The sequence below is a fragment of the Candidatus Competibacter denitrificans Run_A_D11 genome, from assembly GCF_001051235.1.
In the GTDB taxonomy this organism is placed as follows: Bacteria; Pseudomonadota; Gammaproteobacteria; order Competibacterales; family Competibacteraceae; genus Competibacter_A; species Competibacter_A denitrificans.
The window spans coordinates 115,344-170,549 of sequence record NZ_CBTJ020000042.1 but is presented as its reverse complement, the minus strand read 5'-3'; the positions used below and the strand labels follow the sequence as shown (position 1 = coordinate 170,549).

The 55,206-nt window shown below is 58.8% G+C and carries 50 protein-coding genes (1 of these 50 cut by a window edge); 43 read left to right on the top strand and 7 right to left on the bottom strand.

Annotated elements, in window-relative coordinates; translation table 11 throughout:
* The 28 genes from BN873_RS10085 to BN873_RS09950 all read left to right on the top strand — a co-directional run.
* Positions 1-1,252 (top strand): VWA domain-containing protein (locus tag BN873_RS10085; protein ID WP_048673451.1); only part of this gene is annotated, 1,252 nt, incomplete at its 5' end.
* 19 nt (positions 1,253-1,271) lie between these two features.
* On the top strand, positions 1,272-2,276 hold the full coding sequence (locus BN873_RS10080) for a methyltransferase domain-containing protein (RefSeq protein WP_048673450.1): 1,005 nt from the start codon (positions 1,272-1,274) through the stop codon (positions 2,274-2,276).
* A gap of 59 nt (positions 2,277-2,335) precedes the next feature.
* A complete protein-coding gene (gene adh, locus BN873_RS10075; protein WP_048673449.1) occupies positions 2,336-3,856 on the top strand; it encodes an aldehyde dehydrogenase in 1,521 nt (506 codons plus the stop codon).
* A gap of 79 nt (positions 3,857-3,935) precedes the next feature.
* A complete protein-coding gene (locus BN873_RS10070; RefSeq protein ID WP_048673448.1) occupies positions 3,936-4,307 on the top strand; it encodes a DUF779 domain-containing protein in 372 nt (123 codons plus the stop codon).
* Positions 4,308-4,350: 43 nt separating this feature from the next.
* A complete protein-coding gene (locus BN873_RS10065) occupies positions 4,351-4,899 on the top strand; it encodes a cysteine hydrolase family protein (protein ID WP_048673447.1) in 549 nt (182 codons plus the stop codon).
* 39 nt (positions 4,900-4,938) lie between these two features.
* On the top strand, positions 4,939-5,214 hold the full coding sequence (locus BN873_RS10060; protein WP_048673446.1) for a DUF4242 domain-containing protein: 276 nt from the start codon (positions 4,939-4,941) through the stop codon (positions 5,212-5,214).
* A gap of 72 nt (positions 5,215-5,286) precedes the next feature.
* Positions 5,287-6,330: a mycofactocin radical SAM maturase gene (gene mftC, locus BN873_RS10055; RefSeq protein WP_048673445.1), complete on the top strand. Its 1,044-nt coding sequence runs from the start codon at positions 5,287-5,289 to the stop codon at positions 6,328-6,330.
* A complete protein-coding gene (locus BN873_RS10050) occupies positions 6,327-8,303 on the top strand; it encodes an oxidoreductase (RefSeq protein ID WP_048673444.1) in 1,977 nt (658 codons plus the stop codon). Before mftC ends, BN873_RS10050 begins: the two co-directional genes overlap by 4 nt.
* Before the next feature lie 3 nt (positions 8,304-8,306).
* Positions 8,307-10,340, top strand: a complete 2,034-nt coding sequence (locus BN873_RS10045; protein WP_048673443.1) for a mycofactocin system FadH/OYE family oxidoreductase 2 — start codon at positions 8,307-8,309, stop codon at positions 10,338-10,340.
* A complete protein-coding gene (locus BN873_RS10040; protein WP_048673442.1) occupies positions 10,341-11,396 on the top strand; it encodes an electron transfer flavoprotein subunit alpha/FixB family protein in 1,056 nt (351 codons plus the stop codon).
* Entirely contained in the window at positions 11,393-12,721 is a 1,329-nt protein-coding gene (locus BN873_RS10035; RefSeq protein WP_048673441.1) for an FAD-dependent oxidoreductase, read from the top strand. Before BN873_RS10040 ends, BN873_RS10035 begins: the two co-directional genes overlap by 4 nt.
* A complete protein-coding gene (locus tag BN873_RS10030) occupies positions 12,715-13,002 on the top strand; it encodes a ferredoxin family protein (RefSeq protein ID WP_048673440.1) in 288 nt (95 codons plus the stop codon). The genes BN873_RS10035 and BN873_RS10030 overlap by 7 nt, the downstream gene beginning before the upstream one ends.
* Before the next feature lie 32 nt (positions 13,003-13,034).
* Positions 13,035-13,907, top strand: a complete 873-nt coding sequence (locus BN873_RS10025) for an electron transfer flavoprotein subunit beta/FixA family protein (RefSeq protein ID WP_048673439.1) — start codon at positions 13,035-13,037, stop codon at positions 13,905-13,907.
* Positions 13,904-14,662, top strand: coding sequence for a creatininase family protein (locus tag BN873_RS10020; RefSeq protein WP_048673438.1), 759 nt, complete (start codon positions 13,904-13,906; stop codon positions 14,660-14,662). Before BN873_RS10025 ends, BN873_RS10020 begins: the two co-directional genes overlap by 4 nt.
* On the top strand, positions 14,635-16,182 hold the full coding sequence (gene mftF / locus BN873_RS10015; RefSeq protein WP_082161208.1) for a mycofactocin biosynthesis glycosyltransferase MftF: 1,548 nt from the start codon (positions 14,635-14,637) through the stop codon (positions 16,180-16,182). Before BN873_RS10020 ends, mftF begins: the two co-directional genes overlap by 28 nt.
* Before the next feature lie 83 nt (positions 16,183-16,265).
* Entirely contained in the window at positions 16,266-16,460 is a 195-nt protein-coding gene (gene mftA / locus BN873_RS21335; RefSeq protein WP_048673436.1) for a mycofactocin precursor MftA, read from the top strand.
* A 102-nt stretch (positions 16,461-16,562) separates the two neighbouring features.
* Positions 16,563-17,372, top strand: a complete 810-nt coding sequence (locus BN873_RS10005) for a mycofactocin-coupled SDR family oxidoreductase (protein WP_048673435.1) — start codon at positions 16,563-16,565, stop codon at positions 17,370-17,372.
* The gene (gene mftB, locus BN873_RS10000; RefSeq protein WP_048673434.1) at positions 17,369-17,659 is read left to right on the top strand and encodes a mycofactocin biosynthesis chaperone MftB; all 291 of its coding nucleotides are present in this window, start codon (positions 17,369-17,371) and stop codon (positions 17,657-17,659) included. Before BN873_RS10005 ends, mftB begins: the two co-directional genes overlap by 4 nt.
* Before the next feature lie 644 nt (positions 17,660-18,303).
* Complete coding sequence (gene kdgR, locus BN873_RS09995) at positions 18,304-19,107, top strand: DNA-binding transcriptional regulator KdgR (RefSeq protein ID WP_048673433.1); 804 nt, start codon at positions 18,304-18,306, stop codon at positions 19,105-19,107.
* 269 nt (positions 19,108-19,376) lie between these two features.
* Positions 19,377-21,341: a sigma-54-dependent Fis family transcriptional regulator gene (locus tag BN873_RS09990; RefSeq protein WP_048673432.1), complete on the top strand. Its 1,965-nt coding sequence runs from the start codon at positions 19,377-19,379 to the stop codon at positions 21,339-21,341.
* An 87-nt stretch (positions 21,342-21,428) separates the two neighbouring features.
* Positions 21,429-21,896, top strand: a complete 468-nt coding sequence (locus tag BN873_RS09985; RefSeq protein WP_048673431.1) for an IS5 family transposase — start codon at positions 21,429-21,431, stop codon at positions 21,894-21,896.
* Positions 21,818-22,150 carry a transposase gene (locus BN873_RS09980; protein ID WP_082161207.1) on the top strand — a complete coding sequence of 111 codons (333 nt, stop codon included), beginning with the start codon at positions 21,818-21,820 and terminating at the stop codon, positions 22,148-22,150. The genes BN873_RS09985 and BN873_RS09980 overlap by 79 nt, the downstream gene beginning before the upstream one ends.
* A 119-nt stretch (positions 22,151-22,269) precedes the next feature.
* Positions 22,270-24,399 (top strand): type I restriction-modification system subunit M, encoded by a 2,130-nt coding sequence (locus BN873_RS09975; protein ID WP_048673429.1) that lies wholly within the window; start codon positions 22,270-22,272, stop codon positions 24,397-24,399.
* Positions 24,396-26,297, top strand: coding sequence for an ATP-binding protein (locus tag BN873_RS09970; RefSeq protein ID WP_048673428.1), 1,902 nt, complete (start codon positions 24,396-24,398; stop codon positions 26,295-26,297). Before BN873_RS09975 ends, BN873_RS09970 begins: the two co-directional genes overlap by 4 nt.
* Positions 26,298-26,403: 106 nt before the next feature.
* Positions 26,404-27,696 (top strand): restriction endonuclease subunit S, encoded by a 1,293-nt coding sequence (locus BN873_RS09965; protein WP_277921592.1) that lies wholly within the window; start codon positions 26,404-26,406, stop codon positions 27,694-27,696.
* Positions 27,693-28,223: an ATPase gene (locus BN873_RS09960; protein ID WP_048673426.1), complete on the top strand. Its 531-nt coding sequence runs from the start codon at positions 27,693-27,695 to the stop codon at positions 28,221-28,223. The genes BN873_RS09965 and BN873_RS09960 overlap by 4 nt, the downstream gene beginning before the upstream one ends.
* Positions 28,220-28,414: a hypothetical protein gene (locus tag BN873_RS09955; protein ID WP_048673425.1), complete on the top strand. Its 195-nt coding sequence runs from the start codon at positions 28,220-28,222 to the stop codon at positions 28,412-28,414. The genes BN873_RS09960 and BN873_RS09955 overlap by 4 nt, the downstream gene beginning before the upstream one ends.
* 54 nt (positions 28,415-28,468) lie before the next feature.
* Positions 28,469-31,567, top strand: a complete 3,099-nt coding sequence (locus BN873_RS09950; protein ID WP_048673424.1) for a type I restriction endonuclease subunit R — start codon at positions 28,469-28,471, stop codon at positions 31,565-31,567.
* Positions 31,568-31,662: 95 nt separating this feature from the next.
* On the opposite strand, the gene BN873_RS09945 is transcribed toward BN873_RS09950, so the two are convergent.
* The 4 genes from BN873_RS09945 to moaB all read right to left on the bottom strand — a co-directional run bounded on the left by BN873_RS09945 (position 31,663) and on the right by moaB (position 35,089).
* Complete coding sequence (locus BN873_RS09945) at positions 31,663-32,874, bottom strand: MFS transporter (protein ID WP_048673423.1); 1,212 nt, start codon at positions 32,872-32,874, stop codon at positions 31,663-31,665.
* A gap of 133 nt (positions 32,875-33,007) precedes the next feature.
* On the bottom strand, positions 33,008-33,697 hold the full coding sequence (locus BN873_RS09940; RefSeq protein WP_048673422.1) for a sulfite exporter TauE/SafE family protein: 690 nt from the start codon (positions 33,695-33,697) through the stop codon (positions 33,008-33,010).
* 21 nt (positions 33,698-33,718) lie between these two features.
* Positions 33,719-34,567, bottom strand: coding sequence for a formyltetrahydrofolate deformylase (gene purU, locus BN873_RS09935; protein ID WP_048673421.1), 849 nt, complete (start codon positions 34,565-34,567; stop codon positions 33,719-33,721).
* A gap of 3 nt (positions 34,568-34,570) precedes the next feature.
* Positions 34,571-35,089 carry a molybdenum cofactor biosynthesis protein B gene (gene moaB, locus BN873_RS09930; RefSeq protein ID WP_048673420.1) on the bottom strand — a complete coding sequence of 173 codons (519 nt, stop codon included), beginning with the start codon at positions 35,087-35,089 and terminating at the stop codon, positions 34,571-34,573.
* 124 nt (positions 35,090-35,213) lie between these two features.
* On the opposite strand from moaB, the gene BN873_RS09925 reads away from it, so the two are divergent.
* The 3 genes from BN873_RS09925 to BN873_RS09915 are packed head-to-tail and all read left to right on the top strand — an operon-like array spanning position 35,214 to position 38,111.
* Positions 35,214-35,657 (top strand): Hsp20/alpha crystallin family protein, encoded by a 444-nt coding sequence (locus tag BN873_RS09925; protein ID WP_048673419.1) that lies wholly within the window; start codon positions 35,214-35,216, stop codon positions 35,655-35,657.
* 51 nt (positions 35,658-35,708) lie between these two features.
* Positions 35,709-36,683 (top strand): DnaJ C-terminal domain-containing protein, encoded by a 975-nt coding sequence (locus tag BN873_RS09920; RefSeq protein WP_048673418.1) that lies wholly within the window; start codon positions 35,709-35,711, stop codon positions 36,681-36,683.
* Positions 36,684-36,743: 60 nt separating this feature from the next.
* Positions 36,744-38,111: a DegQ family serine endoprotease gene (locus tag BN873_RS09915; protein ID WP_374727161.1), complete on the top strand. Its 1,368-nt coding sequence runs from the start codon at positions 36,744-36,746 to the stop codon at positions 38,109-38,111.
* 67 nt (positions 38,112-38,178) lie between these two features.
* Here BN873_RS09915 and BN873_RS09910 read toward each other — a convergent pair whose 3' ends face one another.
* On the bottom strand, positions 38,179-39,615 hold the full coding sequence (locus tag BN873_RS09910) for a DUF4139 domain-containing protein (RefSeq protein ID WP_171820450.1): 1,437 nt from the start codon (positions 39,613-39,615) through the stop codon (positions 38,179-38,181).
* Positions 39,616-39,620: 5 nt separating this feature from the next.
* Positions 39,621-40,814: a hypothetical protein gene (locus BN873_RS09905; protein WP_048673416.1), complete on the bottom strand. Its 1,194-nt coding sequence runs from the start codon at positions 40,812-40,814 to the stop codon at positions 39,621-39,623.
* Positions 40,815-41,045: 231 nt separating this feature from the next.
* On the opposite strand from BN873_RS09905, the gene BN873_RS09900 reads away from it, so the two are divergent.
* The gene (locus BN873_RS09900) at positions 41,046-41,378 is read left to right on the top strand and encodes a YegP family protein (protein WP_048673415.1); all 333 of its coding nucleotides are present in this window, start codon (positions 41,046-41,048) and stop codon (positions 41,376-41,378) included.
* Positions 41,379-41,423: 45 nt separating this feature from the next.
* On the opposite strand, the gene BN873_RS09895 is transcribed toward BN873_RS09900, so the two are convergent.
* Positions 41,424-42,353: a helix-turn-helix domain-containing protein gene (locus tag BN873_RS09895; protein ID WP_048673414.1), complete on the bottom strand. Its 930-nt coding sequence runs from the start codon at positions 42,351-42,353 to the stop codon at positions 41,424-41,426.
* 155 nt (positions 42,354-42,508) lie between these two features.
* On the opposite strand from BN873_RS09895, the gene BN873_RS09890 reads away from it, so the two are divergent.
* The 11 genes from BN873_RS09890 to BN873_RS09840 all read left to right on the top strand — a co-directional run.
* Entirely contained in the window at positions 42,509-43,822 is a 1,314-nt protein-coding gene (locus BN873_RS09890) for an ABC transporter substrate-binding protein (RefSeq protein WP_048673413.1), read from the top strand.
* 144 nt (positions 43,823-43,966) lie between these two features.
* Positions 43,967-44,878 (top strand): carbohydrate ABC transporter permease, encoded by a 912-nt coding sequence (locus tag BN873_RS09885; protein WP_082161205.1) that lies wholly within the window; start codon positions 43,967-43,969, stop codon positions 44,876-44,878.
* 16 nt (positions 44,879-44,894) lie between these two features.
* Positions 44,895-45,719: a carbohydrate ABC transporter permease gene (locus tag BN873_RS09880; protein WP_048673464.1), complete on the top strand. Its 825-nt coding sequence runs from the start codon at positions 44,895-44,897 to the stop codon at positions 45,717-45,719.
* 21 nt (positions 45,720-45,740) lie between these two features.
* Positions 45,741-46,871, top strand: a complete 1,131-nt coding sequence (locus BN873_RS09875; RefSeq protein ID WP_048673412.1) for an ABC transporter ATP-binding protein — start codon at positions 45,741-45,743, stop codon at positions 46,869-46,871.
* Between the two features lie 91 nt (positions 46,872-46,962).
* Entirely contained in the window at positions 46,963-47,691 is a 729-nt protein-coding gene (locus tag BN873_RS09870) for an SDR family oxidoreductase (RefSeq protein WP_048673411.1), read from the top strand.
* A gap of 103 nt (positions 47,692-47,794) precedes the next feature.
* On the top strand, positions 47,795-48,607 hold the full coding sequence (locus BN873_RS09865) for a hypothetical protein (RefSeq protein ID WP_048673410.1): 813 nt from the start codon (positions 47,795-47,797) through the stop codon (positions 48,605-48,607).
* 92 nt (positions 48,608-48,699) lie between these two features.
* Entirely contained in the window at positions 48,700-49,371 is a 672-nt protein-coding gene (locus BN873_RS09860; RefSeq protein WP_048673409.1) for an HAD family hydrolase, read from the top strand.
* An 85-nt stretch (positions 49,372-49,456) separates the two neighbouring features.
* Positions 49,457-50,950 carry a mannitol dehydrogenase family protein gene (locus tag BN873_RS09855; protein ID WP_048673408.1) on the top strand — a complete coding sequence of 498 codons (1,494 nt, stop codon included), beginning with the start codon at positions 49,457-49,459 and terminating at the stop codon, positions 50,948-50,950.
* A 24-nt stretch (positions 50,951-50,974) separates the two neighbouring features.
* On the top strand, positions 50,975-52,438 hold the full coding sequence (gene xylB / locus BN873_RS09850) for a xylulokinase (protein ID WP_048673405.1): 1,464 nt from the start codon (positions 50,975-50,977) through the stop codon (positions 52,436-52,438).
* Positions 52,439-52,448: 10 nt separating this feature from the next.
* Entirely contained in the window at positions 52,449-54,524 is a 2,076-nt protein-coding gene (gene tkt, locus BN873_RS09845; protein WP_048673403.1) for a transketolase, read from the top strand.
* Between the two features lie 73 nt (positions 54,525-54,597).
* Positions 54,598-55,206, top strand: the 5' portion of a protein-coding gene (locus tag BN873_RS09840; RefSeq protein ID WP_048673400.1) for a 6-phosphofructokinase. Its footprint extends 630 nt past the window's final position; the window shows 609 of its 1,239 coding nt (coding positions 1-609); the start codon lies at positions 54,598-54,600; its stop codon lies beyond the right edge, outside the window.

Here is a 55,206-nt window from a genome sequence, read left to right as displayed (position 1 = left end):
GCTGGAGCCGCCGGTCGCCGTCGCCGAACCGCAAGCGGCCAGCGGCCCGCCCGACGGCGGCAACGCCCACGAAGACGCCCTGAATCTGCGGGACTATTTCGCTGATGACCAGATGGCGACCCATTTCCGTTCGAACCAGGACCCGGACGATTTCTGTCTGGCCGAGTTCGGCCAGAACCTGCTGTTGAGCCGCAACCGCGAACTGCTGGATCAGGTGCTGCAAAACGCCGCGCAGGTGTTGAAGGCGCGGCGCATGAAACACGCCGGGCGGGCTGGGGAATTGAATTTCGACCAGGCCATCGCCGCGCTGGACGCGGAGGTGCTCAGCGACGCCGTGACCGAATTGCTGGACGAGCTTACCGATCTTGACGTGGACGAGGCGTTGCTCCAACGCTTGGCCGGCCGGCTGAACGGCAGCATCGCCCATCTGCCGGAGTTATTGAAGCGCGCCCTAGAGCGGCAACTGGCGCTGCAACCGCCGCCGAAGGTTCCCGCCGCGCCGCGCCGGCCGACGCCCAACTACCGGTTTTCGGAGCAGGAGCGCCTGGAAATGGCCGAGATCGTGCGGCGGCTGTGCCGGCGGATGCGCGGGGCGCGATCCTACCGCCGCCACATCAGCCCGCGCGGTCGGATCAGCGTGCCGCTCACCCTGCGCCGCAACCTGAAATACGAGGGCATCCCGTTTCAGCCGGTCATGACCCGTTACCGCGACGAAAAGCCCCGGCTGGCGGTGATTTGCGATGTTAGCCTGTCAGTGCGCAACACCGCGCGGTTCATGCTGCACCTGGTCTACAACCTGCAAAGCCTGTTCGATCAGGTGCGCAGCTTCGCCTTCGTCAGCGATCTGGTCGAGATCAGCGCGCAGTTCGAGCAGCGTAACATCGACGAGGCGCTGAGCGCGGTGTTCAACGGCGGCCTGCTCGACACCGACGTGGACAGCGATTACGGCCGCGCGCTGGCGACCTTTCACAACCGCTATCTGGCGGCGGTCACGCCGCAAACCACCGTCATCATCCTCGGCGACGGGCGCGGCAACCGCAACCCGCCAAAGGTATGGGCGCTGGAAGGCATCCGCCGCCGCGCCAGGCAACTGCTGTGGCTGTCGCCGGAAGCGCGCGGCAGCTGGACGCTGGGCAGTTGCGACATGGCGCTGTACGAGCCGGTCTGCCATCACACCGAAGTCGTCCGCAACCTGCAACAGCTCGGTCAGGTCACCGAAAAGCTGCTGCGGCGTTCGGTCGGTCGGCCTTGAGCGGGGAGCAGATCATCCGATGATGCTGTCACGCCACCGTCATGCCTTGCTGGTGGAAGGTCTGGAGCAACGCGCCGCGCCGCTGGGAGCCAGCGCCCGCTTTCAACTATACGCCCTGAATTCGACGCCGCCCGCCGATGAGTTCGTCATCGTTCACGATTTTCAACCGAACGAGATCGACAACAACCTCGGCCATCATGTCGTCACCGAATTGTTGCCGCTGCTGACGGCCCACCGCCATCGGATCGACAGCGGTTACAGCGAGCAGGACCTGTTCGAGCGCTCGGTCGGCGATATCGTGCGCTCCATGACCGGCAACGAGGGTTCCGCCTGGCGGCTGTTTTACACCAACACTCTGAACGCGACTCAAGCCAGCGCTGGCTTGACCGAGCCGTCCGGGGCGGCCAACGGCCGAACCAACGACTTCATCGGCCTGTTCGGCGCGATCTATCGTCATGCCCTGGAACTGGTCCGGGCGACGCCGGTCTTGACCTCGCCGCCAACCGTGCTCGATGTGGCGACCTGTTTTGGTTTTTTCCCGCTGCTGTTGGCACGGGTTCGCGCCAGCGGCGAGGCGCTGGGCGAGATCGCCGGCTGTGACTTGAATCCGGCGTTGATGGCTTTTGCCAACGACTTCGTGGCCCACAACCCCGCGCTTGCAGTGCGCTTTGGCGTGGCGAACATTCTGGCTTCGGACATCGAACGGGAACTGGCTCCGCTGCCGGCCCGTTTCGACGTGGTGACCGCCCTGCATCTGTTGGAGCATCTCGACGCTGGGCAAACCGAGGCAGCGTTGGCCAATCTGTGGCGACTCACCGCCCGACGGCTGATCGTGGCCGTACCGCTGGAAGCCGAACCCGACTCGCGTTATGGCCACCGGCAAGTTTTTGATCGTAACCGGCTGCTGGCGCTGGGTCGAACGCTCGCCGGCCGTTCGGCGTATCTGGAGTATCACGGCGGTTGGCTGGTGGTGGACCGGTCTCGTCTCGAAACGAGGCCGGCGCTGTCCCAACCCATCGTCTGAAGAAGAGGGCAAGACGTGAACTCGCCATCGCAAACCACCAAACCGTAGGAGAAACGCTCATGTTGTACGCCTCACCCGGTCAGTCTGGCTCCAAAGTCAGCTTTAAATCCCGCTATCAGAATTTCATCGGCGGCCAGTGGGTTGCGCCGGTGAAAGGCGAATATTTCGAAAACATCAGCCCGGTCACCGGCAAACCCTTCTGCGAAATCCCGCGCTCTAGTGCCGAGGATATCGAAAAGGCGTTAGACGCGGCGCACGCTGCGGCCGATGCCTGGGGCCGCACCTCGGCGGCGGAGCGGGCCAACTGTCTCAACCGCATCGCCGACCGGATGGAACAAAATCTGGAAATGCTGGCGGTGGCCGAAACCTGGGACAACGGCAAGCCGGTGCGCGAGACCATGGCGGCGGACATGCCGCTGGCCATCGACCACTTCCGCTACTTCGCCGGCTGCATCCGCGCCCAGGAAGGCGCGCTGTCGGAGATCGACGACAACACCGTCGCCTACCATTTCCACGAACCGTTGGGGGTGGTCGGCCAGATCATCCCCTGGAATTTCCCGATTCTGATGGCGGTCTGGAAACTGGCCCCGGCGCTGGCCGCCGGTAACTGCGTGGTGCTGAAGCCGGCCGAACAGACCCCCGTCTCCATCCTGGTGCTGCTGGAGCTAATCCAAGACCTGCTGCCGCCCGGCGTGGTCAACGTGGTCAACGGCTTCGGAGTGGAAGCCGGCAAGCCGCTGGCTTCCAACCGCCGCATCGCCAAGATCGCCTTCACCGGTGAAACCACCACCGGCCGGCTGATCATGCAGTACGCCTCGCAAAACCTGATCCCGGTGACGTTGGAACTGGGCGGCAAATCGCCGAATGTGTTCTTCGCCGATGTCTGCGCGCAAGAAGACGACTTCTTCGACAAGGCGTTGGAAGGCTTCACCATGTTCGCGCTCAATCAGGGCGAAGTCTGCACCTGCCCGTCGCGGGCGCTGATCCAGGAACCGATCTACAGCAAGTTCATCGAGCGGGCGATCCAGCGGGTCAAAGCCGTCAAGCAAGGCCATCCGCTTGACACCGACACCATGATCGGCGCGCAAGCCTCGTCCGAACAGATGGAAAAAATCCTGAGCTATCTCGACATCGGCCGACAGGAAGGTGCGGAATGCCTGACCGGGGGCAAACGCACCGAGTTGGGTGGCGAATTGAAAGATGGCTATTACATCCAGCCGACCGTGTTCCTGGGCAACAACAAGATGCGGCTATTCCAGGAAGAAATCTTTGGGCCGGTACTGGCGGTCTCCACCTTCAAGGATGCTGCCGACGCGCTGGCCATCGCCAACGACACCCTCTATGGGCTGGGCGCGGGGGTGTGGAGCCGTGATATGAACACTGCCTACCGGATGGGACGCGGCATCAAGGCCGGCCGGGTCTGGACCAACTGCTATCACCTCTATCCGGCGCACGCCGCCTTCGGCGGTTATAAGCAATCCGGCATCGGACGGGAAAATCACAAGATGATGTTGGATCACTACCAGCAGACCAAGAACCTGCTGGTGAGCTATAACCCCAAGGCGATGGGCTTCTTCTAACCGGCCGTACCTTTCCCTCTCCCTTGACCGGGAGGGGGAATGAACGCGCGTTTCACTCCAACGGCGTGGAGGCTTTGCCATGACCACCATTGCTCGCGTGTTGGCGTCCGATGCGGCCTTGGAACTGATCACCCGACTCAAGGCCAAGCACGGTTCGCTCATGTTCCACCAGTCCGGCGGCTGCTGCGACGGCAGTTCGCCGATGTGCTACCCGGAAGGCGATCTGCTGGTCGGCGACGGCGACGTGTGCTTGGGCGAGATCGGCGGCTGCCCGTTCTACATGAGCGCGCCGCAGTTCGAGTATTGGAAACACACGCAACTGACCATCGACGTGGTACCCGGCCGGGGCGGCATGTTTTCCCTGGAAGGCCCGGAAGGCTTGCGCTTTCTGACCCGCTCCCGGCTGTTCACCGACGATGAATGGAAAATGCTGGAAGCGGAGTCGAACTAGCCGGCGTTCGCCGGCGCCTGAACCAACATCTCAAAGGTTTCCCATGACTACGGCGCTTTTGGTAGTGGATATTCAGAACGATTATTTTCCAGGCGGCACCATGGAACTGGCGGGCGCGGATCAGGCCGGCGCGCGCGCGAACCAGGTGCTTGAGGCCTTTCGGAAGAAGGCGCTGCCGATCTTCCACGTCCAGCACATCGCCATCCATCCGGGGGCAACGTTCTTTTTGCCCGACAGCCCCGGCGCGGACATCCATAAATCCGCGCGGCCCCACGGCGCGGAACCCGTTTTTCGGAAGCACTATCCGAACAGCTTCAGGGAAACGCCCCTGCTGGATCATTTGCGCCGCGACGGGATCGACCGTCTGGCCATCGTCGGCATGATGACCCACGTCTGCATCGACACGACGACGCGCGCCGCCGCCGATTTCGGTTTCGACTGTCGGTTGGTCGGCGATGCGTGCGCGACCAGGGCGCAATCCTTCAACGGCGTGACGGTTTCCGCCGAAAGCGTGCAAGCGGCCTTTCTCGCCTCGCTCGACGGCTGGTTCGCCAAGGTGCTACCGGCCGGCGAGTTATGCGCCGATTTATAGCTCGATAACGATCAAACAAGCTCACCGAAGGAGGATGTTATGCCCAAGTATCTGATCGAACGCGAATTGCCCGGTGCGGGCAAGCTGTCGCCCGCCGATTTGAAAGCCGTCTCGCAGAAATCGTGCAGCGTGCTGCGCGACCTGGGGCCGCAAATCCAGTGGGTGCAAAGCTACGTCACCGACGACAAGATTTATTGCGTGTATATCGCGCCCAACGCCGAGATGGTGAAGCAGCACGCCGAGCAGGGCGGCTTTCCGGCCAACCGGATTTCCGAAATCAAGGCCGGCATTGACCCGACCACCGCCGAAGCCTGACGCACCGTTCCAACCGCCGGCTTCCGTCCGGCGTGCGGACTGTTTTCACCGACGCAGCGGAAACGATCAACCATGAGTTATGAGCTGTTTCGCCGAGGATTGAATGCCCCGATCTGCCTGACCTGGGAGATCACCTACGCCTGTAATTTGCGCTGCGTCCATTGCCTGTCCTCGTCGGGCCATCGCCGCCCCGACGAGCTGTCCACCGCCGAGGCCAAGCGGCTGATCGACGAATGGGCGGCAATGAAAGTGTTCTACATCAACGTCGGCGGCGGCGAGCCGATGAGCCGCAAGGATTTCTTCGAGCTGATGGACTACGCCCTGGTGCGCGGCATCGGTGTCAAATTCAGCACCAACGGCTCGCTGATCGACGAGAAGGCAGCAGCCTGGATCACCGAGCGGGATTATCTGGACGTGCAAATCAGCGTCGATGGCGCGACCGCCGCAACCAACGATCCGGTGCGCGGCGACGGCTCGTTCCAGCGCGCCTTGAACGCCATGACGCTGCTGGCGCGGCGGCATTTTCCTTTCAAGATCAACGCCACCGTGACCCGTCATAACTATTCGCAGCTTGATGATCTGTACGCTCTCGCCCAACAGCACGGGGCCGAATTGCGGCTGACCCGGCTGCGGCCGACCGGTCGCGGTGCCGAGGTCTGGCAAGATCTGCGGCCGAGCCACGAACAGAATCGCGGGCTGTACCAGTGGCTGCTTGATCATCGGGACGTGCTGACCGGTGATTCGTTCTTTCACCTGTCAGCCTACGGTCAACCGCTGGAAGGACTGAACCTGTGCGGCGCTGGGCGCATCGTCTGTTGCGTCGATCCGGTCGGCGAGGTCTATGCCTGTCCGTTCCTGCTGGCCCCGGAATTCGCCGCTGGCAACGTCCGCCAGCCGGGTGGCTTCACCGATCTCTGGCGTAAATCGACTCTGTTCGCCCACCTGCGCGACTGGCAGGTCGGCGGCGGCTGCCAGCACTGTAATGCCTACACCCAATGTCACGGCGGCTGCATCGCAGCCAAGCATTTCACCGGCCGTTCGCTGGATGCGCCCGATCCCGATTGCATCTACCCATCCACCGCTGATCCGGCGACGGCTTGCGACACGCTGCCATGAACCCGCCTTCCGACGCTCGCTTTGAGCCGTTGTTCGCTCCGCTGACGCTGGGCGGCAAAACCGCGTCGAACCGTTTCGTATTTGCCGCCCACCAGACCAATTTCGCCACTCACAATCGCTTGACCGAGCGCCACACTGCCTATTATGAAGCGCGTGCGGCGGGCGGAACGGGTTTGATCGTGCTGGAAGGTAGCGTCGTCCATCCATCGGACTGGCCCTACGAATACGCTGTCTTCGGTTATGACGCCGCTATCGTCGAAGGTTATCGTCAGGTTGCAGGGGCGGTGCATCGACATGGAGCGTTGCTGCTTGCACATTTGACCCATAGTGGGATGCAGGGCAGTAGCCATTACTCGCAGTTGCCGCTGTGGGCGCCGTCGCCAGTGCCGGAAGTCAACAGCCGCGAACTACCCCAGGCGATGGACCTCGAAGACATCGCGGCTGTCATCGAAGGGTTCCGGCAAGCGGCCCGTTACGCCGTTGATGGTGGCCTGGATGGCATCGAGATCAACGCCGGCCAGGATAGCCTGATCCGCCAATTTTTATCGCCGCTCACCAATCAGCGCGGCGATGATTACAACGGTTCATTGGATCATCGGCTGCGCTTTGCCCGCCAAGTGATCGCCGTCGTGCGGGATGAGGTCGGTCGCAACGCCATTGTCGGCCTGCGTCTGGTCGGCGATGAATATGCGCCCTGGGCCGGGATTAAGCCCGAAGATGCCGCCGAAATCGCTCAATGTTTGGTGGCTGATGGACTGCTCGATTTCATTAGCGTCACCAGCGGTAGCATTTACACCGGTCATCTCACCCGTCCCGGCCTGTTTCAACCGCCCGGTTTCGCGGCGCATCTGGCTGCGGGGATCAAGGCGGCGGTGGCGCTGCCGGTATTCGCGCAGGGCAGCATCGTGGACCCGGAGATGGCGGCGACGCTGTTGGTCGAGGGCAAAGCCGACGCGGTGGAAATGACTCGTGCTTTGATCGCCGATCCAGAACTGCCGGCCAAGTTGCGCCAGGGCCGGATCAGCGGTATTCGCCCCTGCCTGCTCGCCAATCAGGACAACATCATCGGCTTGGTGCAGAACCCGCGTTTGAGCTGCGCCAATAATCCCAGCGCCGGTTACGAACAGGAGGCGGAGTTTGCCCCCCTGAAACCAGCACGGGTTCCTCATCGCGTGCTCATCATCGGCGGTGGGCCGGCGGGTCTCGAAGCGGCGCGGGTTGCTGCCCTGCGCGGCCATCGCGTGATCTTGTATGAACGTCATGCGCAACTCGGTGGCGCAATTCGGCTGGCGGCAGCGGCCCCTGGTCGGGAGCGACTGGCCCTGGCTGTGGACTGGCTGGAACGACAAGTCCGCCAGTTGGATGTGGCGATTCATAGTGGCGTCGAGATGACCGCCGAGCAGGTCAGTCAAGAGATGCCCGATGCGGTGATCGTCGCGGTGGGCGGGATGCCCGGTCGCCATGCTGGTATCCGTTGCCACCCGAGCGCGCCAGTGGTCAATCCCCGGCAGGTTATGCGTGGCGAAATACCGGCCGTACCAGGGCGCGCTGTGATTCTCGACACCCTTGGCGATCCAGTTGGCATGGCTGTCGCTGAATGGCTGGTTGAGCGCGGCTGGCAGGTGGAGATCGTCACCAGCGACATGTTCATTGGCCAACGACTGACCGCCTCGTTGGAACTGACCGCCTGGAACCAGCGCGCCGCTGTGCGGGGTATCAAGTTCCGGCCACAGTTCGACGCCCTGGAAATCACCGCCCACAGCGTCATCGGCGCCGATCATTTCGATCACCAGGAAATCCGCCTCGATGCCATTGATCTGGTCGTCGATGTGTCGCCGGAACTGCCCGATGAAACCCTGTACTTTGCTCTTAAAAAGAGCGGCGTGCGGGTGTTGCGGGCCGGTGATTGTGTCGCGCCGCGCTATCTCAGTCACGCCATTTTGGAAGGCTACCGCGCTGGTCGGGAGGTCTAAGCCATGAGCAGCCGTCAACGATTGCTGTTTACCCCTTTCAAGATCGGCAACATTACCGTCAAAAACCGCATCGTGTTCTCGGCGCACCTCACCAACTATGCCGAAGATTTCCTGCCCAGTGAACGGCATCTTTACTATTACCGCGAGCGGGCGCGGGGTGGAGTTGGACTGATCATTACCGAAGAACAGTCCACGCATCCCACCGATCATCCTTACGAAAAGCTCATTCACGCTTTCCATCGCCGGGTCATCCCGCACTACAAACGCATCACCGCAGCGGTTCATGCCGAAGGCGTCCCGATCCTGGCCCAGATTAACCACAATGGCGGGCAAGGCAGCGGCATGTTCACCCGGCTGCCGGCTTGGGCGCCGTCAGCGCTGGCCGATCCGCTGTTCCGCGAAGTGCCCAAGGCGGTGGAACACGAGGATATCCTGGAAATCATCCAAGGTTACGTGCGGGTAGCCGCTTACACTCGTGAGGGTGGTTTCGATGGGGTTGAGCTGCAATGCTCCCATTCCTCTATCGTCCGTCAGTTCCTATCTCGCAACACCAACCATCGCGGTGACGAATACGGCGGCAGTCTGGAAAACCGCGCCCGGTTGCTGCGCGAGATCATCGCCGCGATTCGCAACGAGGTCGGCCGCGATTACGTTATTAGTGTGCGGTTGTGCGGCGACGAACTGATTCGTGAAGGCATCACACTGGATGAAGCGGTAGCGGTCGCCCGATTGCTGGAAAAAGACGGTCTGATTGACTTGATCAACACCAGCATCGGTACCGCGACCCAGACCTTGTACATGATCGAAGCCTCGATGCGGATTCGCCCGGACTATGCCCTGTTTATTCCCTCGGCCATTCGCAAGGCGGTGCGGGTGCCGGTCATCGGGGTCGGCCGCATTAAAGACCCGATTCAGGCGGAGCGTATCTTGACCGAAGGCCATGCTGATTTAATCGGCATCGTGCGCGGCCAGATCGCAGACCCCGAATTCGCCCGCAAGGCGCGGGAAAATCGCACCGACGATATTCGGCTGTGCCTGTCCTGTAATCAGGAATGCGTCGGGCGCATGGGCCTCAATCGCTGGATGGGTTGTATTGAAACGCCGGCGACGGGTCAGGAACGGAAATATGGTGCCGGCACCCTGCCAATCGCCACAACACCGAAACGGGTCGTGGTGATCGGTGGCGGTCCCGCCGGGTTGAAGGCGGCGACGGTCGCCGCACGGCGTGGTCATCGAGTCACGCTGCTGGAAAAAGAAACCCGGCTGGGCGGGCAGGTAGTCTGGGCGGTGCGGGTGGCCGGGCGTGCCGAGTTCGGCGATATCGTCCGCAATTTGCTTCACGAGGTTGAACAACTGGGCGTTGAGGTGAAAACCGGCACCACCGCGACCATGGATTCGGTGCTGGCCGCTAAACCGGAAGCGGTGATCGTGGCGACCGGCTCGGTTCCGCATCGCGCTGCTATTCCCGGCGGTGACGGCCCCGGCGTGGTGGACGTGATCGATATTCTGTCCGGCAAAGTCCAGCCGGGACGAAACGTGCTGATCGTGGATCGGCTGGGTTTTCACGAAGCCACCAGCGTCGCTGAGTATCTGGCGGAACAGGGCTGCGCAGTAGAAGTGGTGACGCCCACTCTGTATGTTGGGCAGGATTTGGGGGTGACGCTCGACCTGGAAAACTGGTATCGCCAGGCCCGGCGACTGGGCATTCGCTGTACACCGAATCATTCGGTACTCAGCATTGATCAGGGGGTGGTGATGGCGTTGCATAACTACAGCGGCCAGATCGTGCATTTCCCCCAAGTCGATACGGTGGTGCTGGCCATTCATCGCCAAGCCGACGACAGCCTGTATCAGGCACTCAAAGCGGATAACGCGCGGGCGAACAGCCTGCTGTCTCAAGTTCGCCAAGTGGACGAAGACCTGTACGCCACATTGAAAGGGAGGGTGCCGACCCTCTATCGGATCGGAGACTGCGTGGCCCCGCGCCGGGCGCACGCCGCGATCATCGAAGGCGAACGGGCCGGGAGAGCCGTCTAAATGGATAAATTCGTGGTGGTCATCGCCGAAACTGAACAGGGTCAGTTGACCCTGCCCAGCTTGGAATGTGTGGAAGAAGGGCGCGACGTCGCCGACCAGTTGGGCGCACAGGTGCACGTCATGCTGTGCGGCAATAAAGTCGCCCCGCTGGCTGAAACGTTGGCAGCGCACGGCGCAGATCGAGTCACGGTGGTGGAGCATGAAGCCTTGGCCCAATTCAGCGCCGATGGCTGGATGCAGGCCCTGGCGCCGGTGTTGCTCCAGGCGCCCCCAGCGCTGTTGCTGGCGCCAGACAGCGGCCAAATTCGCTCCTGGTTACCCCGATTAGCGGTACGTTGGCGTTCACCGCTGGTCGGCTGCTGTATGCGCATTGGCATCATTGGTGACGGTTACCCGGAGATCATGCGCAGCACTCATGGCGGGGCTTGCCAGGAACGACTGACCTGGCCTTATGCCACGTTGGTGTGTGCCATGCTGATTCCGGGAGTGCGCGGGATCGGCACACCCCAGAGCGGACGCATCGCTGAGACTACGGTTCTACGCCCGCAGCTCGACCCCGCTCATTTCCGCGACCGCACCCTGCACACCCTGCCAGCCGATCCACGCACGGTGTCCTTGAACGAGGCCGAACGGATCGTCTCCGGCGGCTTCGGCACCGGCGGCAAGGATGGCATGGCGCTGGTCAAGCAACTGGCTGATCATCTAGGAGCGGCGTTGGGGGGAACCCGGGTCGCGGCGGATCGCGGTTGGCTGGCGGTGGACCGCTACATCGGTTCGACCGGCCAGATCGTCGCTCCGAAACTGTATATGGCGTTTGGCGTTTCCGGTGCCGACCAGCATCTGTCCGGGATAACCGGCAGCGAAATCGTCATCGCCATCAACAACGACCGCACCGCGCCCATCTTGAAGCGGGCCGATTTGGGGGTCGTGGGCGATTTGCATGAAATCTTGCCGATTCTACTCAGCAAATTGCAGGCGCTGGCTAGCACCTCCAATCACAGCGAGCCGACCACACCCACACATTTTGCCGTTGATCCCGTGGAGATAGCTTCATGACCGCGCCCCCCGCCAAAGAACAATTCGATGTCATCATCGTTGGCGCTGGACCTGCGGGTAGCGCTGCCGCTTTACTCAGCGCCCGCGCCGGCCTCAAGGTGATGCTACTAGAACGCGGCGAATATCCCGGCGCTAAAAATGTTTCCGGGGCGGTTTTTTACGGCAGCGCGATCCTCAATGAACTGATTCCCAACTGGTGGGAACACGCGCCGGTGGAGCGCCACATTTGCCGCCGCGATATTGCCTTTATGTCGCCGACCACCTCGGTGGCGCTCGATTTTCATTGCGTCGGCGACGGTTACGGTACAGCGCCTTACAACGGCTTCACGGTGCTGCGACCCAAATTTGATCGCTGGCTGGCGGCGCAGGCCGAGGCGGCAGGCGCTTTCGTGCTGACTTCGGCGGTTGTCGATGATGTGCTGCGGGAAAACGGTCGGATCGTCGGTGTGCGGGTACGCCGCGAACAGGGTGAGATTTACGGCAATGTGGTCATCGCCTGCGACGGGGTTAACTCTTTCCTAGCGAAGAAGGCCGGCTTGCAACGCACATTTCATCCGCACGAACTGTCCTTGGGCGTCAAGGAGGTGGTCGGGCTGGACCCAGCGATTATTCAAGATCGCTTTCGCCTCAACGACAACGATGGGATCGCCTTCGAATACCTGGGCGCGATTACCGAGGACGTTCACGGCGGTGCGTTTCTCTACACTAACCGGGATTCGCTGTCGCTGGGCGTGATCGGCCAAATATCGTCGCTGGTGGAACGACGCAAGCGGCCCTACGAACTGCTGGAACGGTTCAAGGCCCACCCGGCGGTCGCGCCACTCGTGCGTGGCAGCAAACTGCGTGAGTACTCGGCCCATCTGATTCCCGAAAGCGGCTGGGCGATGAAACCCAAACTGTACACCGATGGGATGCTGGTGGCCGGCGATGCCGCCGGGTTTTGTCTGGCCGCCGGACTGTATCTGGAAGGAATGAACTACGCCATGCAATCCGGCTTAGCGGCAGCGGAAACGGCAATTGCTGCCTGTGCGCGCGGTAATTTCTCCGCTCGCACCTTGGCGGCTTATCAAAAGCACCTGAAACAGCGCCATGTCTCCACCGATTTTCGGGCCTATCGTCATGCGCCGTCTTTCGTCAACGGCCCGCGTTTACAAAATCTTTATCCCGAGATGGTCGCCTGCGGTATGGAACAACTCTTCCGAGTGGACGGTGCGCCCAAGCGAAAAATTTTGCCGCTGGCTTACCGGATGGCACGCCAGTTCGAAATGAAGCCGGGGCAGTTATTTCGTGATGCCTATCAGGTAGCGAGGGCCTATCTATGGTAATGACGACCCACGAAGAAAAGATGCGCACGGTGCGATTCCGAGTCGCGGCGACGCCGCATATCGTCTTGAATTCGGAGATCTGCCGCAACCAATGCTCGGTTCATGCCTGCGTCTACGTCTGCCCGGCCAATCTGTTCGTTCCACTCGATGACGGCGGCATTTTGTTCAACTACGAACAATGTTTCGAGTGTGGCACCTGTTATATCGCCTGCAACCAAGAAGGGGCTATTGATTGGTCCTATCCAGATGGCGGTTACGGGGTTACCTTCCGGGAATCCTGAGCATCCTTAAGACCTGATTAAAGGGTTCAGCCATGCGTATCGCCGTTTGTCTCAAATACGTCCCCGATCCCAGCACGATTGAGGTTGATCCGCTGACCGGGATGATTGATGCCGGTCGGGCGCTGTATATGATGAATCCAGCGGATGAAAGTGCGCTCGAACTGGCGCTGCGGCTGCGACCGCCCAGTGGCACAGTGACCGTGTTCAGCGTGGGGCCGGTTGAGGCGGATCACCTGTTGCAGGACGCGCTGGCCGCAGGTGCCGACGCGGCGGTGCGGGTGTGGGACGATTCGCTCAACAACACCAAGCCGATTGTCACCACGATTCTACTGGCGGCGGCATTGCGGGTGCAGCAACTTCCCGACTTGGTGCTGTGCGGCGGACACAGTGTGGATCGCGGCTCAGGGACGGTACCCGCCCTGCTGGCCGAGTATCTGGATTGGCCGGTCGTCACCGATGTCACTCAATTTGAGCTGCAATCCGGGCGAATGCGGGTACAGCGGCGATTGGCGCGCGGGGCACGGGCTGAGGGCGAGGTGACTTTACCGGCTATTCTCGGACTGGAAACCGGACTGGTGCATTTGCGCCAAGCCAGCCTGCCCAACTTGATGCGGGCCAAACACTTGCTGATCACGCGGTATGGGCTGGAGGAGTTGGATTTGTCGCCGCAAGATTTGCATTTTCCAGCCATGACTCTACACGAAGTGATGCCGCCGCGCCCACGGGCGCGCGTGATGTTTACCCCGGATTCTACCAAATCGGCCTCGGAGCGGGTCGCACAGATCATGTCCGCCGGCGTATCCGGCAAGGCGGGAAAAATTTTGGATAGCGGTACGCCGGAACAACAGGCCGATGCCATCCTTACCTTTCTGCTTGAGCAAGGTTTCTTAGAGACGCGGGCATGAAACCCCTGGCTGAATTAACTGAGCCGATGGTGGCGCAAGCCATCGCTGCTGGCGTGAATACGGTGATCTTGCCGCTGGGAGCGACTGAGCAGCACGGTTCACACCTGCCGATGGGCACCGATACCTGGCGGGCGGTGGCGCTGGCTGAGCGGTTAGCGGAACGGCTGCCGGTGCTGGTTGCACCGGTTATACCCATTGGCTGCTCCGATGAACACAGCGGTTTTGCCGGCCTATTAAGTCTGGATGCGGAAACTCTAGCGGCAGTGATCGTGGATTGCGCCCGGCGTATGGTCGCCTGGGGCGTGAGACACTTGATCGTGCTGTCGGCACATGGTGGTAACGGTCATGCGCTGACGCTGGCGGCGGCACGATTGCAACAGGAAGTACCTGCGTTAGCCGTCTGGATACCCGACGCCATGCTGGTCTGTGGCGCTACGGTGCTGGCGATCGCGGAACAGGATGGCATCCCATTATCGGCGCTTGGCTTACACGCGGGGGAAGGCGAAACCTCCGAATTACTGCACCTGTCTCCAGAACAGGTACGAATGGACCTGGCCGTGCCCGGCTATACTGGCGATATGCCTACAGCCCTGATGCAACTGGTGGCGGTAGGAACCCAGGCATTGACGCTGACTGGCGTGGTGGGCGATCCCCGGCAGGCGGATGCAGGCCGGGGCGAGCGGTATCTGGTGGCGCAAACCGCGTGTTATGAAACGGCGCTGAGGCAATGGCTTACTCAAACCAACCCAGTATGAAACAGGCGGTACGGCGGCGCAATGGCGGTGCTGTCGCTTTGGCATCCCTGCCTCATTCACTACCGGCCCAGCCGGCGCGTTATGCCTTGCAACCGGGTCTTGCCGTGCTGGCCGATGCACAGGGGGGCGTGTTGCTCTGTATGCAGCCCCTGATGGCGCTGCGGTTGAATCGGCAGGCTACGAGTCTGCTCAACGCATTGCGGCAACCATGCAGTATGGCCGAACTGGCGGTCAATGTTCCCGGCATGGCGCTGGGTACTATTGAGACCTTTCTGGGTTCGCTAATGCGTCGCCGACTGTTGATCCGGTATCCGGCCACACTGACCGTTTGGCCGAACGTTTCGATCATCATTCCAGCGCATGGTCGCGCCGAGGCCACCCGCCGCTGTGTGCAATCCTTGCTGGCGCTGGATTATCCCGCTGACCGTCGGGAAATTATCGTGGTGGACGATGCGTCCACCCCGCCGCTGATCGAGGTTCTGAACGATTTGCCAATCCGGCTTTTACGCCAAGAACGCAACATTGGGCAGTCGGCAGCGCGCAATCTGGCGGCAGCAATGGCCAGCGGCACGATCCTGGCGTTTATCGACAATGATTGTGTGGCGGAACCGGGTTGGCTTAGAACGCTGCTACCCTATCTGGATGATCCAGCCGTTGCGGTGGTCGGCGGTCGGGTCATAGCCCATCCAGCGCATGGCGTAGTGGCTGCGTTCGAAGCGGTGCGCTCGCCGCTGGATATGGGCGCGGCGGAAACCGAAGTCATTCCATCGGGAGCGGTTTCTTATTTACCTACCTGCAATCTACTGGTGCGGCGTGATGTCGTGCTGGCCCAAGGCGGCTTTGATGCGGCGCTGCGGGTCGGTGAGGATGTGGATTTCATCTGGCGCACTTTGCGTAGCGGACAACGCGCCTGGTATGTGCCTGCGGGTCGGGTGACGCATGATCATCGGGTGCGTTGGGGTGACTGGCTGCGGCGCCGCGCTGACTACGGCTCATCCGAAGCGGACTTACAACAACGCTACCCCGAAGGTCGGCGGCTGATGCACCTGCCGCGCATCAGCCTGCTGTTACTGCTGAGCGTGGCGCTGACGCCGTGGTTCGGTTTGGCCGGGTTGGGACCGGCAGCGGTCGCGGTGATTCTGTTTGGCGTGGAAATGGTTGCAAAGCAGCGCGAGCTACGTCGGATCGGAGTCACGCTATCCGTCGGTCGGGTTGCGGCTGCGTTGGGCAGGCAGCAGGCAGCCGCTTTATACCACCTCAGCGCCAACACGGTTCGCTATTACAGCCTCCCGCTCCTTGTGATGGGCGCGATACAGCCTTATGGCTTACCGGCAATCCTCTTGTTGCTGATTGCTGCCCCATTGATGGATCACCAGCGGCTGCAATCCCAACTCTCGCCACTCGTTTTTGTCGGTTTGTATGGATTGGAACTGGCTGCGTATCAAGTGGGACTCTGGTGCGGCTGTTGGCAACGACGCACTTTGCAGCCGCTGCTGCCACGCCTGATCTGGCGAAGATAAGCCATCATGCTTCATGTCAATTGCTTTGCCGTTGTCGTATCTCTGTATCCTTGTTCATTGTCAACCTGAAGGAGATCACCCTGATGTTTATTCCTGTTGAACAACTCCCAGCCACCCCTGTTCCCCACCTTCCGCCGGCCCTGGCGACCCCAAAGGTTTCCGCTCTGGCAACCGGCGACTCCGTGCAGCGCACTGAAACACTGGCAGAACTGCCACAGATCGAAGAAGAACTGCTGATCGAGGAGGTCAGCATCGACGGCATGTGCGGCGTCTATTAAGTCCAACCCCGACCGGTCTCCAATGGAGCCGGTCGGCCATACAGTGGTTATGGCGGATCGCCGTGACCAACTGACTGAACCTCTCCTGCAAAGGCGGGACTCATGGGCAAACTGGAAGGAAAAGTCGCATTTATCACCGGGGCGGCTCGTGGTCAGGGTCGGGCACATGCCGTACTAATGGCCCGTGAGGGGGCCGACATTGCGGCGCTGGATATCTGCCATAATCTTCCCTATCCGCGTTATGCGCTGGCCGAGCGTAGCGACCTAGAGGAGACGGCTCAGCAGGTCCGAGAATCCGGTCGTCAGGTGCTGGAACTGGTCGCTGATGTGCGCGATAGCCTGGCGATGGCGATGGCGGTAGAGAAGACAATCGCTGCATTCGGGCATATCGACATTCTAGTCTGCAATGCCGGCATCGCTGATATGGCTCTGACATGGGACATCACTGAAGAGTGGTGGGACATGATGATCGACGTCAACCTTAAAGGCTATTGGCTGGCGGTGAAGTATGTTGTTCCCCACATGCTGGCGCAAAAGACAGGCGGCAGCATCGTCATGACCTCTTCGGTGGCCGGATTGCGTGGTGAACCGGGCATGGCCCATTATTGCGCCTCAAAATGGGGGGTCATTGGGCTGGCTAACTCATTGGCGCAGGAACTGGCACCGCACAACATTACAGTCAATACACTGCATCCGACTGCCGTTGACACCGACATTATTACCGGCATGGCCCACGCTGCGGATATGGCAACAGAAGATCTGGTCGAATTCATTCGTCACGGCAACGCGCTCCCCGTCAAACTGATCGATGCGCAAGATGTCGCTAACGCCGCTTTATGGCTGGTATCAGACGAAGCCCGCTATGTGACTGGACAGAAACTGAATATCGACGCAGGCAGGATGCTTAAATGAGCGCAGCCGTTGAATTGACCGCCGGCTACCGACTGGCGCCGGGAGTGGTGATCCGCCAAGAAAACTTCGGCGGTCTGGTGTATCGGTACGACAACCGCCGCCTCTATTTTCTGTATTCCCATCCAGTTGTCGAATTTGTTCAAGGTCTCGACGGTCAACGTCCTTTGCAGGAGGCCCTGGATAGTTTCCTGGCAGCCTGGGTCAGGTCGCCATCAACAACCCGTGAGGCTCTCATTAAAGTGGTCGCACAATTGGAACGGCTGGGTATTTTGACGTATGAGGCATGAATCGGAACGAGTTGCGCACTCAACCCCACAACCGACACCGCTCCCACCATCGAAATCCGGCGACACACAGATCTTAACAACGTGGTTGAACAGGATCATTGAGCAGTAAAACGGCTCGTTCGGCCGATGCTCGGCTTGCAAACCGTCGCCTCCGCTCGCATCACGCGCCAGGGAATCGAACCTATCCGCTCGATTCCCACGCCGCCTAATTGCGGCTGATCACTGCCTATCAAAACGTTGGCTAGCAAGTAACGCAACGGCATCCTATAAACAGTTGGTGCCATGAAACTGTTTACCATAAAATATAAATATAGGAGTTACGCAGTTGGATCTCTAACAATCTGATTTTAAAAGAAATCGACTTGTGCGGTAGACAACCGAAATTTTCCATTAATCAATCACTTAGAATTTCAACTGCGTAACTCCTAAAATAGTGATTTCATAATATTTTTCATTGCATTCAGCTTCTGCAAGTTCGCAGTTCGGAAGTCTGAGTTTTTGGCTTTACCTACCTTGCCCTCTTTGTAGTAACAGATTTTGCACCGATAAACCAGCAGCTTGCAGCAAGCCATCGAATTTGGGGTCCCTTTTTGGAGAGCCATTATGAAGGGCAGCACAGCGACCGCATCCAGTCAGAAGCCACAATGAATGAAGATCACCGGATCAGCAAAGAGATCGAACCAGTAGCCGCTGTACTCAAAGTGTTTGGCCTACTGGCAGCGCTGGGCGAACGCAAAGATACCAGTATCTCCGAGCTATCTATCCGCTTGGCCATGCCCAAGGCGACGGTCTATCGCTTCCTGCAAACCATGATCTCGCTGGGCGTGGTCCGCCAGGAGGTGGAGAGCGAGCGCTATAGCTTGACCATGAGGCTGTTCGAGCTGGGTGCCAATGTGTTGCAACACCTCGATCTGATTGAGATGGCCAAGCCCCAGATGCAGATGCTCTCCGAGAAAACCTCAGAGACTATCCATCTGGGCGTCCTAGCTGACAGCGAAGTCATCTACATTAACAAGGTCGATGCCAAGCACAACTTGGGCATGTATTCCAGGGTGGGCAAGCGGGCACCGATCCATGTCACCGCGCTGGGCAAGGCGCTACTGGCTTGGGAGGCGCCTGAACGGCGTGATATCGCCATGGCTGGCATGATTTATACACGTTTCCGCAAGAACAGCGTGGTCGGGCCGGAGCAATTTCTGGAAGAACTCGAACGCACCCGCCAACGCAAGTACGGCCTCGATAACGAGGAGTTCGAAGAACATATTATCTGCATCTCGGTGCCCATCTTCGATCATTGGAACAGTGTCGTGGCAGGGCTGAGTGTTTCGTTCCCGGAATTTCGCTTTGATCGAAGCAGGATGGACGAGTACGCCTTGATGATCATTGCTGCGGGTCGGGCCGTGTCGCTGGACTTGGGCTGCTCCGCCTATCCGCCTGATCGGCAATAGGCACCTCTCATCAAATTAGGGGCTACGCGGTTGTCTTCGACCGGGTACAGCTTCAGCACCCCATCATACGTTTGCCTTTCCTTCGGGTTTTGAACATGAGCCGATGAGGCTGCGTATGCCGCTTTGAGCGGCCCCATTCGCTCACAACCCCTTTGAAAAGTTCACCAACACGCTCCCAGCTTCGCTGGGAGTCATTTAACTTTGGGATCAACTATAATTGACTTAGCCTAAGATTTTGATAGATCAAGCTGGTTGCGGGGACAAAAGCCATGTTGCAAGAAATGACGGCACATGCGGCGCATATTCAATCGGTGGTGCAAGGAACTCAGTCCGGCTCAGCGCCAGAAGCCAGGATTGCCCGCTCTTGGCTGCGCTGCGTCAACAGTTATGGCCTTGATCCTATCCACCCTCGCCCAAGTCAAGTCCTCGAACAGACCCGGTTACGCGAACATCAGGAACGGCTAGATGATTTGCTGGATATCGCCCGGATCGAGATCAAAAGTCTCTATCAGCGGATCGCTGGCTCAGGCTTTGCCATTATCCTAACTGACTGCGATGGCGTGATTATCAACTGGACGGGTGACGATAAGCTAAGCAAACCGTTTGAGCATATAGGTTTATGGCTGGGTGCGATCTGGAACGAGGAAAACGAAGGAACCAATGGCATCGGCACCGTCCTCATCGAACGACAAGCCTTGACTGTTCACAGTAACGAGCATTTCCGTAATCGCTACACCCATCTAACTTGTTCAGCCGCCCCAATTTTCGATCCTCAAGGTCAGCTACTGGCGGTGCTGGATATCTCCTCGGTTAGATGCCAGGACTCGCGGCAAAGCCAGTTGCATACTCTCGCGCTGGCGGTCTTGAGCGCTAAAACAATCGAGCATTGCCTTTTCTTGCGGGTATTTCGTAAGCAATTCGTTTTGCGCTTCCATCACCAGCTTGAATACATGGGCCAGGGCAACGAGGGCTTACTGGCCTTCGATAACAGCGGGCGGATTCTGGCTGCTAACCAAAGTGCGGCGGATCAACTCCAACAGACCCGCCAGCAGATGATCGGCCAGCGGATTGATGCGCTATTCGCTGTTAGCCTGGAAGCCCTGCTGGGACACAGCTGCAATCAGCCCGTCATGCTGAAGCCGATTTGCAATACCAACAAAGACTTGTTTTTTGTTTTGTTGCACGGGACCGAACGGCAGCCATCCAACACGCGGTCGAGCACGGCCAGCATTACGGCTGAACGGTCGCCGCTGCACATGAGAACGTTGGAAGGGTTGTCGGGCGATGACCCTCTGATGACCTACAACGTCCATTGCGCCCGGCGGGTCATGAATAAGCGGGTCAACATCCTGTTGACAGGCGAAACCGGTACAGGGAAGGAAGTCTTCACTAAAGCCCTTCATGAAGCCAGCGACCGGGCCGGTAAATCCTTTGTCGCCGTGAATTGCGCCTCGATACCGGAAAGCCTGATCGAAAGCGAGTTGTTTGGCTATAAATACGGCGCTTTTACCGGCGCACGTCAGGAGGGCCGACGTGGCAAGATTCTGCAAGCACACGGCGGCACGTTGTTTCTGGATGAGATCGGTGATATGCCGCCACCCTTGCAAACCCGGTTGCTGAGGGTGCTGGAAGAAAAGGCGGTGTTGCCGCTCGGCAGTGATACGCCGGTTCCCGTGGATGTCTATTTAATCAGCGCCACCCACCGCAATTTGCAGGAGCGTATTGCGATTGGGGCGTTTCGGGAAGACCTGTATTATCGGCTGAATGGTCTGGAACTGAGGCTGCCTGCTCTGCGCGAACGCAGCGACCGGTCCTCGCTGATTCGCAACCTGCTGGCTATGGAAAGCGACGGCGTAGACATTCGCATTGCCGAGGATGCCTTTGCCGCGCTGAAAGCGTATTCCTGGCCTGGCAATATCCGCCAATTGCGTAATGTGTTGCGTACTGCGGCCGCGCTGTGCGAAAACCGGATCATCCGACTGGAAGACTTGCCGGCCGAAATCGTCGGCCTGTCGCTGCCTTACCCGGTGCAACGCAATTTAGGCTATGGAGCAGTGGTATCCAATGCTGTTGGCGGTCTCGCCCAAGCCGAGCGAGAGGCTCTGCTGCACGAACTGGACCGCCAGGACTGGAATATCACCAACACCGCCACTCACCTGGGGTTCAGTCGCAACACCCTCTATCGTAAGATGCGCAAGCATGGTATTCAGCCACGCGAATATCCAGTACCGTAAAATGCGCTGAGAGTCCGTCCCTAAACATACCGAGTTTAAATAATCTGTTATAATAGCAAGATCTGGGGGAAAGCAGAGGAAGAAGCGATGTGGACGGTCGAGAATCGGCGGCGCTATAACCGCGATACGCTGCGCTATCCGAGCGATCTAACGGAGGAGGAGTGGAGTCTGGTCGAGCCGCTGATTCGCCCGGCTAAGCCGGGCGGCAACCGCCGGCGGGTGAATGTGCGCGAGGTGATGAACGGGATTTTGTATGTGCTCTCGACGGGCTGCCAATGGCGGGCAGTGCCCAAGGATTTACCCCCTCGGAGCACATTGTTTGGGTATCTGGATTTGTGGATCTATGACGGTACGCTGGATGATTTACACACGGTGTTGTATGAACCGTGTCGGGTACAGGGGGGAGGTGATCCCGAACCCAAGACCGCCCTCATCGGCCGCCAAAGGGTCAAGTCAGCGGAAAAAGGGGGGCACGGATTGACCCTGCGGGCTATGATGCGGGTCAATGCATCAAGGGCAAGAAACACCAGATCTCGGTTGATACCCAGGGGTTAGTGCTCCATGCCCTGATCCATCCGGCGAATCGACAGGATCGGGACGGTCGATTAGACCTGCTAGCCACCCTGCAAACCACCTTTCCCAAGCTCAAGACCCTCTTTGCCGATGCCGCCTATCAAGGCCCCCGCTTTCGCCAAGGCGTCGCCGCGCTCCGGGGTACTCTTGAGGTCGAAATTGCCAAACGTCCTATGCAGGATCAAGGGGTTACTGTGCTGCCCAAGCATTGGCTCGTTGAGCGGACTTTGGTCTGATTGAATCGCTCTGGGCGCCTGTTAGGACTCGCATCAAATCGAAGCCTGCTATCGACCACCGATAATCTACCGGGCCGGTAGCAGCGCAATCGAATCCTTTATAATTCCAGGACGCCCGCATGAGCGCCAATTTCCAACAACTTGCCAATTTCATCTGGTCGGTGGCCGACCTGCTGCGCGGTCCCTACCGCCCGCCGCAATACGAGCGCGTGATGCTGCCGCTGACCGTGCCGCGCCGCTTCGATGCCGTGCTAGCACCCAGCAAACAGGCCGTGCTGAAGCGCTATGTCGAACTGAGCAGCAAGGGCATTCCCAATATCGACGCCATCCTCAACAACCTGGCCAAGGATGAAGACGGTAGCTCGCTGGGCTTTCATAACCACAGCCAGCTTGATTTCTACAAGCTCAAGGGCGACCCCGACAACATCGGTCGTCACCTGGCCGACTACATCGCCGGTTTCTCCGAGAACATCCGCAAGATCTTCGAGCGCTTTGAGTTCGACAAGGAGATCGAAAAGCTTGAAGAATCTAACCGCCTGTATCAGGTGGTCACCCAGTTCGCCGATATTGACCTGCATCCGCGCCAGGTCGATAACCTCACCATGGGGCTGGTGTTCGAAGACCTGATCCGCCGCTTCAACGAAGCCGCCAATGAAACGGCTGGGGATCACTTTACACCGCGCGAAGTGATCCGGCTCATGGTCAACCTATTGCTGGAACCCGATACCCAGGTACTCACCCAGCCCGGCGTCATAGTCACCATTTGCGACCCCGCGTGTGGCACCGGCGGGATGCTGGCCGAGGCGCAAAACTGGATTCGCGCCCATAACGAGCAAGCCATGGTTAAAGTATTCGGGCAGGACTATAACCCCCGCTCCTACGCCGTGGCCGCCTCCGATCTCTTGATCAAGGGCCACAATGATGGCCAGGTGGTGCTGGGCAACACCCTGACCGACGACCCGTTTCCAGATCAGCGCTTTGATTATCTGTTGGCCAACCCGCCCTTCGGCGTGGACTGGAAAGCGGAGAAAAAGATCATCGCCCGCCGCCCCAACTTCCGTGGCTACAGCGGCAAGCTGCCGCGCATCAACGACGGCGCCCTGCTGTTCCTGCTCTACATGATGAGCAAGTTTCAAGACTTCAAAGCGGGCGACCGTGATAAGCCCGGCTCGCGCACCGCCATCGTCTTCAACGGCTCGCCGCTGTTCACTGGCGGCGCTGGCAGTGGTGAGAGCGAAATCCGCCGCTGGATCATCGAGCGTGACCGACTCGAAGCCATCATCGCCCTACCGGAGCAGATGTTCTACAACACGGGTATCGGCACCTTCATCTGGGTGGTCACCAACCGCAAGGCCGCCCACCGCAAAGGCAAGATTCAGTTGATCGACGCCCGCGAGCGCTGGACGCCGATGAAGCGTAGCCTTGGCGACAAGCGCCGCTATCTCGATCAGGTCGCGCTTGATACCGTCACCCGCGAACACGGCGCACTGGAGAACAACGCCACCAGCCGGGTGTTCGACAACAGCGATTTCGGCTATCGCCGTATCAGCGTGCTGCGCCCGCTGCGGCTGCGCTTCCAGATCACCGCCGAGGCCAAGGAGCGCTTCCTCAACGCCTGCCCGGAGTTACGCGGCGCGGTGCGGGCCATCGAAGGCACCATGGGTGCCGAACCCTGGCTTGATTGGAACGAAGCCTGGGCCAACGTGCAGAAGATCGTCAAAACGCTGCCTGATGATGTGGAAGGCTGGACACCCGGCGCCAAGGGCGCGGCGCAGAAGAAGACCTTCCGCGACTGCTTCACCGCCGTGGATACTGAAGCCGCGCCCGTCATCGCCAAACATTACCGGGATGACCCCATGGGCACAGGTCAACGCTTCCCCGGCCAGAACATGCCCGCCGATCTCACCACCCGCGAGCTTTACACGCTGCTGGGCTTTTTCAGCGATGGCAAGGGCGGTTTCATCGAGTACGAAGCCGACCCGGCGCTGAAAGATGCCGAGAATATTCCGCTGAAAGAGGATATTGTCAGCTACGTGCGGCGCGAAGTTCGGCCCTACGTGGCAGATGCCTGGATCGACCGCGAGACGCTGGACGAGCAAGACGGTGGCATCGGCAAGGTCGGCTACGAGATCAACTTCAACCGCGTGTTCTTCCAGTACCAGCCACCGCGCCCGCTCGCCGAGATCGACGCTGAATTGGCCGAGGTGGAAAAGCGGATTCTGGCGTTGCTGCGAGAGGTGACGGAGTGACTGTGCAGGAACTGCTCGAACGTCTCAATCTACTAGACGAAAACGAGCGCATTGAAGCCAAACGCGCCGATGAGGTCGGCAAATCGCTGCTCGAAACCGTCTGCGCTTTCGCCAATGAGCCGGGCCTCGGCGGCGGCTGGCTGCTGCTTGGCGTGACGTGTGAAGAATTAGCCCTGTTTCCCGCTTATGAAGTCCAGGGGATCGGCCATCCCGACAAGATCAGCGCCGATCTCGCCAGCCAGGCTGCTGGCATGTTCAACCGCCCGCTACGGCTCGACATCCAGACCGAGGTGTTTGGCGGCAAAGCCGTGATTGCCGTATTCGTACCCGAGGCCGCGCCGCAGGACAAACCGGTCTACCTCAAGGCGCAGGGCTTGCCGCGTGGTGCCTTTCGGCGCATCGGCAGCACCGATCAGCACTGCACCGAAGATGACCTGATCGCGCTCTACCAGGGCCGACAGTATGAGAGTTTCGATGCTGGTCTGGTGCCGGACGGCACGTTCGACGACTTCTCCCCCGAAGCCCTCGCCGACTATCGTCAATCCCGCCGCGACGCCAACCCCGATGCCGAAGAACTGCGTTGGAGTGATGAAGAACTGCTACAGGCGCTCGGAGGTGTGCGGCTCAACGAACAAGGGACATGGCAACCCACCGTTGCCGGGCTGATCCTGTTCGGCAAGCCGGTCGCCTTGCGCCGCACATTCCCGATGACGCGGGTTGACTATATCCGCGTTCCCGGTCGTGAATGGGTGTCCGACCCCGAACGACGCTTCGACAGCCTGGAGCTGCGCGACCCACTGTTCCGGCTCATCCGCCGTGTGCAAGCGGCCATCCTCGACGACCTGCCCAAGGCTTTCGGCCTTGCCGAAGGCGATCTTCAGCGCAAAGACAGCCCCATCGTGCCACAGCGGGTGATCCGCGAAGCCGTTGTCAATGCACTGATGCACCGCAACTACCGCAGCCATGCGCCGGTGCAGATAATCCGTTACAGCAATCGTCTGGAAATCCGCAACCCCGGCTTTTCACTCAAATCACCCGATCACCTGGGCGAACCTGGGTCGCTGCCGCGCAACCCTAAACTGGCCGCCGCGCTCTACGACACTCGCTTTGCCGAAACCAAGGGCAGCGGCGTGCGCGTCATGCGCGAGATATGCGAGAAGGCCGGGCTGGCACCACCGCTGTTCGAATCCGACCGTGGACAGGATCAGTTCGTCGTTCGCCTGTTCTTCCACCACTTTCTGGGTCCGGGCGATCTGGTGTGGCTGGCGCGCTTCAAGAACCTACATCTTTCCGAGGCCGAAGCCCGCGCGCTCGTCGTTGCCCGCGAAGTCGGCGCCATCGACAACGCTACCTGGCGTGACATCAACAAGGTGGACACTTTGACCGCCAGCCAGTCGCTGAAAAAACTGCGCGGCGCTGGTCTGCTCCAGCAGAAGGGTCGCGGCTCAGCCACCTGGTACCAGCCCACCGGTAAGATGCTGGGAGACAATGACGGCTTGCCCAGTAACTCCGGCGGCTTATCTAGCAAGCTCGACGGCTTATCTAGTAACCCCCAGGGCTTGTCTAGTAACCCCCAAGGCTTGTCTAGTAACTCTGACCTATTGGCAGACCCTGAGCGGCGTGCCTTGTTCAACGAGTTGCCTGGTGAGATAGCAGCCCAAGTGGGCGCCATCGGCCAGCGCCGCCCGCCCGAGGAAGTACGCGAGTTGGTCGTCGCACTTTGTCAGCACCGGGACTACCGTGCTGAAGAACTGGCTTTGCTGCTGGCCCGCAATGTTGAAACCGTCCGACAGAATTATTTGCGCCCGTTGTTGCGTGCCGGTCGCATTCGCATGACCCGGCCCGACGTGCCGAACGACCCGGAACAAGCGTATCGCGCCGTGGGGGAATGGTCATGATGGGGTCGGACATTGCGGCAATACCGCCGCGCCCGCTCGCCGAGATTGATGCTGAATTGGCCGAGGTGGAAAAGCGGATTCTGGCGTTGCTGCGAGAGGTGACGGAGTGAGCGCCTTACCTTATTCCTCGAAGTTAAAATATTTCCCTGATAGATGGGAGCTACGCCGCTTGAAGCATGTTGGCACTGTTATGAGTGGCACTGGTTTTCCTCATGAATACCAAGGGACCGAAAACGAAGAATTTCCATTTCTGAAAGTTTCCGACATGTCGGCTCCCGGTAGCGAAAAATGGATTTCTCATGCGGTGAATTCAGTGAGTATGGCTACTGCAAAAGAGCTTGGTGCCTCCATCGTTCCAGAGCATTCAATCGTATACGCAAAAATAGGCGCGGCCTTACTTTTGAATAAGCGAAGATTGGTTGGTAGACCGTCATGCATTGACAATAACATGTCAGCCTTTGTACCAAGTTCTGTAACACCAGAATGGGCGTTGTGGTGGATGTCAACACTAGATTTTGGGGAGTACGTGAATCCCGGAACGATACCATCGTTCACCGAAGGGCAGCAAAAAGATCTACCCTTCTTAGTCCCTCCACTAGAAATTCAGCGCCTCATCGCCAACTATCTCGACCGCGAAACCGCCCGCATTGACGGGCTGATTGCCGAGAAGGAACGCATGTTGGCGCTGCTGGAAGAAAAACGCGCCGCTCTCATCAGCCGTGCCGTCACCCGTGGCCTCGACCCCAACGCTCCGCTCAAGCTCTCCGGCCAGGAATGGTTGGGCGAGACTCCGGCGCATTGGGAGGAGCCACGAGCGAAGGGTCTATTTCACGAAATCGACAGGCGGACGGAGACTGGAGAAGAGACTCTGCTTTCATTGCGAATGGGCAAAGGGCTAGTTCCCCACAACGATGTCTCAGAAAAACTTCTGGAAGCGAATGACGTTACTGGGTTTAAGAAGATTGAACCTGGCCAAATGGTCATCAATCGAATGCGCGCGGCCAGCGGGCTTATCGCAGTAGCTACAGAGCCGGGATTGGTCAGTCCTGATTACGCAGTGTTCGATGTTGTAGACCAAGAACTATCTATTGAGTACTTCCTCGAACTGTTCAAAACATCACTTCTTCAAGCGGTTTTCAGATCGTCTTCAAAAGGCCTGGGCACGGGCGAACAAGGTTTCTTGCGCCTATACACAGATGCTTTCCTGTCCCTCCACTTTCCGTATCCACCCATTGGCGAACAGCGCGCTATTGCCTCATTCATTAAGCAGCAGTGTTCAGAAATGCTGCACATGGAGAGTCTGCTTCGTCGTTCAATTGATCTTGCAAAAGAACGCCGCGCCGCCCTAATCACCGCCGCTGTCACCGGGCAAATTCCGTTGGAGGCGATGCGCGAATGACTGCCTCCACGTTGCTCCGCGTTCTGATTATCGCCGGACCCAACGGGGCTGGTAAAACTACGTTTGCCAACGAATTTCTTCCCAAAGAAGCTAATTGCCCCCATTTCATCAATGCGGATCTGATCGCAGCGGGGCTAAGCCCGTTTCAACCGGAGGAGGCGGCCTTTCGGGCGGGCCGTCTGGTGCTGGAACGGATAGCCGTCTTTGTACGCCAGCGGCAGAGTTTCGCTTTCGAGACGACGCTCAGTGGCAGAATTTACGCGCACCTGATAACACAGTGGCGTGCTCAGGGTTATTTCGTCGAACTTTTCTTTTTGCGCCTCCCGGATGCCGATTTCGCAGTCTCCCGCGTCCGACAACGTGTTGCCGAGGGCGGCCATAATGTAGCAGAACCCACGATCCGGCGCCGATTCAAGGCGGGCTGGCGTAACTTCGAAACGATATACAAACCATTAGTAGATGCCTGGGCGATCTATGACAATGCAGGAATTTCTCCCCTGTTGATCAGCAAAGGAGCCAATCCATGAACCACGAGAACTGCCCCGCCAACCAACCGCAGGACGATTTCGATCTGGCGCTGGCCGCAATGGAACGAGCCGCCGGTACGGCACGGAAACGGGCACTTATGCGAGATGGCAAGTTAGTCGCGTGGCGTAATGGTCATCCGGTCAACGAACAAGTGAATGATTCGAGCGAGACCCGGAGATGTCCCGGTTAAGTTAAAGAAAACGGCTTTCTTTAACTAAGCTGTCCCAAGAGTAAAGGAAGACAAATGAAGCACACCTCCGAGGCCGCTTTTGAAACCGCCATCGAATCGGTTCTGCTGGCCAATGGTTACACGCGGGTCGATGGCAAGGGCTTCGACCGCGAACGTGCCCTCTTTCCCGCTGAAACCCTGGGCTTCATTCAAGCGACTCAGGCCAAGGCGTGGGAAAAACTCGCAGCGCTACACGGCACGCAAACTGGCGAGCGAGTGCTGGAATCCTTGTGCAAGTGGCTGGACACGCATGGCACGCTCGCCACCCTGCGCCACGGCTTCAAATGCTTCGGCCGCACACTGCGGGTGGCCTTCTTCCGCCCTGCGCACGGGTTGAACCCGGAGCTGGAGGCGCGCTATCAGGCCAATCGGCTGGGGCTGACCCGCCAGTTGCATTTCAGCCCCAGGAACGAAAAATCCTTGGATGTGGTGCTGTCGGTCAACGGCCTTCCGATAGTGACGCTAGAACTCAAGAACCCCTTGAGTGGGCAGACGGCAGCGAATGCCATCCACCAATACCGCCACGACCGCGACCCGCGTGAACCCATCTTCGTGTTCACCAAACGCGCGCTGGTGCATTTTGCGGTGGATACCGAAGAGGCCCACATGGCCACCCGCCTGGCCGGTTCATCCACCATCTTTCTGCCCTTCAACCGGGGCATGGACGGTGGCGCCGGCAACCCGCCCGACCGCGAAGGGCGCAACTACAAAACCGCTTACCTGTGGGAAGAGGTGCTGCAACGCGACAGCCTGCTCGATCTGCTCGCCCGCTTCCTGCATCTTGATGTGGAAGACAAAGTCGTCTGGAACGAATTTGGACAGCCGCAGGCTGGCCCGAAGGATGGCCTCCAGGGACGGTGGCCGCAAAAGACGACAGACGACGGCAAGAAGGTGTGCAAGGAAAGCCTGATCTTTCCGCGCTATCACCAATTGCAGGCGGTGCGCCAGATGGTGGCGACTGCCGCCAGCGAAGGTGTGGGGCATAACTACCTGGTCGAACACTCGGCCGGCAGCGGCAAGAGCAACACCATCGCCTGGCTGGCGCATCGGCTGTCCAGCCTGCACAACCAGCGTGACGAACGGCTGTTCGACAGCGTGGTAGTGATCACCGACCGGGTGGTGTTGGATCGCCAGTTGCAAAATACCATCTACCAGTTCGACCACCGCCAGGGCGTGGTGCAGAAGATCGACGAAGACTCGCGCCAACTGGCGGAGGCGCTGGCCGCCGGCGTGCCGATCATCATCACCACGCTGCAAAAGTTCCCCTTCGTCTCCGGGCAACTCGCCAAGCTGAGCGAAGAACGAGGGGAAGGCGGTAAAAACCATCTGCCGACCCGCAAGTACGCTGTCATCATCGACGAGGCGCACAGCTCTCAATCCGGCGAAACGGCGACCGAGTTGAAGGGGGTGCTGGGCGGCACTGAGCTGCGCAACAAAGCCCAGGAGATGGCCAAGGAGGAAGGCGAAATCGAATTGGAGCGCCTGTTTCATTCCATGGCCAAGCGCGGCCAACAGCCGAACATGAGCTTTTTCGCCTTCACCGCCACGCCCAAACACAAAACGCTGGCGATCTTTGGCCGCAACGGTGAACCCTTCCATCGCTACACCATGCGCCAAGCCATTGAGGAAGGTTTCATTGAGGATGTGCTGAAAAACTACGTCACCTACAAAACCTACTACAAGCTGATCAAGAAAGCCGAGGACGACCCCAACGTCGAGCGCAAGAAAGCGGTTAAGGCACTGGCGCGGTTCATGCGCCTGCACCCGCACAACATTGGCCAGAAGACCGAAGTGATGGTCGAACATTTCCAGCACTTCACCCGCCACAAGATCGGCTGTCATGCCAAGGCCATGGTGGTCACTGGCTCGCGGCTGGAGGCGGTGCGCTACAAGCAGGAATTCGACAGCTACATCAAAGAGAAGGGCTACCCCATCAAGACGCTGGTGGCCTTTTCGGGCACGGTGGAAGACGACAAGCTACCGGAGCAGACTTACACCGAAGTCGAGATGAACGGCGGCCTCAAGGAGAAGGCACTGCCCGATACCTTCGCCAAACCCGATTTCCGCCTGCTGCTGGTCGCCGAGAAGTACCAGACCGGCTTCGATCAACCGCTGCTGCACACGATGTACGTGGACAAGCGCCTCGCGGGTATTCAGGCTGTGCAGACCCTATCGCGCTTGAACCGTACCCACCCGCTCAAGGACGACACCTTCGTGCTGGATTTTGTCAACGAGCCAGGAGAAATCCAGGAAGCGTTTCGCCAGTACTACGAAGGCTCGGTGATGGGTGAGCAAGTTGATCCGAACAGGCTCTACGAAGTCAACGCCGAACTGGATGCCTCTGGGATCTATCTGCATACCGAGGTCATCGAGTTTTCAAACCTCTTCTTTGCTCCCAAACGCCGACAGAGCACCGGCGACCATAAGATGATGAATGCGGTTCTCGATCAGGCCGTCACCCGCTTTGCCGAGTTGCAGAACACAGCAGAAGAAGAGGCCGAGCTATGGCGTGGCAAGGTGCAGGCGTTCCGCAATCTCTACAGTTTTCTAAGCCAGGTGATTCCCTATCAGGACAGCGACCTGGAAAAGCTGTTCACCTATCTGCGATACCTGGCGCTGAAGCTGCCCAAGCGCAAGAATGGGCCGGGCTATCAGTTCGATGAAGAGGTCGAACTCGATTACTACCGGTTGCAGAAAATCAGTGAAGGTTCAATCAGCCTCAACGAGGGCTATGCCAAACCGCTGGATGGCCCGCGCGAGGTCGGATCGGGCATGGTGCGCGAAGATCATGTTGCGTTATCTCGCCTGATCGATCTCATCAATCAGCGCTTCGGTGGTGAGCTGAATGAAGCGGATCAACTGTTCTTCGATCAGATCGCCGAAGCGGCGAGCCTGAATGAGTCGTTGCAGAAAGCGGCTGAGGTCAACTCGCTCGACAAATTCCAACTCGTGTTCCGGCAGGTGCTGGAGTCTTTATTCATTGAGCGGATGGAGATGAACGAGGAGTTATTCACCGACTACATGGGTAAACCAGATCTACAGGAGTTAGTATCAAAGTGGCTGGGCAGTCAGGTTTATCAGCGGATTTCGGCAGCGAAGAAGGCGGGCCACTAACACACATCGGGGCCGCCTGGCAAAGAACCCCTCCAATGTTAACGGTCGCTGCCTGCTCTGCCGCAATACGGTTCCGAGCGAGCACGGGCGCCAGCTCACGCCACCGCCGGCCTGACCACCGGCGCTTCCCGAATCGGCAAATTAACGAGGGCAGCCGCAGCGGCAAACGCCATATCGGTGTACCACATCCAGTTGTAATCACCGAAATGAGTAATCGCCAATCCGCCCAGATAAGCGCCGAAGAAACCACCGATTTGATGCGATAACAGCGTCAATCCGAACAAGGTCGCCATATAGCGAATGCCAAACAGCTTGCCAACGATAGCCGCCGTTGGCGGCACGGTCGCCAGCCAGGTAAATCCCAAACCCGCGGCGAACAGGTAATACACCCACTCGGTGCGCGGCATCATCAGATACCATGCAATCAGCAACGCCCGTGAACCGTACATCATCGCCAACACGTATTTGCTGCGGTAGCGGGAAACGCACCAGCCGGCATAAAGGCTACCGAAGACATTCGCCAAGCCAATAATGGCCAGTGACCAACTGGCAACGGCGGCCGGCAACCCGCAAAGCTGGACCTCACCCGGCAGATGAGTGACCAAGAAGGCGATGTGCAGACCGCAGGTAAAAAAACCGGCGTGAAGCAGCAGATAGCTGGGATTACCCAGCGCATCGCGCAGGGCGCACATCACGCCGGTATCTTCCTGAGTATGGCTGACTGGTGCGGTTATCGGCTTAGTGAGTTTACCAACCAGCGGCAACGCGCTCAGGATCAACACCGCCATCGCCCACAGCGCGCCCATCCAGCCGACGCTCTGAATCAACTTTTGCATAACCGGCGCGAACACGAACTGGCCGAACGAGCCGCCGGCATTAATCACACCGGAAGCAGCACCGCGCGCTTCGGCCGGCATCCGTTGCGCCGCTGCCCCAATCAGCACCGAGAAACTCCCCGCCCCCGAACCGATGGCCGACAACAACCCCAGGGAGACAATCAGCCCGAATCCAGACTGCATGAAGGGCGTGATGGCACTGCCGAGCGCCATAATCAGCAAACCACCAATCAGCACCGCGCGGGGGCCGTAACGGTCGGCGAACGCGCCGGCAATCGGTTGAATCGCACCCCAGGTGAATTGCCCGATGGCTAGAGCCAGGCTGATCGTGACCACCCCAAGTCCAGTCGCGGTATCCAGTGGACTAACGAACAAGCCGAGCGATTGCCGCGCGCCCATCGTCACCATCAAAATCCCAGCGGCGGCCAAGGTCGTCACCAGGATATCGGGTCTTTTTAAGGTGTGGAACATGAAGGGTATTCCTGCGCGCAGTGCGATGGGGTGGTCAAGAAACTATAGTTTTCAAAAGCACTCCGGCATAGCCCATCACCCATGATCTCCCACCGTTACGCAGCAGGGACAGGAAGCGAGCCGGCAGGGTTTGCTAGGCAGCGGCCACGGCGACCCAGACCTTATGACCGCCAAACGCCGCAATCAGCGCGCCGGCGGTGTAACGAACCCACGGTCGGCGCAAAAAACCCGCTAGCGCCGCTGCGACAGTACCCATCGCCAGCAGCACCGGCAAGGTGCCCAACCCGAAGCTCAGCAGCAACAACCCCCCCTGCACCGCCCCGCCGGAGCCGATGGCCCAAACCAGCACACTGTAAACCAGCCCGCACGGCAGCCAGCCCCATACCAGACCGACCCCGAAGGCTTGAGCGGGTGTGCGAACTGGCAGCCATCGGCGACCCAGCGGCTCAATCCGCCGCCACAGCCGACCACCCGCTTCCTCCAACCGACCGAGCACCCGCCACCAACCGCCGATATACAGTCCCAGCAGCACCATGAACAGGCCCGCCAGAACTTGCAACGCCAATTGCGCACGATGAACAGCCATCAGGTGAGCCGCCCACGCCCCTACCCCGCCGGCCAGCATTCCGGCGCTGACATAGCTGGCGATGCGGCCGCCGTTATAAGCGAGCAGATAGGCTAATCGGCCCTGTAGCATTGATCCAGGCATTGCCGGCAAACCCAGAGTGACCGCGCCCACGATGCCGCCACACATGCCGAAACAATGGACGCCACCGGTCAGGCCAACCAGCCAGGCAGCGAAAAAAAGGCTCAATGGCTCCACGCAGCAACTCCGGCGTTAGCCCTAGCGCAGCACCACGGTCTTGTCACCATTGAGAAAAACCCGTCGCTCCAGGTAATAGTGCAACGCACGCGCCAGGACGATGTTTTCAATATCGCGGCCGACGGCGGCCAGGTGTTCCGCCGTCTGGGCATGATCGACCCGCTCCACTTCCTGCTCAATGATCGGCCCCTCATCAAGATTGGCGGTCACGAAATGGGCGGTCGCGCCGATCAGCTTGACCCCACGGGTGTACGCCTGATGGTAAGGCTTGGCGCCTTTAAACCCCGGTAAGAAAGAGTGATGAATATTGATCGCCCGACCGGCCAGCGCCGCACACAACTCCGGTGACAGGATTTGCATGTAGCGAGCGAGCACTACCAGTTCGGTGCCGGTTTGCTCCACCAGATCCAGGATTTGCCGCTCCTGCTGCGCCTTAACCGGTCCCAGAGGCAAATGATGAAACGGCAAGGCGTGCCATTCGGCCAGATGCGCCAAGTAGCGGTGATTGGAAACGATGGCGGTGATGTCCATTCGCAGCGCGCCGGTTCGATGCCGGTACAACAAATCGTTCAGACAATGTTCCGCCTTCGACACCAGGATCATGACTCGCGGCAAGCGACGCGGGTCATAGAGGCGCCAAACCATCTGGAAACGGCCGGCCAGCACCCCAAAATCCGCCAGCAGCGCCGGTTCGGTAGCGGCATCGAGATCGAACACCAAACGCATGAAGAACCGGCCAGATTCGGTGTCGCTGAACTGATCAGACTCAATGATGTTGCCATGATGGCCCGCCAATAAACCCGACACGGCGGCCACAATCCCCACTTGATCCGGGCAGGTGATGGTCAGGCTATAGCGCAGAATTTGCATCTTTTAGCGCTCCCGCAAGCGCGGCAGCAATTCGACAAAATTGCACGGCTGGGTACGGATATCCAACTGCGTTCGCAGGATTCGATCCCAGCCGGTGCGACACGCCCCGGCAGAACCGGGCAAACAAAAAATGAAGGTCGCATTGGCCAAGCCGCCCAATGCCCGCGATTGCAAGGTGGCCGTGCCGATCTCTTCCCACGACAACATTCGGAACAGTTCACCGAAACCACCGAGTTCTTTATCAAACAACGGTCGAACCGCTTCCGGCGTACTGTCACGACCGGTCACCCCGGTCCCGCCGGTCGTCAAGATAACCTGTATCTGCGGATCGGCGATCCATCCCGACAGTACCGCCCGGATGCGATAAATGTTGTCAGGGACGATGGCCCGCTGTGCCAACCGATGGCCCGCGGCGGTCAATCGCTCAACCAAGGTGCGGCCAGACTCATCATCCGCTTCGGTTCGTGTGTCAGAGACCGTTAGCACCGCGATGGCCAGCGGGAGAAACTCGCGTTCATTCATTGACGTTACCTATAGCAAAATACGCTCTGGCGACCCATAAAAATGGACCGGAAAAACTTGAAATCCGCCACGCGGACCCCATTTTCACACCAAGAATCCACTCCAGTTCAATGAGGTTTCAGCCATGAATCCAAACCGTTATGAACCTTGGCATCACATCCAGCACCTACGCAAGGAACTGGATCGGTTATTTGAGCCTTATGCCACCACCAGCGATGACCAATCCAGCGTCGCCACCTGCGACTGGATTCCGGCGGTAGACATCAAGGAGGAAAAAGACCGCTACATCTTGCGCGCCGATATTCCTGGCGTCGATCCCAAAGATATCGAAATTATCGCCGAAAACGGTATCCTGACCATCCGTGGCAATCGCGCTGGCGAAACCCGCGAGAACCGGGCCGGCTACAGTCGGGTCGAGCGGCCCTGCGGCAGTTTCTATCGTCGTTTCAGCCTGCCGGATACCGCCGACCTGGCACAAATCGCTGCGCGCAGCGCGCACGGCGTTTTAGAAATCGGCATCCCCAAGGCGACACATACCCTGTCGCGCACCATCAAGGTCGAAGGTTAACATCGCCTTCGCCCCTCAACCCCCTCCCTTGCGGAGGGGGAGAGTGAGCCAATGAAATATCGGGATTATTATCAAATTCTTGGCGTAAGCCGCGATGCTTCGGCAGAGGACATCAAGCGCGCCTATCGTCGGCTGGCCCGTAAATACCACCCCGATGTAAGCGCGGAGGCCGGTGCTGAAGAGCGCTTCAAAGAGGTGGCGGAAGCTTACGAGGTGTTGCGCGATGCGGAAAAGCGCGCCGCTTACGACCAGTTGGGCAACAACTGGCGCGCTGGCCAAGAATTCAGGCCGCCGCCCGGCTGGTCGGGTAAGAGCCAGGGCGGTTTCCACCCCGGCGGCTTCGGTGGCGGTAATTTCAGCGATTTCTTCGAATCGTTGTTCGGCGGTTTAGGTGGCATGGGCGGCATGGGCGGCACGGGTGGCATGGGCGGCGGCTTTGCGGGTGCGCGTGGCTTTCAAGCCGGTGGCGAAAGCCAGACGGTGCCGCTGGAAATCACCCTGGAAGAAGCGTATCGCGGCGGTACGCGCGCCCTGCAATTACAATCCCAGGAACGCGACGCCAGCGGTCAAATCGTCACCCGCCCGCGCACCTTGAATGTCAAAATCCCCACTGGCGTCATCAGTGGGCAAAAGATCCGCTTAAGCGGTCAAGGCCGGCCCGGTGGCGGCGGTCGTCCCAATGGTGATCTGCTGTTGGAGCTGACCATTAAAGCCCACCCGCTCTACCGGGTTCAGGGGCGCGATGTGAGCCTTGATCTGCCGCTGGCGCCATGGGAAGCAGCCCTGGGCGGTAAGATCGAGATACCAACGCTTGGCGGTTCGGTGTCAATCAATGTCCCCGCCAATGCCCACCACGGCCAAACCTTGCGGCTGCGCGGTCGCGGCTTGCCAGGTCAGCCGCCAGGCGATCAGCTCGCGGTATTGCATATCGTCAATCCGCCGGCCGACAGCGAAACAGCCCGCGATCTATTCCAGCGCATGGCGCGAGACTTGCCGTTCGACCCGCGCCCGCGCTGGCCTAAATAATGTCGCCTGACGGCTCGTTGTCATCAATTTCAGTCTTAAGGGAGTTCTCCAGTGGTCAAGATCTCACGCGCGCTGTTGTCGGCTGGCTTGCTGGCCTTAAGCCTGGGTTGTCTCACACCTTCCCTGGCGCAATCGGCTTTACCCATCGCAGTCGATGGCCAAGCTTTGCCGACCTTGGCCCCCATGTTGGAAAGGGCGACACCGGCGGTGGTGAATATCGCTACTGAAAGCCGGATGGCGGCGCGCAATCCCTTACTGGATGATCCGTTCTTCCGCCGTTTCTTCAACATCCCCGACCAACCGCGCGAGCGCAAGTCACAAAGCGTTGGCTCCGGGGTGGTGGTGGATGCGCGGCGGGGTTATATCCTCACCAATCACCATGTGATTGACGGTGCTGATAAAATCACTGTGACCTTGCGTGACCGCCGCAAACTCGACGCCAAGGTCATCGGTTCCGACCGGGAAAGCGACGTGGCGGTGATTCAGATCCCCAGCAACAACCTGACCGCACTCACCCTGGCCGACTCCGATGCGCTGCGGGTCGGTGATTTCGTCGTTGCTATCGGCAATCCGTTCGGTCTGGGGCAAACCGTTACCTCCGGCATCATCAGCGCGTTGGGGCGCTCCGGGCTTGGCATTCAGGGTTATGAAGATTTCATCCAAACCGATGCCTCGATCAATCCCGGCAATTCGGGGGGCGCCCTGGTGAACTTGCGCGGTGAATTGGTGGGCATCAATACCGCGATCATCGCACCCGGTGGCGGCAATGTCGGTATCGGTTTTGCCATTCCCGCCAATATGGCTGCCCGCACCATGAACCATATCGTCGAGCATGGCTCGGTTCGACGCGGCCAACTGGGCGTTTCAGTGCAGGATCTCACCCCTGAACTGGCGCGGGCTTTTAAGCTGCCGACCGACCAAGGGGCGGTGATCGCCCAAGTCAGTCCTCGTTCCGCCGCTGCCCGCGCGGGCCTGAAGGAAGGCGATGTGGTGCTTAATATCAATGGTCGGCCGGTACGTGACGGCGGTGCCTTGCGCAATGCCATCGGCCTGCTGGAAGTCGGTGAAGCGATCCGCCTCGATATCCTACGCGAGGGCGTCCCCCAGACGATTGAGGCCAAAGTCGGCGAATACGTCTCGGCCAAAATCGACGGCCAAGCGCTCAACAGTCGGCTGAGTGGAGCGACTTTTGAAGATATCAGTCCCAATTCACCCCTGGCTGGGCAGGCAAAGGGGGTTGTCGTTGCCAATGTCGAATCCGGCAGTGCCGCTGCCCGCGCGGGTTTACGCAAGAATGACCTGATCTTGGCCGTCAACCGTCAAGCGATTGCCAGCATTGCCGAAATGCAACAACTGGCGGCTGATAGCGAAGGATTGCTACTGAACCTGTTGCGCGGGCGGGAGGAACTGCTGCTGGTATTGCGTTGAGCGTAGACATCTCAAAAAATCAGGGTGAGGTTTGGCTCACCCTGATTTGCCAGTCCCTCTAAACCGTTTAACGGCCTACCTCCCCAGCCTGCAACTCCACCCGACTCTGCTTCTGGTTGTAGCCTTCGCGGGTGATGACTTCATAATCCAGCCCTGCCTTGCCGCCCGCCGGTACGTCGGTCTCGAACTGCACCGTTTGGAAATCGTGCAGGGTCGGCTTCAGTTGGCTACGAAATACCACATCACCCGGATAATCGCGGCGAATTTGTACCGAGATCGGCTTGCGCGTGTAGTTTCGTATCTCCTGGCGGAACACGGTGTGCTCATCCCAGCCGGCGACTACACTCTCCAATTCCAGTTTTAAGGCGTCATCGCCCAATTTGCGGTAGAGACTGCCGCCCTTGACCTGGAACCAGAGGTTGTCGCGGTAGACCTTCCGCTTGCTGAGTTCAAACACGACCGCCGGGTCGGGGCCAAGATTCAACTCGATCTTGTCGCCGATAGGCACGTACTTCAGCGACTGTTCGCCCAAATAGCTCAGACCGCCCTGACTGTTGGCGCGGAACGCCCGCAGTTGGCCATCCGGCAGCGGCGTCAGGCCCAGCTTGGAAGCAGCATCGTTGCGCAACAGATATAACCGCACCAACGGCTCGCCGTATTCGCGCGGCCGATAGCGGTATTGGACACTCATCGGTACGTCGGCTACCTCGAAGCTGCGCAAGCGTTTAGACCAACCGTTCGGCACGGTTTCCGTCCCTTCGATGGTGTAAATAAAATATTCGCTCAAACCTTCCTTGATGATTTCCTTGGAGGCTTCCATCTCCGCTCCGGCGTAGGTACCTGAGTCAGCCGCTGACACGGGTGCGGGCGCCATCATCATCCGCGCGGCCTTTTGCCGAACCTCCTGTAATTCATTCTTTTTTAGGGCATCTTCAATCCGCCCGACCGGTAATTTGGCCAACTGGGCGATTTTCTCCACCAGGTTGATGGTGCCCACCACCAGCCGCACTTGCGCGTTTTCGTAATCCTCACCGGAACGGTTATCAACTCGCACGAAACTGTTCAGGTGCAGTGCCTTCTCATCAGGATCGGCGATGGCCAGATAATCGGCCCGCCAAGAGATCCCTGAAGTGAAGTAGCTGATTTCAATGGTCGCTTCGCGGTTGGCGTCGCTTTGCACGTTCCAGTAGAGGGTTTGCGGTCGGTCGTGCGGATAGGTGGTATCGAGCAGTTCCACGCCAGTCTTCGGTTGGCGGACTTTCAATTCCACCGAGGTCGGATCGATTAAGGTGTTAGCCCAGGAAAATTGCAGCGGGTTAACGCCTTGTTTGAAGGTGACGACCCGCGTTTCCCGCACCAGGGTCAAATCCTCGGAATTGTAGATCGTCAATTGCACCGTATTCCGGCTGGGAACGGTGGCAAGATCGACGTTACGCGCCAGTACGCCCAGCGGTAGCAGGACAGCTAACAAGGCCAGACAAAAACCAAGCCGGTTTCTCATCATCGCGCTCACCATTCGTTGTTCAGAGTCAGCCGCAGGGTATGTACCTGCTTTTGCGCTTGACCGTCGGCAGCGCGCGGTGGCAAATCAACGTGGAACAACAACTGGTCGGCATCACTCTTGTCAGGATCGGGTTGCCGCAAGGTGCCGTTACCGAGTTGCCATTCTGGATCGAGGTCGTTGGTCTCTCCACTGCGAATGCTGTCTCGAATCTGGCGGACGCTTTCGGCGATATCGAGCGTGACCGGCGTATCCTTGAAGTTCTCGATCTCGTATTTCAGAGTGACATCATAACGGTAGAGGTTGCCGGCGATGCGTTGGCGCTCGTTGCGGTCCACCGTGCGCCGCACCGCGATATCGCGGGCCAAGCCCAGATACAGCGTCAGTTCGTCATCTGGCGGAGTGAATTTACCGTGATCTTCACCGAGAAACGCGCTGCTCCCTTTGCCGTCATCCTGGAAGATGCGGGCCTTGCCTGCCGGTAGCGGCTCCTTGCCAAGACTGCCACCGGCATTCTTGATCACGTAGTGCATCGGCACGTTCAGCTTGTCTTGGGCCTCATCGAGATAACCGAAAGCCACCGGGTCGCACGTATAGGTTTTGCGCACCGGCACACCAGCGAAGCGCGCCAGTTGGACTTCCTTGGTTTCGCTTAAGCCAAGGGGCTTGTCAAACCGTTCGCCGACCCCGGCCCAGAATCGGGCGTTTTCATAAGCCTCGTTTGCATTATTGTTGATCCGCAACCATTGGGTCAGCTCCAGGGTTTTCTCGTCACGACCAGCAGTCGCCCGGTAGTGAAAATCCTTGCCCAAGCCGCCCAACACATAGCTGATCCGCACCCGCGCAGTGCCCGACGCACTGGCGGCGACTGCCCAGATTAGCGCGGTTTCGCTCGGCGGGTAGCTGACCGAGAGCACCTTGACTTCGAAGGGTGTCTCGGCCTCTGGCGGCAAGATACGGAGAATCAGGCTGTTGGGGTCGATGCGGGTGTTGGCCCAGGAGAAATCCACTTGATTGATTCCCTTGACCAACGGGACGATGCGCTCTTCCTCGACCAACGTACTTTGCGGATGATCGAGTTGAATCTCCACCCGCTCGCGCACCGGCAAGGTGGTCAGTTTGATCCGCGCCATAGCCGCCAACGGCACAGCGGCGCATACCAGCAAGATGCCGAGCGGGTACAACCAGCGGGTTCGCTTCATGAGTTTCAACCTCTAGGGTTTGGGGTGAGGTGATGACCATAAACGTCAGCCATCCGATTTTGGGGTTAACCGATGATCTCGCAGATCACAGGTTCCAGAAATGTCTAATTTATGTGATAGACTTTGCCGCAAGCGCGATGATTGATCAATACTCGTTCAGTTGATTAGACGAGTTTAAATAATTCGTCGCGTCGATGATTTCATAGAGCAACATTTGAGAGGAGTCTGGCAATGGCTGGTTGGTTTGAATTGAACAAAAGCAAAGATGATCAATTTCGCTTCGTACTGAAATCGGATGACAATGAGATTTTGCTCAGTAGTGAATTGTATAAAGTAAAAGGTTCTGCCACAAACGGCATTCAATCAGTACAAAGCAATTGCTCGGATGATGCGAGATATGAACTTAAGGAAGCGGCAAATGGGAAATTTTTCTTTAATTTGAAGGCAGCCAATCATCAGATCATCGGCACCAGTCTGATGTATGCTACAGCAGATGCCCGTGAAGCCGCCATTGCTTTAACCAAGAGCGGCGGAACCACAGCAACGATTAAAGATCATACCTGAAGCAAATGCAGGGGAGGTTTTTAACCTCCTACCAGCAATTAGCGATCAATTGGGATGGACGCCCTCTAATAGCAACGGCGGCGTGCTCACAGCGGAATAACGCTCACGCGCCTGCTGGCGGTATTTACTGGGCGTCATTTGTTTGTGCTGCGTAAAACGCCGATTGAAATTGGCGATATTATTGAAACCTATTTCACCCGCAATCAAGGTAATCGGCCTATCGGTTCGAGACAGCAAATCACAGGCCCTGGCGATCCGAACCCGATTGACAAACTCATTGAAGCTGCTGCCGGTAGCCCGGTGAAAAAAGCGCGAGAAATGGCCTTCACTCATGCCCACCAGTCTTGCAATCTGCGCCAGGGCGATCTTCTGCTCATAGTGGCCCATCACAAACTGGATCACCAGATCGATTTTTCGCTGAAACTCGCTATTGATAGGGAGATTGATTTGAGTGGTCGATAACACCTGTTGGTGGGGACTGTGGGCCAATAGATCCAGCAGCTCGCAAAAATAACCCACCCGCGCCACCCCATCCGATTCCTTAATTTGCATCATATATTTTTCGGCTGCATCGGCATGATGCAAAAACTCAATACCGTACCTGGCCCGATCCAATAGCGGGAGCAGCATGGACAGCTCCGGGAATAAAGCAACCGCGCCGACAATAACGTCGTGATCGAAATGCACGACCCGATCACGGAGCGCATAATGAGTGTTATCAATCACATTGGTGACCCAATTATGCGGTAGGCGCGGACCGGTCAGGACCAGACAGCCCGGTTGAAAGAGTCCGATGTAATCGCCAATGAACATCTTGCCGCTACTGGCGACGATCAGGTGCAGTTCGTACTCGTCATGATAATGCCAGCGAATCCGCCAATGCGGGCAGCCATGTTCCAGATAACGGATGGCCCCGGTTTGTTTATCGCTGATCTCCAACTCCGGCATTCGCTGTTTCGTTTGATGTGGGATCACAGCCTTTCCTCTCCTCCTTCTTAGCGCATGGAATATCAGGAAAGTATAGATATTGGTGAATCAAGTACTGGTGATGATGGCAAATTGCGCCATATTTCTATCATGCTGGTACGAGCAACTCATGACAGCACCTTTGGAGAGGAGAGGATAACCCAATGAAACTACGCAAATCCGCCCTTTTGATCGCCGCCTTGTCGCTCACTGCCACCGCGCAAGCGGCCACTACCGTCACCATCGGCACTGTGAACAATGGTGACATGGTGATTATGCAAAAACTGTCGAAACAGTTCGAGCAGCAAAACCCGGACATCAAGCTCGATTGGGTGGTTTTGGAAGAAAACGTGCTGCGCCAGCGTCTGACCACCGACATCGCCACCAAGAGTGGCCAGTTCGACGTGGCGACCATCGGCACCTACGAGGTGCCGATTTGGGCCAAGCAGGGTTGGCTGATGCCGCTGGAGAATCTGCCCGCTGATTATGCGGTAGATGATATTTTGAAGTCGGTGCGTGATGGTCTTTCCCATGAGGGCAAGCTGTACGCCGCGCCGTTCTACGCCGAAAGCTCGATGCTGTTTTATCGCAAGGATTTGTTTGAGAAAGCCGGTATCACCATGCCGGAACAGCCGACCTGGGATAACGTCAAGCAATGGGCCGAGAAGCTGACCGATAAGAAAGCCGAGGTTTACGGGATCTGTTTGCGCGGCAAGCCGGGCTGGGGCGAAAACTTCGCGTTCCTGTCCACCATGATCAACACCTACGGCGGCCAGTGGTTCGACATGAACTGGCAGCCGACCATCGATACCCCGGAATGGAAAGCCGCCATCGGCGACTATGTTGAGATGCTGAACAAATACGGCCCACCCGGTGCGGCCGCCAACGGCTTCAACGAAAATCTGACCCTGTTCGCTAATGGTAAGTGCGCGATGTGGATTGACGCCACCGTCGCTGCCGGTCTGCTCTACAACCCGAAACAGTCCAAGGTCTCCGACAAGGTGGGCTTCGCGCAAGCGCCGGTCGCCAAGACCCCGAAGGGCGCGCATTGGCTGTGGGCCTGGACGCTGGCGATCCCGCAATCGTCGGACGCCAAGGACGCCGCCAAGAAGTTTGTGCTGTGGGCCACCTCCAAGCCCTACATCCAACTGGTGGGCGAGAAGGAAGGCTGGGCCAGCGTGCCGCCGGGCACCCGCACCTCAACTTATGAAAATCCCAAGTATCTGGAAGCCGCGCCCTTCGCCAAGCCGGTGCTGGCCGCCATCAACAGCGCCGACCCGACCGACCAAACCCTCAATCCCCGGCCGTATGTCGGCATCCAATACGTCGGCATTCCTGAGTTCCAGGCCATTGGCACCCAAGTTGGCCAGACCATCGCCGCCGTGCTGACCGGCAAGATGCCGCTCGATCAGGCGCTCAAGAGCGCCCAAGCCGCGACCGCCCGCACCATGACCCAAGCGGGTTACGGCAAGAAATAAGCGTTGGTAACAGCCCCTCTCTCACCGGGAGGGGTTAGCCCTCAGCCTAAGCCTCTCCCACCGGGGGAGGGAATCGCGTAACGCCTTGTTCCTGCTTCCGACCGGCCGCAGGCCATCTCGAAATCTCACGCACGAGGGTTTTTTATGACAACCCTGGCACCTGCTCCTTCTGCCGCCCTTCCGGCAAAAACCAATCGGGAAGTCGATACCCGGCCCTTGCTATGGCCGTCGGTCATCGTCTTGTTTCTGTGGATGATTGTGCCGCTGGCGATGACCCTGTATTTCTCGGTCATCCGCTATAACCTGTTGAATCCCGCACTTACCGGCTTTGCCGGTCTCGAAAACTACAGCTTTCTGTTCGACGACCCCACCCTGTGGACCTCGCTGTGGAACACGCTGGTGCTGGTCGGTTCGGTGCTGATCATCACCGTCGTATTCGGCACCCTGTTCGCGGTGCTCTACAACCAGGAATTCCCCGGCCGCAACATCGCCCGGTTGCTGGTGATTGCGCCGTTCTTCGTCATGCCTACGGTCAGCGCGTTGGTGTGGAAAAACATGATGATGCACCCGGTCTACGGGCTGATTGCCTCGCTGCAAAGCATGGTGGGTTTAACCCCAACCGACTGGTTCACCGATTACCCGATGTTCTCGGTCATCGTCATCGTGGCCTGGCAATGGGTGCCCTTCGCCTTCCTGATTCTGCTGACCGCGATTCAATCGCTGGATTCGGAACAGAAAGAAGCGGCCCGCATCGACGGCGCTGGCCCGTTGGCGATGTTCTTCTACATCACCCTGCCGCATCTGAGCCGGGCGATTTCTGTGGTCATCATGATCGAAACCATCTTCCTGTTGACCATCTTTGCGGAAATCTACGTCACCACCTCCGGCGGGCCGGGCACTGCGACCACCAATCTGGCCTGGCTGATTTACTCGGTCGGTCTGCTGCAATTCGATGTGGGCTACGCCTCGGCGGGCGGCATCATCGCCGTGATTCTGGCCAATGTCGTGGCGTTCTTCCTGGTGCGCACCGTGTCCCGCAACTTGCAGCAAGGCTGAGGAGAACGCCATGTCCATGCCCTCCACCTTTCAAAAACCACCGCGCTGGATTCCTGTACTGGCGTGGGTGATCGCCATCCTGATTTTCTTTCCGATCTTCTGGATGGCGCTCACCTCCTTCAAGACCGAAACCGAAGCGATCAGCACCCCGCCGTCGCTGTTCTTCGTGCCGACTATGGAGAATTACACCGACGTGATTGACCGTAGCAATTACGCCCGTTTCGTCTGGAACTCGATTGCGGTGTCGTTCGGCTCCACGCTGCTGGCGTTGGCCTTCGCCATCCCCGCCGCCTATGCGATGGCGTTCTTTCCGACCAAGCGCACGCCTTCGACCCTGTTGTGGATGCTGTCCACCAAGATGATGCCGCCGGTCGGCGTGCTGATTCCGATGTATCTGCTGTTCAAGACCCTGGGCCTGCTCGATACCGTCACCGGGCTGCTGATCATCTATACCCTCATCAACCTGCCGATTGTGGTCTGGATGCTCTACACCTACTTCAAGGACGTGCCGGGCGAAATTCTCGAAGCCGGACGGGTGGATGGCGCGAATCCGATGCAGGAATTGTTCTTGCTGCTGCTGCCGCTGGCGGTGCCGGGCATCGCCAGCACCGGCCTGCTGTCGGTCATCCTGTCGTGGAATGAAGCGTTCTGGAGCCTGAATCTGACCAGTTCACAAGGTGCGCCACTGACCGCGTTTATCGCCTCCTTCTCCAGTCCGCAGGGCCTGTTCTGGGCCAAGCTGTCGGCGGCGTCGCTGATGGCGATTGCACCGATTCTGGTGGTGGGCTGGATGAGCCAGCGGCAACTGGTCTCCGGGCTGACCTTCGGCGCCGTCAAGTAACCCTTTTTTAGGACATTGATCATGGCTGAAGTCGTCTTACGCAATATCAAGAAATCCTTTGGGCCGGTTGACATCATCAAAGGCGTCGATATCGACATCAACGACAAGGAATTCGTGGTCTTCGTCGGCCCCTCCGGCTGCGGTAAATCCACCCTGTTGCGGATGATTGCCGGTCTGGAAAGCATCTCGGATGGCGAATTGAGCATCGACGGGAAACGGGTCAACGACCTGTCGCCCGCCGACCGCGGCATTGCGATGGTGTTCCAGACCTATGCGCTGTATCCGCACATGACCGTGCGCGACAACATGGGGTTCAGCCTGAAGCTGGCCAAGGTGCCGAAAGCGGAAATCGACCGCAAGGTCAACGAGGCGGCCCGCATCCTCAAGCTTGACCCGCTGATGGATCGCAAACCCAAAGCCTTATCCGGCGGCCAGCGTCAGCGCGTCGCCATCGGTCGCGCCATCGTCCGCAACCCCAAGGTGTTCCTGTTCGACGAGCCGCTGTCGAATCTGGATGCGGCGCTGCGGGTGCAGATGCGCATCGAAATCGCCCGAATGCACAGCGATTTCAACGCCACCATGATTTATGTGACCCACGATCAGGTCGAGGCCATGACGATGGCTGACAAGATTGTGGTGTTGCAGGGCGGCGTGGTCGAACAGGTCGGCTCGCCGCTGGAGCTTTACCATCATCCGGCCAACCGCTTCGTGGCCGGTTTTATCGGCTCGCCGACCATGAATTTCATCGACGCGACGGTCAAGGCCGTTGCCCCGGAAGGCGTCACCGTCGAATTGCCGGGCGGGGATAACCTCACGGTTCTGGTGGTGCCGGGCGCGACCAAAGCGGGCGACAAGCTGACGCTGGGGGTGCGGCCCGAACATCTCCAGGAAGGCAGCGGCGACGGCAAATTGACCGGCACGGCGCTGGTGGTCGAGCGGCTGGGTGGTGCGACTTACGCCTATGTCAAGCTCGACAACGGCACGATGATCACGGCGGAAGTCGATGGCAACAGCCACATCCGGGTCAATGACCCCATCCAGTTGGGGGTGCGCAGCCAAACCTGCCATCTGTTCGGTTCCGACGGGCTGGCGTTGGCGCAATCGACGCGGCATCCGCTGGCCGATGTCGGCCGGGGCAAGGGAGGGCATTAGACCCCTCTTGCCCTCACCCCCACCCCCCCTCCCTCTGGGAGAGGGTCAGGGTGAGGGTTTGCGTGAGCGTTTGCGAAAGAGGAAGGACGAAATGGCAAGAGAACTCGAAGGCAAAGTGGCTGCCATCACCGGGGCAGCGTCGGGCATCGGACTGGCCAGCGCGGAGGCGATGCTGGCGGCTGGGGCGCGGGTGGTGCTGGTTGACCGCGATGAAGCGGCGCTCACAGCCGTTTGCAAAAAACTGGGCGCTGCGGCGATTCCGCTGAAGCTCGACCTGCTTGATTCCAGGAGCTGCGCGACCTTGCTGCCGCAAATTCTGGAAAAAGCCGGTCAGCTCGACATCTTGCACGCCAACGCCGGTAGTTATGTCGGCGGTGATCTGGTGGACGTCGACCCCGACGCCATCGACCGGATGCTGAACCTGAACATCAACGTGGTGATGAAAAATGTCCATGACGTGTTGCCGCACATGATCGAGCGGCGCAGCGGCGACATTATCGTGACCAGTTCGCTGGCGGCCCACTTTCCCACCCCGTGGGAACCCGTGTATGCCTCGTCGAAGTGGGCGATTAACGCCTTCGTCCAGATCGTGCGCCGCCAGGTGTTCAAATACGGCATCCGCGTCGGCTCAATCTCACCCGGCCCAGTCATTACCTCACTGCTTTCCGATTGGCCGGAGGAGAAACTGAAGGAAGCCAGAGAATCCGGCAGCCTGATCGAAGCCAGTGAAATCGCCAACGTGGTGTTGTTCATGCTGACCCGGCCGCGCGGCATGACCATTCGGGATGTGATCATTTTGCCGACGAATTTTGATCTATAAAGATGGTGTAAACTTTAATACTATTAGGGGCCAACGAATCATTTTCTTAGAAAGATAACTACTCATTTCTTATTCTGATCTAAACATAATACGAGTATGAAACATGTGGCTTAATAGCATCTTTCGCAGCGCTCCACGGCTCATAATCGGTTGCTTTATTAGCATTCAATTATTAGTTATTTTTATATTTATGAATAAATTCACATTCCAATTTAATTTTAATGATATTAAAAATTTAATAATAGAGCTAGATATTAAAGGCTTCTCTTTCTTAGTAGTTACAGCAACTATTCTCTCTTTATTCGCGGTGATTGGGTCGATGCTAGGCACATTAATTACCCATGCAATGGGTGCTTCTTTAAATAGAATATTACCTCATAGGTTTATAATATATACTCAACAGAAATTTCCTTTCATATATACATTGATAGCCCCTCTTAATGAGTATACTTTTTATCTGATAAAACGCCAAGATTTCAGATGGAAAGCAATATGGAAAGCTTGGAGCGAGGCTTCTAACCCTTTAATATATAACGAAGATAAAGCAAATATATATTTAAGCTCTCTTGATGAAATACTAAACGGACTCTCTGATTCACGCTCAATTTTTATTATTCTTTTAGGGTATAAATTATTTGAACAAGAGTATAGTAGAGTAATAATGAATATGCACAGTTTACAAACTACTCATATGTTAATATTACTTATTTTTCTAACTATAATAACGGGCATATTAATTGGTTTTTCAGAATTAACAATTTTTATTTTAATTATAATCGCTTTTGCTATTTGGTTAACCTCTACTCGGCTTAGGGAGGAAATAGCAACAGGCTACATATACTGGATGCTCACAGCTCATTTATATACTGAGGCAACTGCAGTTCAAGAGCGGGCAACAGAATCACCAATATTGTAGATTTCATTCAAACCCGATCCTACACTACTAAATTCTATTGAGCTAGCTAATGCTATGTTAAATCTGGCAATTGATAAAGACTAGCAAACGCTATGGATGCCGTAATTTTTGATTGTGACGGCGTGCTGGTGGACAGTGAAGTTCTCGCCCTGCATGTGCTGGAACGGGAACTGGCGTTATTGATGCCCACTATCGACACCGCTCCGCTGCTACAAAACACAGCAGGCACCAGCACCGCCGATATTCTGGCGATGGTCGAACAGCGCACCGGTCAAACCCTGCCACCGGGCACGGTGCCGAGAATCATCGCCGCCATTGACCACGCGCTGGATGAAGAATTGGAGCCGATTCCGGGCGCACGAGCAGCCATCGAACAAATACCCGCACTGAAGGCGGTGGCCTCCAACAGTTCGCTGGCCAGCGTGCGCCGCTCGGTAGCGCGGGCGGGATTGACCACCCATTTCGGCGACCGGATGTTTTCTGCCGACATGGTGGCCGAACCCAAACCCGCACCCGATCTGTATTTGTACGCCGCCGCACAGTTGGGCGTCACGCCCGGCCGCTGTCTGGTCATTGAGGACAGCGTACCCGGCACGATGGCAGCGCGCGCGGCGGGGATGACGGTCATCGGTTTTACCGGGGCCAGCCACGTACCGGCCGATCAGGCACAGCGCCTCTATCAGGCCGGCGCAGCCGCCGTCATCGACCGGATGGACGGCTTGCCGGAGCGAGTCAACGGCTGGCCCCTTCCCGCCGCATCCTGATCGATTGCGTCATCAGCCATTTTGACCGGTGTTCGGGCCTGCACCCCACCGGCGCTTTACATCCTTTGCCTAAAGGAGTCTTGTCATGAGCGATCATCAAAACCGGCGTCTGAACCCGGCGCTGCTCGGCCAACTGCCCGCCACGGTCGCCGTTCCCCGTTACGACCGCAGCAAAGTCGGTCAAGCCATCGTCCATATCGGCCTCGGCAACTTCCACCGCGCCCATCAAGCCCTATACATCGACGAGCTGTTTCACGCCCAGGGCGCCGGCCCGTGGGGCATCTGTGGGGTCGGACTGCTGCCACAGGACCGGGCGATGGCCGAAGCGCTGCGCCCGCAGGAGATGCTTTACACGCTGGTGGAACGGGATGAAGGCGTGGAAACCGTGCGGGTGATTGGCTCGGAACGCGGCTATCTGCACGCGCCCAGCGAACCGGAGGCGGTCATCGCCCGGTTGGCCGACCCGGAAACCCGCATCGTCTCGATCACCGTCACCGAGGGCGGCTATTACCTCGATCACGGCACCGGCGAACTGGATCAGAATCACCCCAATCTGCGCCACGATTTGGCCAAGCCCAACGAGGCCCCCATCTCGCTCTACGGCTACATGGCCGAGGCGCTGAACCGTCGTCGCAAGGCCGGAATCGCCCCGTTCACCGTGCTGTCCTGCGACAACCTGCAAAGCAATGGCGAACTGGCCGGGCGGATGCTGACCGGCTTTGCGCGGCTGCGCGATCCCGAATTGGGCGCGTGGATCGCAGCCAATGTTGCCTTCCCCAATTGCATGGTAGATCGGATTACGCCCGTCACCACCGACGCGCTGCGCGAACAGGTCAAGGCGCTGCTGGGCGGCGTGACGGACGCTTGGCCGGTGGTGGCCGAACCGTTCAAACAATGGGTGGTCGAGGACAAATTCTGCAACGGTCGCCCGGATTTAGCGGCGGTCGGCGTGCAGATGACGCCCGATGTTCACCCGTATGAACTGATGAAAATTCATCTGCTCAACGCGGGTCATCAGATGCTGTGCCATCACGGGGTGCTGCTGGGCTATGTCACCGCTGATGAAGCGATGCGCGATGCCGACATCCGCGCCCTGCTCAACCGCTACATGGATACGGTGCGGCCGCTGATTCACGAGCCGCCGGGCGTCAATCTGGTGGAGTATCAGCAGACCCTGCTGTCCCGTTTCGCCAATCCCTCGGTCAAGGATCAACTGTCGCGGATTGCCTTCTACGCCTCCTCCGGCATCCCCAAGTTCGTGCTGCCCATCGCCCGCGAGCAATTAAAACAGCGCAAGCCGATGGACATTTTCGGCCTGCTGATTGCCGGTTGGATTCGCTATCTCGGCGGCAAGGACGATGCGGGCAAGGCCATCACCCCGACCGATCCGTTAAAGGACGAACTACAGGGCAAAGTCCGTTTCGGCGATACCGACCCCTCGGTCTTTTTGGGGCTGCATCAAATCTTCGGTAGCGATCTGCCGCAAGCTGAACCGTTCGTCAGCGCGGTGCGCGAGGCGCTGGAAAGCCTGTATGCCAAAGGCACGCGAGCCACCTTGCAGAACTCTCTGAAGGGTTGAGGCCACCAGCGCGAGGATAAAACCGTGTATCTCGGATTCGATATTGGCACCTCCGGGGTTAAGGCGGTGTTGCTGGATGCGGACGGTGCGGTGCGCCATCAAGCCACTGCCGACCATCCGGTATCCAACCCGCACCCCCTATGGTCGGAGCAAAACCCCGACGACTGGTGGGAAAATTGTCGCACCGCAACCGCCGCCCTCAAAGCCGCTGGCGCACCGCTGGACGCTGTAAAAGCGGTCGGCCTGTCCGGGCAGATGCACGGCGCGACCCTGCTTGACGCTAATAACGCTGTGCTGCGGCCCTGCATCCTCTGGAACGATGGCCGCAGCCATGCCGAATGCGTGGAACTGGAAGCCAGCCTTTTGGGATTCCGCGACCGCTGCGGCAACATGGCCATGCCCGGCTTCACCGCACCCAAGCTGCTATGGGTGCGCAAGCACGAGCCGGCATTGTTCGCCCGCATCGCCAAGGTCTTATTGCCCAAAGATTATTTGCAATTCCGACTGACCGGCCAGTTCGCCTCGGAGATGTCGGACGCCGCCGGTACGCTGTGGCTCGATCCGGCTAAGCGGGATTGGGACGATACCCTGCTGGCCGAAACTGGCCTGAATCGTTCCCACATGCCGACCCTGTATGAAGGCTGTCAGATCGTTGGCGAACTGACGGCGACAGCGGCAACGGCGCTCAATTTACCTCGCGTCCCTGTGGTAGCCGGGGCGGGCGACAATGCCGGTGGTGCGGTCGGGGTCGGCGTCATCGACCCCGGCCAGGGCTTTCTGTCGCTTGGCACCTCTGGCGTGTTGTTCGTGGTCAGTGCCGCGCATCACGCCTGTCCTGAACGGACGGTGCACGCTTTTTGTCATTGCCTGCCGAACCGCTGGCATCAAATGTCGGTCAGCCTGTCAGCGGCCAACTCGCTGGCCTGGCTGGCCCGCACCGTGGAGCGCGAAGTCTCTGAGCTGCTGGCGCGGCTGGACGCCAGCGGCAAAACCGAAACCTCGGTGCTGTTTTTGCCTTATCTGTCCGGCGAACGCACCCCGCACAACGACCCGCGCGCGGTCGGCCAGTTCCACGGCCTGAGCAACGCCACCGATTTGAACGACCTGACGCTGGCGGTGTTGGAAGGTGTCGCCTATTCGTGCTGCGATGGGCTGGATGCGCTGCGGGCAGCGGACAGTGAACCGCGCGAACTGGATTTAATCGGCGGCGGCGCACGGTCGCGGCTGTGGCGGCAACTGCTGGCTGATGCGCTGGAACTGCCGCTGGTGTATCGCACGGGCGGCGAGGTTGGCCCGGCGCTGGGCGCGGCCCGGCTGGCGATGATCGGCGTAGCGGGCGGCGATGTCGAAACCGCCATCCGCCGGATTTGCGTCCAGCCACCCAAGCAGGAAAACCACTCGCCCCGACCGGCCCGCGCCGCCTATCACCGCGCCCAACTGGAACGCTACCGCCAACTCTATACGCTCACCAAGCCGTTACACGCTTAAGGTTGCCGCTATGAACGATTCGGTGAATCTCGACCAACTGGCGATTAACACCATCCGCACCCTGTCGATGGATGCGGTGCAGGCCGCCAATTCCGGCCACCCCGGCACGGCGATGGCGATGGCGCCCGTGACCTATTGCCTGTGGCAACGCTTTCTGCGCTTCGATCCCGAAGACCCGATCTGGCCCAACCGTGACCGTTTCGTGCTGTCCATCGGCCACGCCTCGATGCTGCTGTATTCGCTGCTGCACCTGACCGGCGCCAAAACCGTCAATTCCGCCTACGAGCGGATGGGTCAACCGACCGTCACGCTGGACGACATCAAGCATTTCCGCCAACTCGACAGCAAATGTGCGGGCCACCCGGAATACCGCTGGACTTCCGGCATCGAAACCACCACCGGCCCGCTCGGTCAGGGCGTCGCCACCAGCGTTGGCATGGCGATGGCCGGTCGCTGGCTGGCCGCCCGCTACAATCGCCCCGGCTTCGAGCTATTCGATTACGCTGTCTACGCGCTGGCGGGCGATGGCTGCATGATGGAAGGCATCACCGGCGAAGCGGCGTCATTGGCCGGGCATCTCAAGCTGTCCAATTTATGCTGGCTGTACGACAACAACAAAATCACCATCGAAGGCCATACCGATTGGGCCTTCAGCGAAGACGTGGCGACCCGCTTCCTCGGCTATAACTGGAACGTGCTGCGGGTCGGCGACGCCAATGATTTGGAGATGCTGGAACGGGCGTTTCGCACTTTCAAAAACACCCACGACCGACCGACGCTGATTATTGTGGATAGCCACATCGCCTACGGTGCGCCCAACAAACAGGATACGCATGAAGCGCACGGCAGCCCGCTGGGCGAGGACGAAATCCGCCTGACCAAGCGCCATTACGGCTGGCCGGAGGATGAGAAATTCCTGGTGCCGGAAGCCGTGCTCAACCATTTTCAGCAGAACATGGGGCGGCGCAGTCAGGCGCTGCGCAATGCCTGGTTCGTCAAGCTGGACGAGTATCAGCACCAATATCCCGACCTGGCCGATCATCTGAAGAAAATGCAGGGCCGCGAATTACCCGCCGGATGGGATAAGGAATTGCCCGATTTCCCCCCCAGTGACAGCGGCATGGCGGGCCGCATCGCGTCAGGGCAGGTGCTCAATACCCTCGCCCGCAACGTGCCGTGGCTGATTGGCGGTTCGGCGGATTTAGCGCCGTCCACCAACACCCGGCTGACCTTCGACGGCGCGGGCGATTACACGGCGGACAACTATGGCGGCCGCAATTTCCACTTTGGCATCCGCGAACACGCGATGGGCGCCATCCTCAACGGGATGTCGCTGTGCAAGGTGCGGCCTTACGGCTCCGGCTTTTTGATTTTCAGCGACTACGCCCGTCCGGCGATTCGGCTGGGGGCGTTGATGGAAATTCCGGTGATCCACATCTTCACCCACGATTCCATCGGCGTCGGTGAAGACGGCCCGACCCATCAACCGGTCGAACAACTGGCCTCGTTGCGGGCCATTCCCGGCCTGGTGGTGCTGCGGCCCGCCGACGCCAATGAAGTCGTGGAAGCGTGGCGGGTGATCATGCAATTCCGCCATCAACCGGTCGCCTTGATTCTGACCCGGCAAAACTTGCCGACGCTGGATCGCCGCCGCTATGCTGCCGCCTCCGGTCTGGCCAAAGGCGGTTATATTCTGGCTGATGCGGAAGACGGTCAGCCGGAGGTGTTGCTGGTCGCCACGGGCAGCGAAGTGTCGCTGTGCGTGAAAGCTTACGAGCAATTGAAGGGCGAAGGGATCAAGGCGCGGGTGGTCAGTATGCCCTCCTGGGAGTTGTTCGACCGCCAGGAGCGGGCCTATCAGGACAGCGTGCTGCCGCCGGAAATCACGGCGCGGGTCTCGGTGGAACAAGCCTCAACCCTCGGCTGGCGGCGTTACGTCGGCTTGCAGGGTTTGACCATCGGTATGCATACTTTTGGCGCATCGGCGCCGCTGAAAGCGCTGCAAAACAAATTCGGCTTTACGCCGGAAAAGATTGCCGCTGCCGCCAGGGAGCAGGTGGCGAAAATGAAAGCGGCGAATGGATAAGCCTATGCGAAAACCTCCCTCTCCCACGGGGAGAAGGGAGTTTATTCAGCCTATTGAACCGGAGATTACCCGCATGAGTGGACTGCGAGGCAAAGTCGTCATCGCCCAGGGTGGCGGCCCGACAGCGGTCATCAACCAGAGTCTGGTCGGCGCGGTGCTGGAAGCGCGTAAGTTCCCCGATGTCACCCGCGTCTGGGGCGCGCGGCACGGGGTGCGCGGCATCGTCAACCAACACTTTATCGACCTGTCCGAAGCCACTACGCATAACCTCGAACGAGTCGCCCAAACCCCCTCATCGGCGCTCGGTTCGACCCGCGACAAACCCGATGCCGAGTATTGCCAGAACATCCTCAACGTCTTCAAAAAACACGAGGTGCGCTATTTCTTCTACATCGGCGGCAACGATTCCTCCGACACGGTGCGGATCGTCGGTGAGTACGCCGCGAAAGAAGGCTACGACTTGCGAGCCGTGCATATCCCGAAAACCGTAGATAACGATTTACCGATCACTGACCACTGTCCCGGCTATCCGTCGGCCGCTCGTTTCGTCGCCAGCGCCTTTGCCGGGGCTAACGCCGATAACATGGCGTTGCAGGGGGTTTACATCGCCATCATCATGGGTCGGCACGCCGGCTGGCTCACCGCCGCATCCGCTCTGGCCCGCCAGCACGACGACGACGGC

Bases quoted from the DNA above. Each gene is read 5' to 3' on its own strand.
- BN873_RS09950 (WP_048673424.1), top strand. From the start codon at position 28,469: ATGAAGCACACCTCCGAGGCCGCTTTTGAAACCGCCATCGAATCGGTT.
- adh (WP_048673449.1), top strand. From the start codon at position 2,336: ATGTTGTACGCCTCACCCGGTCAGTCTGGCTCCAAAGTCAGCTTTAAA.
- BN873_RS10040 (WP_048673442.1), top strand. From the start codon at position 10,341: ATGGATAAATTCGTGGTGGTCATCGCCGAAACTGAACAGGGTCAGTTG.
- BN873_RS09860 (WP_048673409.1), top strand. From the start codon at position 48,700: ATGGATGCCGTAATTTTTGATTGTGACGGCGTGCTGGTGGACAGTGAA.
- BN873_RS10080 (WP_048673450.1), top strand. From the start codon at position 1,272: ATGATGCTGTCACGCCACCGTCATGCCTTGCTGGTGGAAGGTCTGGAG.
- BN873_RS09990 (WP_048673432.1), top strand. From the start codon at position 19,377: ATGTTGCAAGAAATGACGGCACATGCGGCGCATATTCAATCGGTGGTG.
- BN873_RS09905 (WP_048673416.1), bottom strand. From the start codon at position 40,814: ATGAAGCGAACCCGCTGGTTGTACCCGCTCGGCATCTTGCTGGTATGC.
- BN873_RS10070 (WP_048673448.1), top strand. From the start codon at position 3,936: ATGACCACCATTGCTCGCGTGTTGGCGTCCGATGCGGCCTTGGAACTG.
- BN873_RS10030 (WP_048673440.1), top strand. From the start codon at position 12,715: ATGGTAATGACGACCCACGAAGAAAAGATGCGCACGGTGCGATTCCGA.
- BN873_RS09945 (WP_048673423.1), bottom strand. From the start codon at position 32,874: ATGTTCCACACCTTAAAAAGACCCGATATCCTGGTGACGACCTTGGCC.
- BN873_RS09870 (WP_048673411.1), top strand. From the start codon at position 46,963: ATGGCAAGAGAACTCGAAGGCAAAGTGGCTGCCATCACCGGGGCAGCG.
- BN873_RS10035 (WP_048673441.1), top strand. From the start codon at position 11,393: ATGACCGCGCCCCCCGCCAAAGAACAATTCGATGTCATCATCGTTGGC.
- BN873_RS09865 (WP_048673410.1), top strand. From the start codon at position 47,795: ATGTGGCTTAATAGCATCTTTCGCAGCGCTCCACGGCTCATAATCGGT.
- moaB (WP_048673420.1), bottom strand. From the start codon at position 35,089: ATGAATGAACGCGAGTTTCTCCCGCTGGCCATCGCGGTGCTAACGGTC.
- BN873_RS10060 (WP_048673446.1), top strand. From the start codon at position 4,939: ATGCCCAAGTATCTGATCGAACGCGAATTGCCCGGTGCGGGCAAGCTG.
- BN873_RS10020 (WP_048673438.1), top strand. From the start codon at position 13,904: ATGAAACCCCTGGCTGAATTAACTGAGCCGATGGTGGCGCAAGCCATC.
- BN873_RS09855 (WP_048673408.1), top strand. From the start codon at position 49,457: ATGAGCGATCATCAAAACCGGCGTCTGAACCCGGCGCTGCTCGGCCAA.
- BN873_RS09920 (WP_048673418.1), top strand. From the start codon at position 35,709: ATGAAATATCGGGATTATTATCAAATTCTTGGCGTAAGCCGCGATGCT.
- BN873_RS10025 (WP_048673439.1), top strand. From the start codon at position 13,035: ATGCGTATCGCCGTTTGTCTCAAATACGTCCCCGATCCCAGCACGATT.
- BN873_RS09880 (WP_048673464.1), top strand. From the start codon at position 44,895: ATGCCCTCCACCTTTCAAAAACCACCGCGCTGGATTCCTGTACTGGCG.
- BN873_RS10065 (WP_048673447.1), top strand. From the start codon at position 4,351: ATGACTACGGCGCTTTTGGTAGTGGATATTCAGAACGATTATTTTCCA.
- mftF (WP_082161208.1), top strand. From the start codon at position 14,635: ATGGCTTACTCAAACCAACCCAGTATGAAACAGGCGGTACGGCGGCGC.
- BN873_RS09955 (WP_048673425.1), top strand. From the start codon at position 28,220: ATGAACCACGAGAACTGCCCCGCCAACCAACCGCAGGACGATTTCGAT.
- BN873_RS09910 (WP_171820450.1), bottom strand. From the start codon at position 39,615: ATGATGAGAAACCGGCTTGGTTTTTGTCTGGCCTTGTTAGCTGTCCTG.
- BN873_RS10050 (WP_048673444.1), top strand. From the start codon at position 6,327: ATGAACCCGCCTTCCGACGCTCGCTTTGAGCCGTTGTTCGCTCCGCTG.
- BN873_RS09885 (WP_082161205.1), top strand. From the start codon at position 43,967: ATGACAACCCTGGCACCTGCTCCTTCTGCCGCCCTTCCGGCAAAAACC.
- mftC (WP_048673445.1), top strand. From the start codon at position 5,287: ATGAGTTATGAGCTGTTTCGCCGAGGATTGAATGCCCCGATCTGCCTG.
- BN873_RS10045 (WP_048673443.1), top strand. From the start codon at position 8,307: ATGAGCAGCCGTCAACGATTGCTGTTTACCCCTTTCAAGATCGGCAAC.
- purU (WP_048673421.1), bottom strand. From the start codon at position 34,567: ATGCAAATTCTGCGCTATAGCCTGACCATCACCTGCCCGGATCAAGTG.
- mftB (WP_048673434.1), top strand. From the start codon at position 17,369: ATGAGCGCAGCCGTTGAATTGACCGCCGGCTACCGACTGGCGCCGGGA.
- kdgR (WP_048673433.1), top strand. From the start codon at position 18,304: ATGAATGAAGATCACCGGATCAGCAAAGAGATCGAACCAGTAGCCGCT.
- mftA (WP_048673436.1), top strand. From the start codon at position 16,266: ATGTTTATTCCTGTTGAACAACTCCCAGCCACCCCTGTTCCCCACCTT.
- tkt (WP_048673403.1), top strand. From the start codon at position 52,449: ATGAACGATTCGGTGAATCTCGACCAACTGGCGATTAACACCATCCGC.
- BN873_RS09900 (WP_048673415.1), top strand. From the start codon at position 41,046: ATGGCTGGTTGGTTTGAATTGAACAAAAGCAAAGATGATCAATTTCGC.
- BN873_RS09875 (WP_048673412.1), top strand. From the start codon at position 45,741: ATGGCTGAAGTCGTCTTACGCAATATCAAGAAATCCTTTGGGCCGGTT.
- BN873_RS09985 (WP_048673431.1), top strand. From the start codon at position 21,429: ATGTGGACGGTCGAGAATCGGCGGCGCTATAACCGCGATACGCTGCGC.
- BN873_RS09975 (WP_048673429.1), top strand. From the start codon at position 22,270: ATGAGCGCCAATTTCCAACAACTTGCCAATTTCATCTGGTCGGTGGCC.
- BN873_RS09925 (WP_048673419.1), top strand. From the start codon at position 35,214: ATGAATCCAAACCGTTATGAACCTTGGCATCACATCCAGCACCTACGC.
- BN873_RS09960 (WP_048673426.1), top strand. From the start codon at position 27,693: ATGACTGCCTCCACGTTGCTCCGCGTTCTGATTATCGCCGGACCCAAC.
- BN873_RS09890 (WP_048673413.1), top strand. From the start codon at position 42,509: ATGAAACTACGCAAATCCGCCCTTTTGATCGCCGCCTTGTCGCTCACT.
- BN873_RS10005 (WP_048673435.1), top strand. From the start codon at position 16,563: ATGGGCAAACTGGAAGGAAAAGTCGCATTTATCACCGGGGCGGCTCGT.